This window comes from Nonlabens tegetincola, from assembly GCF_002954355.1.
Taxonomy (GTDB): Bacteria; Bacteroidota; Bacteroidia; order Flavobacteriales; family Flavobacteriaceae; genus Nonlabens; species Nonlabens tegetincola.
Genome location: NZ_MQVV01000012.1, coordinates 519,043 through 576,713, shown reverse-complemented (window position 1 = coordinate 576,713; position 57,671 = coordinate 519,043). Strand labels below are relative to the sequence as shown.

Below are 57,671 nucleotides of genomic sequence, written 5' to 3'. Positions count from 1 at the left end.
AGAAACCTAAAGTGTCCAACCAGGACATTCTACCTAACTCTAAATATATCAAATAATTAGCATGGTGAACCACACCCATTTGATCAGTTTCGGCATATCGAGGTGTTATCGGAATAATTGTACTTTTCATATAATTTTCATATCTTATCCAAAGTTAAAAAACCAGTGAGCCCATGCTACTTTTTTTTTAATTTATCAAATGGTTTTTTAGTTTTTTTTAAGGTTTTTTATACACATATTTGTACTCGATTAGGGACTGAAATATACCAACCTTTATTCATCCCAAGTTCGCATCAATTTTAACTATAAAAATACGACTTTTATGACACTGACAGCAGAATCGGTTTGGGACAATTGTCTACTTTTTATTCAGGACAATATTGCGCCCGAGGCTTATAAAACGTGGTTTCAGCCCATTAAGCCTGTAAAATTAACTGATAATGCTTTACACCTTCAGGTACCTAGTCGTTTTTTCTATGAATGGTTAGAAGAACATTATATAGACTTACTTAAAACTGCTCTTACTAAAGAATTAGGGTCTGATGCAAAATTAATCTATGCGATACGCATGGAGAACCCTGCAAAAGGTATGGAAGCTTTTACCGAAAAAATACCTAGTAGTAAGCGCAACTTTACCGAGTCTCAAAATGTAGATGCTCCAGTCAAAACTAAAAGCCCAGAACTTAAAAATCCATTTATTATTCCTGGAATAAGAAATGTTCAAGTTGAATCCCAACTTAACCCTTCTTATAACTTTGATAGCTTTCTTGAAGGAGAATCAAATAGACTGGCTCGTAATGCAGGTATGGCTGTAGCTAACAAACCTGGAGGAACTAGTTTTAATCCATTATTAATTTTTGGAGGAGTAGGATTGGGTAAAACTCACTTGGCACATGCTATAGGTGTAGGTATTAAGGAAAACTACCCAGATAAAACCGTACTATATATAAGCGCAGAAAGATTCATACAACAGTACACTGAATCTATACGTAAGAATACAAGAAATGATTTTATTCATTTCTATCAACTTATAGATGTTCTTATTGTAGACGATATCCAATTTTTCTCTGGAAAGGCTGGAACTCAAGATGTTTTCTTCCATATTTTCAATCATTTACATCAAAACGGTAAACAAGTAATTCTTACAAGTGATAAGAAGCCTGTTGATATGCAGGATATTGAACAACGTTTACTTTCCCGTTTTAAATGGGGACTTAGTGCAGAGCTTAATCATCCCGATTATGAAACGAGAGTTTCCATAATCCAAAACAAATTATACAGAGATGGTGTAGAAATGGATGATAATATCGTTCATTATCTAGCGGAAAATATAAAAACTAATATTAGAGAATTAGAAGGAGCAATAATTTCTTTAATTGCACATTCTTCTTTTAACCGTAAGGATATCACCATCGACCTAGCTCGTAAAATTGTTGAGAATTACGTTAAGAATACAAAGAGAGAAGTATCAATTGATCAAATCCAAAAAGTAGTAAGTGATTACTTTCAGATGGATATAGATACACTTCAATCAAAAACCCGTAAGAGACACATTGTTCAGGCAAGACAACTAGCTATGTATTTTGCCAAAAAAATGACCAAAGCTTCTCTAGCTAGTATAGGTTCTCAAATAGGGAAAAGAGATCATGCTACAGTATTACATGCTTGTAAAACCGTTGAGAACTTAGCATCTACTGACAAGCAATTCAATAAATATGTGCAAGACTTACAAAAAAAGCTAGCAGACTAACATGTCAGATAAACAGCGCATATTAATGGTTTGTTTGGGCAACATTTGTCGCTCACCTCTTGCAGAAGGAATCATGAGGTCAAAATTAAACTTTACAAAATTTGAAGTGGATAGCGCTGGTACCTACGGCGGTCATGTGGGAGAACAACCTGACAATAGATCAATTGAGGTAGCTAGAAAAAACGGACTAGACATTACTAATCAAAAATGTAGAAAACTTACTGTTGACGATTTTGATAGTTTTGATTACATCTATGTGATGGATGATTCAAACTTTCGTGATGTCACCGCTCTTGCTCCTACTCCAGAACATGCCAATAAAGTTGTCAAAATCCTTGATGAGCTTTTTCCAGGAGAAGGACTTGACGTACCAGATCCTTATTACGGTGGTCAACAAGGTTTTGAAAATGTATACAAAATGCTTGATCAAGCGACCGATGTAATAGCAAAGAAACTGCAGGGCTAGTCTAAACTCCTATTTAAACATACTTATTTATACACTGTTGTACTTGGTTTAAATAACCAGCACCAAATAAGTTTAGATGAACCAGTAGATAATACAATTGATATAATGGTACTCTTTCCTCCCAATCTGGTAAAGGCGTACGTACCTCATGATACATCCAGTAGAACTTATTAGAAAATCCACCAAATAGTTTCATCATGGCAATATCCATTTCTGCATGGCCAAAATGAGCAGCAGGATCAATTAAAACCGGCTGTCCATTTGAAGTAAAAATCACATTACCGTTCCATAAATCGCCGTGAATAAGAGCAGGTTTTTGCGATGGGATTAGACGTTCCATTTTTTTAAACAATCCTTCTATCCCTTTTAATTCAAAACCATTACTCACAGCTAGTTCGAATTGCGGGACCAATCGCTGGTGTAAAAAGAATTGTGTACCGCTTTCAGTTTGTAAATTATATTGAGGCAGGCTTCCTATATAATTATCCTCTTCTAATCCAAATAACTCATCAGTGCAATCGTGCAAAGCAGCTAATTGTATCGCAAGGTTTGATTCATCCTTTGTATTTAGAGCATCTGGAGCAATATATTCCAATAGTAGATACTGATATGTAGCACTCTCGCCTTGAGCGATAACTAAGGGAACTCTTATTGTACCTGACTTTCTAAGCAGTTGTAAACCATCATTTTCCCGCTTGAGCATTTTAGGAAATTGAATCTTATCATTATACTTTAAAACATATTGAATAGCCCCTTGATCAATGAGCATGACCTCATTTATATCTCCACCAGAAAGTTTTGAAGCTTTGTGTATCCTAAACGGTAATAGTGCTCTTATTTCTAAGGGAACAAGAGTGGTAGATGCAGCTTCCATGATTACTTCAATGCATCTAACTTTCTAGCGATATCATCTGCCTTTTTGAAAGCGGCATCACTAGCCGCACGATTTGTAGTAGATAGTTTATGGTATTCTTTCATCAATCGTGCATATTCCTGTTGTAGCTTCTCCTTTTCTGTCTTCTTTTTGAATAAACCAAACATAATCTTATTGTAATACAACAAAGTTAGTTTGATTATAGATTCAATGAATATTTGATTGGTTAATTAAATGACTAGGTATATATAGAAAAGTTCCTAAAAGAATCAACGAAATTTCCAAAACAAATAATGAACAACCTTGGAGCCTATTTTTGAACTTTTCACATAGTGATTTGCTTGTTTTTTTGTCAAAAGTTTTTCAAGCCTAGCTATATGTCCTTTTTGAGATACTAAGGTTGAGAACAAACCTACCTGAGTTTTATAATCAATCGATTCCTTGATCATCCTTTTGATAAAGAGTGCTTCTCCTCCATTACACCATAACTCATCGGCAGTTCCCGAGAAGTTGTGTTTTTTATCGCCACCTAAATTTTTAGCTTTTCTTTGAAAGGCCTTCATGGCTTCCTGCTCACTACTGAAAAATGGTGGATTACAAATCGTGAAATCTAAATACTCTCCTTTATGAATAATATTTTTGAAGATACTTCCTCGATCGGATTGTAGTCTTATATCTATTGAAGGGACTGTTTTGGTATTCGCTTTCGCGAAAGCGTAACTTTTCTCACTAACCTCTGATCCAATCATATTAAAATTGTAGCAACTTACTCCCAATAAACTATAAATAGCTGTAGCTCCACAACCTATATCAAGTCCCTTTGCACCAGGTTTAACCTCATCTGCGATGTGATGTATATAGTCTACACGACTAGGAACTGGTGCTAGCAAATATCCATGAGGATATTCGATAGGTGTTATACCATAATAGTGTACTAATAAAGCATTGTTTAGAGCCTTTAAAGCTAAAGGATCATTAAAATTTATAGATGGTTTATCCTGAAACTGGACTGTAAACTTGGATAAAGGTGGATGAGCTTTAATTAGTTCATTAAAGGGATAATCTTCTTGATGAATATTGTTAGGATGCATGCAGAAGTGCCTGTTCTATTGATTTCTTTTTTTGGATTTTACCGGTATTAGTTTCAACTAAAGTCGGCAAAAAGTAAATAGCCCTAGGAACTTCAAACTTATCTAAACCGTTAAAATCAATATCAAAAGGAGATTCGCTTTCTACAATTAATACTACCTGTTCACCAAGGTCATTATCGGGTAAACTACCTATGAAAAAACGGTTTGAGATTTGACTGGATAATTTATCCTCAATTTTTAATGGGTGTAACTTTACACCACCCGAATTAATAACGTCATCTAGTCTACCTAGCAATTCAAATTTCTGCTCATTATGCAATAAAACAAGATCATTGGTAGTAAGTAAATCAGGTGATACTTGTGGAGCATCTATTACCAGTGTTTGATCCTTACTTAATGAAAAGGTTGTTTTACCTACTGCTGTATAGCAAGCTTCATAATGTGGATACAACTGTCTAATCGCGACGTGGCTGCATGTTTCGGTCATACCGTAAGATTGATATACCCTACTGTGCTTGCCTTGTAGTTGTCCCACAAGGGTTGCAGTTACCGGACTACCGCCTAATAACGTGACACGACTTTTATGAATATTGTCCAATGACTGTGACAATTGAAAAGGAGTCATTGCCGTAAAATCATAGCGCTTCTCAGCCTTTTTTAAGGGCTGACTTGTAGGCTCAACACAATCTAAATGCCAACCGTGTTGAATTGCTCTTATAAACATCATTTTACCAGCAATGTATTGTAATGGCAGGCAACACAACACTTGTTTTCCTGGTATAAGATCAAAATAATTAGCAGTTATAGCTGCACTGTTTAAAAAGAATTGTTTATTAATTTTAAGAGATTTAGGTTGTCCAGTAGAACCACTGGTATTAACCGTGAGAACTTCAAAATCATCTAGCCAATTAAGTAAAAAGTCTCCCACCTCTTTTTCCCAGGCGTCACCTTCCTTCACATAGCTATAGGCAACTATCATTAGACCTTCGTGATCTAATGAGCGACCATTTAATTTAAAACTCGGGTGTACTTTGGGGATCATTTGTTCCTTCTTTTTCAAAAAATTCTTTTCTATCCAGCACGCGACCGAATAGTTTTTCTTTCCAATTTTTCCAGTTGTAAATTTTACCTAATATAATTAATAAAATAGGGTATCCAATAAAAATAGATAAGGTATCTGTCCACGCAAAAGTAGGTTCGGACATATCTATAAAAACAGAATCGGTTTGTATGGCTGTCCATGTACTTGTCATGAGCAATGCGGCTGTGATATTATTGGCCGCGTGAAAACCTAGTGCCAGCTCTAACCCTTCATCGAGCAAAGTCATCGCTCCTAAGAGTAGACCTGTACCTATATAAAAAACCATAACAACTGGTCCTAATGTTTCTACTTCAGGATTTGCGGCATGCATTAATCCGAATAATACTGAGGTAACAATCCACGATATAGCACGACTCTTAGTAGCTATACCTAATCCTTGTAACAATTGACCTCTAAATAAATATTCCTCAAAACTAGTTTGAAATGGAAACATTAATAACGACAAAATCACAAGAGGAATAAACTTATCCCATTGAAGGTTATAGACATAATCTTCTGGAGCATTGAGAGCTGTCATGAAAATCATACCACCTTGAAAAACAGCCCAAATTAAGAACATGGTAAATATGCGTTTCCAATCAATCTTTGAACGAGAAGTGGTAAAACTGGTCAAAGATTGACCATTGATGAACTTTACCCAAATAAAGACAATAATCAATCCGATTACAAAAACCATTAAGTTGATGGCCAAAAATGGTAATGTACCCATTTGATCAATCATAGTTTGCATAATCTCGCTAGTAGACTCACCAGATTCATCTAAAAATGCTTTGGTAGCAAAATAGTTGAAAGTCATTAATAAAATAAAACCTACTGGTAGAATAAAAGCATTCCAAATGCCTAACTTTCCTTTGTAACCTTGTTCTATATACATTTTATAAATTTAAATAGTTGGTGTCCCAATTTGTTGTATTGTTACACCATAATTCTCCTTTTTTAATTTCCAAAGGTGCATCAATATTATTTGTAAAAAGTCCACCAGTACCTAAACCTTGAGGCATTGTTACACCTAATGTATATGTAAACTGCGCAATAGCGTTCAAACCTACGTTAGATTCTAGGGCGCTGGTCATCCACCAGTCAATATTTCGCTCTTCAGCTATATTGATCCACTCGCGACAACTTTGAAATCCACCAACTAGAGCTGGTTTTAAAATAATAAATTGAGGACGTATTAAATCCAAACATTTTTGCTTTTCTTCCGTTGTATGCAAACCAATTAATTCCTCGTCAAGGGCAATAGAAACTGGCGTGTTTTGACAAAGTTGCGCCATTGCTTCATATTGACCAGGCTTTATTGGTTGTTCAATACTATGTACGTCATACACGGACAAACGATTTAATTTTTCCATGGCGTTTTCAATTGAAAAAGCTCCATTAGCATCTACTCTGATTGTCATCTCATTAGCAGAAAATTGTGATCTAATCACTTGTAATAAGTGTAGCTCTTTTTCAAAATCTATGGCGCCTATTTTCAACTTTATACAAGAGAATCCAGTTTGCATTTTTTCTTCTAACTGGTTTAGCATAAACTCTTGGTCACCCATCCATATCAATCCATTAATAGAAATACTATCTGCACCTTGAGTAAAAACACTAGGAAACAACTCAAAACAGTCTGTACTTTGAAAAGATTTTAATGCGGTTTCATAACCAAATCTAATAGCAGGCCATTCCAATAATTCCTCAAGTATGATGGATGGTTTTAAATGAATATGATCGCACAACCATTCTAATTTTTGTTCAAAACCTAGTTTATCATCATAGGACAATCCACGAAACATATTAATCTCTCCTATTCCTTTTTTATCTTCATTTTCAAGAATTAAGAACCAAGTATCCTTGGTTTTAAGAATACCTCGTGAAGTTCCCGCAGGACTTTTAAATTCTAGGGTGTGTTTATGAATACGTGCTTTCAATTTTTAAATATCTGATTTAAATTAGTCCAGGAAAAGTACCTATTTTCTTTTGACAGTCCATTCAAAATTAAATAAGCTCACCTGCACACCATCTTTATTTAATCCTTGAGCTTGCATCCATACGGTTTGACCTTCTCCAGTTTCTACCGTTTTTTCAATTGCTTCTTTAATTTTTAAACCATCGTTACAAGTAAAAGTAATTTTTCCTGTGGCTTTTTTTGTGAAAGTTGCGTTATTGTTAGCCACAAGCATACTTACTTTGGCATTGCTTTCTTGAATATAAGACATGACAAGTGCACCGGTAGAAAGCTCGGCCGCCATGGCTTGAACAGCAAAATACATAGACTTAAAAGGGTTTTGATTAAACCATTTGTGCTTCACTCCTACTACACAACTTTGCTTGTCGATTTCTTTAACCCTAACTCCTGTCCACCAACAACTAGGTAGCTTGAAAAAGGTGAACGTATTAATTTTTGAAGGAGTAATCATAATTTTAACATTTCCCACAAATGTAAGGAAAGAGCTTGTATTTATTGCGCTTTCGCGAAAGCGTACATTAAAAAAACACAGTGTAATTAAAAAATATATGGTACTTTGTATTGCATAATACTATCTTTTAGATATATATTTGCATAAGAAATTAATATGCTATGGAAAAATCAATCGAGAAAAACCACAGGAACATAGCCACGGGTATTCATTTACTCACCTTTGGCAAATGGCTATTTCCATTGGGCAATTTCATCCTGCCCATGCTACTTTGGATGATAAACTCAAAGAAGTCTCCTTTTATAGACTTTAATGGTAAGCAGGCCATTAATTTTCAATTAAGCATGACGTTATACACATTTGCTCTTGCATTTTTAGGTGGTAGCGTTATAATAGGTTCCATTGTATCTGGTGGTCCTAGCTTATGGGAAGCGATGGACGGTAATGATTTCCCGTTTTTTAATAATATGGGAACTTTTAACCTTATAGTATCTAGCGGTATTATATGTGGTACAGGAATTCTATTTCTAGCCATATTGGATCTAGTTTGCAGTATAAAAGCAGCAGTTAAATCTCAAGAAGGTGAACTGTACCAGTATCCTTTAACCATTAATTTTCTTTCTACTCAAATTGAGCAGGAAGAGATTAAAAAATAAAATTATATGAAGATAGAAAACACAAAAGCGCAAATGCGCAAGGGCGTACTTGAGTACTGCATTCTTTCTATCCTTAAAGAGGACGATGCTTATGTTGCAGAGATATTAGAAACTCTTAAGGATGCAAAAATGCTGGTAGTTGAAGGAACGATTTATCCACTATTAACCAGACTTAAAAATGCTGGTCTACTATCTTATAGATGGGAAGAATCAACAAGTGGACCACCACGTAAGTATTATGGACTTACTGAAACAGGAAAAATATTTTTAGAAGAATTAACCGGTACCTGGGAAGACTTAAAAAACGCTGTAAATATGGTTACCAACTCAAAAACTAAGAAATCATGAACAAAACAATAAATATAAATCTTGCTGGGCTGTTTTTTCATATAGATGAGGACGCCTACAACCGTTTACAACGCTATTTGAGCGCGGTAAGAAGATCTTTTAGTGGCACCAGTGGCGCCGATGAAATAATGCGTGATATCGAATCTAGAATTGCAGAACTTTTCATGGAAAAAAGAGCCAACGATCAACAAGTTATCTCTATCAATCATGTAGAAGACGTGATTGAAATCATGGGACAACCAGAAGATTATGAAGTTGATGAAGAAATCTTTGAAGATCCAAAACGCAAACACAGATCTGCTGGACCTAGTAAACAGCTTTTTAGAGACACGCAAAATGGTTATATAGGTGGTGTAAGTTCTGGGTTATCCTATTACTTCAACATAGATGCGATATGGGTACGTATTTTATGGGTACTACTTGCCTTTTTCAGTGCAGGATGGATTGTTCTTGTATACGTAATTATGTGGATCTTTGTACCTGATGCAGTGACTACGGCGCAGCGACTTACCATGCAAGGTAAAGAAGTGAACATTTCTAATATTGAAGAGCAAAATTCATTTGAAAATTTTAGTACAGTAGCCGATGAAAAGACCGACGCCGGCTACCGTGTGGTAGGTCAAAAAGGTAAACGTGGTACCGTAAAATTCTTTGGAGCCCTAGGTAGAATTATTAAAGGATTCTTTAAGGCCATAGTCAAATTGATTGGACTATGTATTTTCCTAGCAGCATCAATAGGTATAATTGCTTTATTGATATCACTAGTAACCGCAGGAAGTATTTCTATAGACGGTATGCAAGCAGCCGATATTTTGGACATAGGTATTCCTGCCGATGTTAATATTTGGTGGGCAACACTTGCTGTGTTCTTTCTTGTAGGAATCCCACTATTAGTATTAGCCATTTTAGGACTTAAGCTTTTAGTATCTAACTTGCGCAGTATAGGTACCACCGCTAAGGTTGCACTTGCAGGTATCTGGATAGCATCAGTAATAGGAATGGTGTTCATAACCACTAAAATTGCTAGTAGCCAAGCTATTAAAGCATCTATTGCTAAACAAGAGAAGTTTACCGTGGCACCACAAAAAACCTTGTTTCTTGACGTTATTGAAACAGACTTTACCGATCAAGTACGCATCAACGCAAACAATGTAAAAATTGTTTATGACGATGAAGGACCAAAAGTGCTATCGCGTGATGTACGTGTAGCAGTAACCTCAACAACAGACTCGGTTGCGAGCATTACCCTTAATTACAAGGCGGCAGGATCAACTATGGACGAGGCCAAGGAAAATGCTAATAATATTATCTATAAATATGAGCTTACCGATAGCACGTTAACTCTTGATAATTATTTCGCTTTACGCGAAAATAAAAGGCTTAACCAGCAACGAGTAGATGCAATTATCGCCTTACCAGAAGGCACAATATTCAATTGGGATGATGATTTTATTCACCGCTATCGCAATGGTATCAGTAACGATGCCTTTGATTTGTACGATAATGAAAAAACTTATCAAGTGAAAAATGGTAAAGCTATTTGTATAGACTGTCCTGTGATCAATGAAGAAAAAAAAGTGACAACTCAAAATAATGAAGTAGTCAAGGATAGCGTTACTTCAAAGACTTTAAACGATCCAGAAGTTAACGAATGGCAATACCAAGACTAATGATTTAATGAAAAAGAAAAATCGTTGTTGTACTATGTTTTGTGATTGTAACATAGTATTTGAGAACCGCTTCATTTAATTGGAGCGGTTTTTGTTTACTTTTGAATCATAATATGAACTATATGAAAAATATACTCCTAATACTAGTGATGATAACGGCTACAGTAAGTGTAGGACAAGATCTAGAAAAAGTAAAAGGTAATCGTGAAGTAACAACTGAAATTAGCCCGATTGAAATATTCGAATCTCTTGAAATAAATTCAGATTATGAGGTAGAAATCGTTCCAGGCGCTGCCACACAAATTGAAATCACTACAGATTCAAACTTGCACCAATATTTACAACCAGTTATAGAGAACGGTAAATTAATGATAAATACAACTGCAAGAATTCGTTCAAAAAAAGAAATGAAATTTAGAATCATTTATGGGCCCGAACTTAATAAGATTCATGTGACAGACGATGGCGAGTTGACAAGTGTAACCGCTTTAAACTTTGAAAACTTAATTTTGAATGTTGATAACGATGCCGAGGTTTATATGACTGCAAACGTTAAAAACCTAGAACTCAATGCCGATGATAGTACAAAGTTAGAACTCAACCTATCTGGAGATCAAGCTAAAATTAATTTTAAAGGTAACGCAAACATTAAAGCCCTATTCAATTACAATTTTCTAGAATATAATATGAAAGATCGCGCTGATGCACGTATTGAAGGTGACATCAAAAATGGAGAACTTACTATTCAAGAAAGAGCAGAGTTAGAAGGTAAAAACCTAGTTGTTAACAACCTTAAACTAAGTAGTTCAAATAGTTCAAGAGTTGAAATTAACGCTACCGATGACATCATAATTAACGCTAGTAACAGTACAGAAATCACGCTTTACGGTTCGCCGGATATCAAGATTGAAGAATTCTCTGGTAAAGCAATACTTAAGAAATCATAGATAGCATTACTGCTACAAATAAAAAATGCGTTTGATAGATCAAACGCATTTTTTATTATACACTAAGTTGAGAATCTATTCTACGTGATAATCACCAGCAATAGTTTCCTCCACTACACCAACCTCTGCAAGATAACGTTCTGCATCTAGAGCTGCCATACAACCAGTACCAGCTGCTGTTATCGCTTGACGATAAATCTTATCTTGAACATCACCACTAGCAAATACTCCTGGAATATTGGTTTTAGTCGTACCAGGTTCAGTGATTAAATAACCATCTTCACCCATATCTAGTTGGCCTTTAAAAATATCTGTATTTGGCTTGTGCCCTATTGCGATAAACAAACCTGTAATAGCTATTTCATGCTTTTCATTAGTCTGATTATTCACAATGCGCAAACCTTCTACGACTTGATCACCCAGTACCTCATCTACCTCACTGTTGTAAAGCACCGTTATATTTTCTTTACTATTTACTCTATGTTGCATCGCTTTTGAGGCGCGCATGTAGTCTTTACGTACTAGCATTGTCACACTCTTACAAATATTAGCTAGGTAGGTAGCCTCTTCTGCAGCAGTGTCTCCTGCGCCTACTATGGCAACATCTTGATTGCGATAGAAAAATCCATCACAAACTGCACAAGCGCTTACTCCACCACCGCGCAATCTTTGTTCACTAGGTAGCCCTAGATATTTGGCGCTTGCTCCAGTTGATATAATAATAGTATTTGCCTGTACTTTAGTCTTACCATCGATAATTGCAGTATGTATACCACCTTCTTCACTAGCAAAATGAACTTCAGTAACCATTCCTAAACGAACCTCGGTACCGAAACGTTCAGCTTGTTTCTGTAAATCTACCATCATAGATGGTCCATCAATTCCTTCAGGATAACCAGGAAAGTTATCTACTTCGGTTGTTGTGGTAAGTTGTCCACCTGGTTCCATACCTGTATAAACAACCGGTTTCATATCGGCACGAGCTGCATATATTGCCGCTGTGTATCCAGCAGGACCAGAACCTATAATTAGGCATTTTATTCTTTCAACAGTTTCAGACATAGTTCATATTATTTATAACAAATGTAACTTTAAAAAGGCGTTTATCAGAACTTGCTTTATTGTTATTTATTATCCATTTATTAAGGTTCTCTTTAGCTACATTATTATTCAAATTTCTAATGGTGTTGCCTCTATGTACTGGATAAGGTAAGTTACATATTACGCTTTCGCGAAAGCGTGATATACAATTACCCATTTAATAGTATATTGCGACGTAACTACCTAAAAACTGAATAACGTTTATGGAAAGCCAAAACATCAATCAAGAAGACGAAAAAATTATTGAAAACAGAGAATTAAGCATTTTTGAGGCACTTATTCCTGTTATTGCGCTTGTGCTCATGCTAGCTGTAAACGTGTACTTGTACGGTGATAATTCACTAGGTGGTAGTAATCAATTTGTTCTTTTACTAGGAGCTGCCGTTGCAGGAATTGTAGGCTCTTTTAATGGAGTGAGTTATAAGAAAATGGTTGAAGAAGTAGCACAGAATATAAAATCTACTACTGGAGCCATTTTAATATTATTAATGGTAGGTGCTCTTGCCGGTACATGGCTATTGAGTGGTATTATCCCTACTATGATTTATTACGGACTGGACTTGCTTAATCCATCTATATTCTTAACTGCTTGCGTTATTATTTGTGCGGTTATTTCCATTTCTACTGGTAGTAGCTGGACCACGAGTGCCACAGTTGGTATCGCCTTAATAGGAATTGCAGGCGCTCTAGATATAAGTGCTGGGATGACAGCTGGTGCTGTTCTCAGTGGTGCTTACTTTGGCGATAAGTTAAGCCCATTAAGCGACACCACTAACCTTGCCCCAGCCATGGCAGGAACCGACTTATTTACTCATATTAAGTATATGACTTATACGACTGTTCCTACCATATTAGTCACTTTGTTCGTCTTTATGTTTATCGGATTTACAATAGATAGTGCTGGCGATGTGGATGTAAGCGAGTATCAAGCAGCTATTGATGCTACGTTTAATACTTCGGCGTGGTTATTTCTAGTTCCGATTATTGTTATTGCGATGATTGTTAAAAAGGTATCACCGCTTATTGCTTTACTTCTAGGAACTTTACTCGCAGGTGTATTTGCTTTAATCTTTCAAAACCACATCGTTTATGAAAACGGTTTAAAATATCAAATTACAGAAATTCAAGACGAATTTAAATCCTATGTGGAATGGGATAACACTAGTAGCAACAACTTTCAAAACCCAGGCACTTATACACTTCAACCTGTTGAAGATAGCGATGTGGTATTAAGTGAACCTGTTGTGTTTAATTTACCCAGCGGCGGTGAAAATGATTCCTTTACTACCAATAAAACAGTAACCATACTAAAGGATGACGTTGAACTAGGTACACTAGAGCTATCTGCAGTGCCTACTGGATATGCTGCTACAGCTTATTTTGCTATTATGGATGCAATTACAGTTTCTACCAGTGTAGATCCAATTACCAATAATACTAAAATCAAGGACAAGTTGACTGGACTATTTGAAGGAAAAGGTATGGAAAGTATGCTAGGCACCATTTGGTTGATTGTTTGTGCAATGGTATTTGGTGGAGTAATGGACGCTATAGGAGCATTGGCTAGAATTAGTCGCGCATTGCTTCAATTATTCGATTCTGTATTCGGATTATTTGCTAGTACTGTTGTGAGTTGTCTTGCTATTAATGTAACTGCAAGTGATCAATATCTAGCTCTTGTCGTACCTGGAAAAATGTATGCCAAAGCCTATAAGGACAAAGGACTGGCGCCAGAAAACCTATCACGTACTCTTGAAGATTCTGGAACTGTTACAAGTGTACTTATACCATGGAACACTTGCGGTGCATACCAAAGCTCAACCTTAGGAGTTGATGTTAAAGACTATTTTGTATATGCCATTTTTAACTGGTTATCTCCTTTTATGACCTTACTATTTGCGGCTTTTAGAATTAAAATCCGTCAATTAACTGGCAAACAACCTACCTTAGATACCATTGGTGAAGATTAAAAAAAACCTACACATTTGTGTAGGTTTTTTTTGTTTAATTACGTTTTGGACCTTTAGGATTTTTATTGCGATTAGAACGTGAAGAATTATTCTTGTTCCTATTTGAAGAACTGCGCTTGCCGTTGTTCTTACGACCTCTCTGCTGTGGTTTAGGCTTTTCAGTAGGCGCATTAGGATCTGGTTCATAACCTTCTATAATTTCAAAATCGAATCGTTGATCTAGGAGTTTTTCAATTCCCTTTACGTAAGAAACCTCATCACCAGCTACTAGAGAAATTGCCTGTCCACTAGCGCCTGCTCTACCTGTACGACCTATCCTATGAACATAATCTTCGGGCACATTAGGCAGCTCATAATTGATCACATAAGGTAATAATGGGATATCTAATCCACGAGCAGCAATATCAGTTGCCACTAAAACTCTAACACTAGAGTCTTTAAATCCAGCTAGCGCTCTTGTACGAGCACCTTGACTTTTGTTACCATGTATAGCAGCTGCAGTTACTTTGGATTTGTTCAATTTTTCAGCAAGTCTGTTTGCTCTATGTTTAGTACGAGTAAACACCAGAACCTGTGACCAATTTCCTTCGGTTATCATATCGATTAACACGTCTTGCTTCTGTTTAGTATCAACTCTATACATGAGTTGATCTACTTTTTCGGCAGTAGTATTTTCAGGAGTTGCTTCTACTAACACTGGATTATTGAGGAAACTAGCTGCTAGTTTTTTTATTTCTTTTGAAAATGTAGCTGAGAATAATAAGTTTTGCCTTTTTACTGGCAGCAAGGCTAGTATACGTTTTATGTCTCTTAGAAATCCCATATCCAACATACGGTCTGCCTCGTCTAGAACTAAGGTTTCTACTTGATTAAGTTTTAAGAAACCTTGATTATTAAGATCGATCAATCGTCCTGGAGTAGCAACAAGAACATCAACACCTTTTTTAAGTAAATCAACTTGAGGATTCTGATTAACTCCGCCAAAAATAACAGCACTACGTACGTTTAAAAACTCACTGTACTCTTTTACATTATCATATACTTGAGCAGCAAGTTCTCTTGTTGGAGTTAAAATAAGAGCTCGCACTGGTCTCTTTTTTGATTTAGATTCTCCTAATCTATGTAGCAATGGAAGTGTAAATCCAGCTGTTTTTCCGGTACCCGTTTGTGCACTGGCTAGAACATCCTTTCCTTGTAATACTTGTGGTATAGCTTTTTCCTGAATGGGAGAAGGCTGTGAGTATCCTTTTTTGTCGATCGCTTTCAACAAGGCAGCAGATAAGCCTAAATCTTTAAATAACATATAGGGTAATTACCATTGATATCATTAAAATGAATATCAACTTTAGAATAACTGCAAAGGTAGTCTATTATAACTGTTAGAATTTCACCTTTAAGAAAATAAGTTACAATTATTATTTTGATTTGACACCATAAGGAAACTCTATAATCATATATTGATATAAGATAAAAAAAATCACGCTTTCGCGAAAGCGTAACTTAAATTTGTCTTATCAAAAATCAATTAATTTTTAAATATAAAAAATGGCATTTGTAGGTAAACAATTTCCAAACATCGACGTTGACGCGATGAACGAAATGGGAGACACTTTTAAATTAAATGTACTTGAAGAGGCAAAGAATAAAGGAAAAAAAGTCCTTTTATTTTGGTACCCAAAAGACTTTACTTTTGTTTGTCCAACGGAATTACATGCATTCCAAGAGGCTCTAGGAGAATTTGAAAAAAGAAACACTGTAGTTATTGGTGCTTCATGTGATACTCCAGAGGTACACTTTGCTTGGTTAAACACTCCAAAAGATGATGGTGGTATTGAAGGTGTAACATACCCAATCCTTGCAGATTCAAATCGTAATCTTTCTGGTACATTAGACATTCTAGATGTTGAAGTAGAATATAATGAGGATCTAGATGATCACGTACTTGTAGGTGATAATGTAACATATAGAGCTACTTACCTTATCGACGAAGAAGGAACAGTATTCCATGAAGGAATCAATCACATGCCTGTAGGTCGTAATGTAAATGAGTTTTTACGTTTAATCGATGCATACTCTCACGTACAGAAAAACGGTGAAGTATGTCCTGCAAACTGGGAAGAAGGTAAAACAGCGATGACTGCAAACCGTAAAGGAACTGCAGAATACTTTTCTCAAAACTAAAAATTAAATACAAGCGCTTGTAACTACAAAAGTGATTACAAGCGCTTTTAAAAAATTGTTATGCAAACTTTAGATCAAGATAATTTACAAGAAATTGTAGGTAACAACGACAAGGTTGTTGTGCAGTACATGGCGAGCTGGTGCGGAAACTGCAGGTTAATGAAACCAAAATTTAAAAAACTATCTGCCGAAAATGAAGACACTGTTTTTATACTAGTTGATGCAGAAAAGTTTCCTGAATCAAGAAAATTAGCTACCGTGGACAACTTGCCTACCTTTGCTACTTTTAAAGGTGGAAGTTTTGTAAACCAAGTACAAACTAACAAATTTGAAAACCTTAAAGACCTAGTAAATGAAGTTACCAGTAATTAGACATTTACAAAAAGGAACTACCCCAGAACAGCTAGAAGCTACACTGGAAGTATTAGAACATTTTTCTGAACATCGATCAGTAACAGATGAGGAAATGGATGTGGTAGGTGAACTTATCACTAATATATGTGGAGCACTTGAGGTCCATGCAAATGTAGAACAAGGAATGTCAGGTGTTGAAGCTGCCAATGCCTTTGCCCAAAAAGTTATGGGTTCTATAGATCAATGATAAAAAGCACCTAAAGCAAGGTGCTTTTTTTATTTAATTAATACGCATGTAAGTTGCGGTGACAAAATCTGCTTGAGAGTGTCCTTCTTCACCTAGAATAGCAGATGATTCAGCATCCTTTTGAAGTAACACTAAATCGCCGTTGATATCATTGCCTAAGGCTGTTTTCTTTGTCCTAGATCCATTTACGAATATTAAGGGTATCACGTAACTACCTTTTCTTATAACAAAAAGCTTATCTTTTAATTTTCCTTTGAGTATTAATGAATCTTGAGGGATTTTATTTTCAAAAAGTACAGCTTTAATCCTATTATCGCCTTCCATTTTAAGTCCTACCGTACTTAAAGTTGAGCCTATCTGATTTTTTGAATTGTCATGAAAACATAGATCTTTCCATAAGCTGTTTTGTGTATCGCCTGGAACCCTATTTTGATATTCTGCTTCAAACGTATTTTTATTGAAATACATGATATCAGTTGATGTACGCTTACTTAATTCCTGAGTGGAATAACATGATGAAATAAAGGCAATAAGCACAAATAGAGTAATTTTTTTAATCATGGTATTTTGGTTTTAAAAGAAGTATCAAAGATGATGCCCAAAATCATGGCTAATTGTATCTTTATAAAAATTATTTATCATGAAAAGATTCTCTTTAATCTTTGCTTTACTACTAGTAGTTAGTAGCTGTAAAACACTTCAAGATATCGCCAACAACCTACCACAAGGAGGCGCTTTATCTCAAGCCGAAATTGGAAACGGACTAAGAGCTGCACTAGATCAAGGAATTGATAAAGAAGTAACTAAACTCATGCAGAAGGATGGGTTTTACAGGAATGAAGCAGTCAAAATTTTATTACCAGATGAACTGCAAAAAGTAGATAAAGGCTTGCGTAAAATAGGTTTAAGCTCCATAGCAGATGAAGGTTTGAAGTTATTAAATCGTGCTGCCGAAGATGCTACTAAAGAAGCCTTACCCATCTTTACCAATGCGGTAAAGGAAATTACTTTTAACGATGCTAAAAATATACTATTAGGTGATGATAGGGCTGCTACCAGTTATCTAGAAGCTAAAACAACTGAAGAGTTAAGAGCGAAGTTTAGTCCGGTAATTCAAAATAATTTAGGCAAGGTAGGAGCTACAGACTTATGGTCAAATGCGATTACCAAATACAACTCTTTACCACTTACTGATGATGTTAACCCAGATCTTACTCAATATGTAACTGAAAAAGCTCTAGAAGGAGTTTTCAAAATGATTGCACAAGAAGAACTACAAATAAGAAATAAAGTAAGTTCACGTAGTACTGACCTTTTAAAACGAGTATTTGCTTTGCAAGACTAGACTTAATAGTAATTTAACCCTAACATGTTACTGATTTTACATCACTTTTTAAGAATGGATATAATTTTACAGTATCAATGTTAAGGGAAAACATTTTTAAGGGGAAAGAAACCAGGTCTTAATTGATCTGGTTTTTTGTTTAGTCATCTTTTTAAGTTTCAAACAAAATATTAAGTTTTCCTTGTATACGTTTAACTTAATCGCAAGAGTACTGAATTGCAATATTTTATAATATTGTTATATGGATTCAGGAAAGGAGATAGAACGAGTTAAAAAACAAATTGAGATAAAGGAAAAACATTATACTCAATTAATAAGTAAAGCATTCAAGGTTGCCCCAAAAGATCGTAAATGGAGTGAACGGCTATGTTCCATTGCAAAAGAACTTAAAAACGACATACAGCAATTAAGAATTAAAATGGAGCAGTATCAAGAAGTATAATCATAAAAACCTTATAACAATTACTCGCGTTAACAACAGTAATTTTTAACTAATCAATTTCTCCAACTAGTCGCATCCTCCTGTTATAGTAATCCTCTAGCCTTAATCTCCAAGTACTTATTGATCGTGTTTATGGTAAGATGTTGAGGTTCCGTAAGGATCGTTTGAATACCAAATTTGTTTAATTCATTAACAATAAGCTTCTTTTCGTAAGCAAATTTTTGAGCTATTGTTTTGTCAAAGATTTCTTGTGTGGTAGTTGCTTCTTTATCTGTAAGCTCCCTTAGTTCAGTATTTTCAAAGAAGATTACAACAAGCAAGTGACTTTTTGCTATTGCCTGCAAATAAGGTAATTGTCGATACAACGCATCTAAGGTTTCAAAGTTGGTATAGAGTAGTAATAAACTGCGTTGGGTAATTGACCTTTTGATATCTATATAAAGACGAGAAAAATCACTTTCCTTAAAATCAGTATCCAAGTTATACAAGGTTTCCAAAATCAAGTTCATTTGTGAGGCCTTTTTTTGAGCCATTACTTGATTATCTACCTTATTTGAAAAGGAAAACATGCCAGCTTTATCTCCTTTTTTAAGAGCAATATTTGATATTACTAAAGTAGCATTAAGAGCGTAATCTACTAATTTGAGCCCTTCGAAAGGCATTTTCATGACTCTACCCTTATCGATAACAGAATATACAGGTTGTGCTTTTTCGTCCTGATATTGATTTACCATTAATTGACTGCGTTTTGCACTAGCTTTCCAATTAATGTTTCTCACATCATCGCCATTCACATACTCTTTTATTTGTTCAAACTCCATCGTGTGCCCTATTCTCCTTATTTTCTTCATCCCAAAATCAATAAGTCGATTGCTAAAAGCCATCAACTCATACTTACGCATTTGTAAAAATGAAGGATAACAAGGTATCATTACTTCTTGATTGAACACATATCTTCTACTAACGAGTCCCAATATGGTGTGCACGTGAATATTAAGGCCACCGTAATAATACTCACCGCGATCAACCGGTCTTACTGTATAGGTATAGTCTGTAGAATTTCCATTTTTTAAAAATCCTTTTATCTCAAAATCCCTTTTTTGAAATTGAATAGGCAATTCATCTATTACTCTTATATGAACAGGAAATGTATATTGATTAGTTACTTTAATTTGAACTGGATTGTCGTCACTATTGGATAGTTTATCAGGAACTGCTCTCAACGCTGTAACACCTGTTTTATTAAGATACAAAGAGAGTGTATCAATAATTGTAAGACCTATCAAACAATAAAAAGCAAAAATGATATAGTCTAACCATCTGGTAAAGAAAAAGCTTATTACAAAAGCAATTACTAGACCAGCTAGGATAAAAAACAGTCGTTGCCTTAGAAAGAAATTTTTATAAAATCGTTTCACTATCTAGGGATCTCAATGCTGTCTATGATTTGTTCAACCACCTTATCTGTGGTAAAACCTTCCATTTCTCTTTCAGGAGTCAAAATAATACGATGCCTCAATACCGATTTTGATATATACTTGATATCGTCTGGTGTAACAAAATCACGACCCATTATTGCTGCATATGCTTTTGATCCATTCATAATAGCAATACTTGCTCTAGGAGAAGCTCCTAAATACAGGTTAGGGTTTTCTCGTGTGTTTAATGTTATTTGAGCTATATACCTGATAAGGTTATCCTCGATGATGATTTTTTTGATCGTATTTTGATACTCTGTTATTTTATCTGCCGTGAGTACAGGCTCTATTAAAGATTCAGGATCCTTATCAACTCGATTATGATTACCTAGTAGTATACTTATCTCGTCTTGAAGATTAGGGTAATTCACATTGATCTTGAAAAGGAATCTGTCCAATTGCGCCTCTGGCAATCTATAGGTTCCTTCTTGTTCTACAGGATTTTGAGTAGCAAATACTAAAAATGGCGCATTTAAACTATACTCTTTGCCATCTATAGTAACTTGACGTTCTGCCATGGCTTCAAATAACGCTGCCTGTGTTTTAGCAGGTGCTCGGTTTATTTCATCAATCAAAATAATGTTGGAAAATATCGGACCTGGCTTGAATTCAAATTCGTTATTTTTCATCGAAAACACACTAGTACCTAAAATATCACTTGGCATTAAATCGGGTGTAAATTGAATTCTCGAAAAGTTTACTCTCATCGTTTTGGCTAATAACTTAGCCGTTACAGTTTTTGCTACTCCTGGAACTCCTTCTATCAAGGAATGCCCGTTGGCTAGAATAGAAACAATAAGTAAATCGATCATTTCTTCCTGCCCGATGATTACTTTACGCAGTTCAGCTTTAATTCTATTAATTGCCAGAGCTACTTCTCCTAGATCTAATCTGTTTGAAAAGGTAGCTGGTTGTGATGGTTCCGCTTTCGCGAAAGCGTTATCCAAACGATCTACGTGCTGCTCAACAGGTTGTGATCCAGATGAAGAATCGTTAGATGATTGTGGTGATTGATGATCTTCCATATATTTATTTTAAGAAAGCGTCTATTTGGTCGTTAAGTTGCTTTAATTCGTATTTATTGTGAACTCCTTTACCCATAAGATATCCAAGGAATTGAACAAATTGAGTGGTTTCTTCCAGTGATTTCCCTGTTTTCACAGATAGTTTTTTAATAAATTGTTGATCTAATTTATCTGTCGGAATGTAATAATGTGAACGCACGTGCTCTAGAAAAAAGCGTATTTTTTTTGACACAATCGAGCTGTAATCAGACTTCTCTAAATACATATTACTTATTGTCCTAGTGAAGCTAAGTGTGCTGTTTTCTAATGGCTCTACCACAGGAACAGCTCTTTGTTCACGTTTTGACTTAAAAAGAAAATATAGCAGTATACTTCCTAGCGCTAGATACCAGGCCCATCGCAGGTGAACGTTACTTAATATAAACCTCAATGGACTTTCAATGATTCGTTTACCAGCCTTACCATAATCGTCAAAGAAAACAGGTCCGTCGTTCATGTAGGACATTACCTCGGCGATATATTGTTCTTTACCATCTTGTAACATGTAGTAATTGGTAAAAGCAATTGGATTAAGGTGATGGTATATGGCCCCATCACCTACTTTAGTCTCAATAAAATTTGCTTGCGGAATTTCTCTCTCTTTACTTACTATTTTACTGTCTTCAAGTACTTTGGTAAAGGTGCTGTCTGATTCGTTTTCGGAATTTTCAATAAAATTTTTGAGATATCCTTTTATAGGTTCAAAGGGAAGAACCTCTCCTAATACTTGTGTTCGGGTTGTATCGTAACTCACAAAATATCGATAACTACTACCCTTTTTATAAATGTAACTGCGGTTTTTAAAGGACTGATTATTTAACCGTACTCTTACTGTATCCTCTTCATAATAAGCATAAGTATCGTTAGATTCAATGTTTAAAGTATCGGCAAGAGCTCCAAAAACACTTTTTGTAGAAATAAAAATTTTATTACCGCGACTAGCAAATTCTAAAAGGTCATCAACCTCAGAATTATCAAACCCTAAATACTCATTAATAAACAGGTAATTAGAATTTGTAACTGAGTCATTTTCTTTTAAAAACTGAACAGGATCCTTATCGATTGCTTGAACTTTTTCATCGACAAATAAGTCATCTAACTGATCATAAAATACATAACTACCGAAAGGTATTTTATCATAACTTGTATAACTAGGCTTCCAGTTCAACGGTGGTGGTGCAGCTGTTTCTATCACTAAAACCGCAAGGACTAGCAGACCAAAAAGAATGAGTAATCTTTTACTTTTTTTATCCATTAAGCATTTGCTTTTTTAAGTAAATTAAAATCCTCTAAAGCCTTTTCATAATTAGATTGATCTATAGAAAACTCTCCGTACCATACGTAATCATACCAATTTGAAACTCTTTTAAAATAAGTTTTATTTTCTTGATCCTGGATCTCCCGGTAGTACTCTGAATTGGTTTTTTGAAAATCCCATTCAATAACACCTCTTTCACTTAGCATTTTAAGTGCTAGTAAATATTGATATCTAATTGCGCTGCGGTAATCTGATGCAGCAATACTATCTTTTATTAATGTGGTAAAATCAATATCTGTAATATGTGTATCTTCTAGAGAAACGCTGGGCCCATCAGAAGATCGAGATTTACCCAATAGAGATGATGGCTTTTCTGTACCTAAAAATCGAATAGAAAAATATAGTACTACACCTATTATAAGTGCGTAAAAAGTATATTCTATAATTTTTGCTGTTAAAGGTGATATTTCAAAACCAAAGAGATCCCGTAAACCTTCCAAAACCCACGATAAAAATCGTCGGAATATATTGGAGTCGCTACCTTGAACTCGTTGGTATTCAAACTCGGCACTATCGTAAATCTTTGATAGCTCTTCCTTATAATGTTTAGGTTTAATCTCCCGATTGTCGTAATTGCGATCTAATGTGTCTACAATTTTATTAGGCTGCAATTCGATATCTTTAATAATATCTTGTATATCCTGACCGTAAACTAGGAAAGAATTAATCAATGCTAATATGACAAAGATCAGTTTTCTCATACGCTTAATTCATCTAAACGTTCTACACGGGTTTTAAGATAAACATTGTATTTGGACTCGTGTAAATTGAGGTAAATAAACCCAAAAATGAACATGGAAATAAAAGTTACTAATATACCCGATATACTATTGAGACCATAAAAAAGAAAGCTTAGAGCTTCAATGAAAAAATCATTTTGTAGTTCAATGTTATCCAGGTTTGAATTCATAGAATAGAATCCGATTAACATAGCAGGCAATATTTGAAAAAGAATACTAAGTATGTATAAAACTACAAGAGCTACAAACGAAGTAAAAAATGCTTTCCAAAATTTAAAAAATAAGAGTTGCCAACCTCGACCCATGGCATCAGTCATGCTTATCTCATCGGTATACGCATAACAAAAAACACTTAAGCCTATCCAAGTAAAGTAAGTGATAATTAATCCTGCAAAGGCAAAAAGTCCTAGTATTGGTATGAAAATCATTATAACTCCTACAATAGCAACAGGTATCACACAAATTGCCCCTAAAAACAGAATTACAAAACTGCCTAACATTTTTCCTAAGGCTCTTTTGAATACTAGTTTCTTTTCGGGTGTACCGCCTTGCTCCTCATATAGTTTCATGTAAGAGCCAGCCAAAGATGAATTTAAAATATAGATTAAAGCGGTAAGTACATAGGTAGCAAGTGTCCCTATCAAGGTAACAGCATTATTTTGCTGAGCATTTTCTAGTAAATAACCATCCAGATTTCCTGTAGAAATAGCCACAATACTGGAAATACCAGCATCTACGATGTAATTAGTAAGAAACAGTAAAATGATTAAAACAAAATTGTAGGTGATAAATACACTGAACAATGATTTAGATTCTGCCTTTAAAAAATCCACAAAGGCTGTAAGTATCCCGCTAAAATCCCTGTTAATTCTGGGTTCTATGTAAGTCTTGCTCATTTTTTCTTTTTACAAATTGTGGGTAAAAACCATAATACCAAATAATAATAGCTGCACTTATTGCGATGATAATCCAATTTAACACAGGTGGCATAAATGCATATCTCGTTATAAAACCTTCTATAAATCCTGCTGTTATAAATAAGGGTATTGTACTTATGACTACCTTGAGTCCTGCTTTGGCGGCAACAATAAACGACCTACGACGTTCGTAAGTACCAGGAAATAAAATACCATTACCTAGTATTATTCCTGCTGCACCACAAACTACTATTACTGATAATTCTATTGTCCCGTGTAACATTATCACTCGCCACGAATCAAGACTAACTCCTTCTTGATAAAACATCGTAAAGAATGCTCCTACCATAATACCGTTAGTAAGAATGACATACAATGCACCCAGAGAAGTAAGTAAACCCAAAGCAAAACATAACATGCCAACTCTAATGTTATTTATGGTGATTCCTAAAAACATAGAGCCTTCTCCACTATTTTGATAAATGGCAGTTGGGTTACCGTTTTCTATATTTTCCAAAGTTTGATTCACATACGCATCTGACAATATTAATCTTACAAAACTATCGTCATTAAGCGTACTAATTGTCCCGATGAAAATTGCTATTAAAAAAGCTCCTACAGCGTATAAGAATTCCTTTTGATAACTAGAAAAGAATAGAGGAAAATCGTGAAAAAAGAATTTAATAATAGAATTTCTACTTTCTTTTTTGTTTTTATAGATTTTCTGATGGGCTTGACTAGCTAGTGAATTTAAATATTTTAGAGTACTGGAATTAGGGTAATAGGTTTGAGCATAAGCCAAGTCGTTGGTTAATTGAATATACAAATTGGAAAGATGATCGGGTGTTAATGAAACTTTTGCGTCCATAGCCCTTTCAAACTCAATCCATTTTTCCTTATTTTGCTTGACAAAAGCTGCCTCGCGCATAGCTTATAATTTTTACAGCTATAAACTTATTAAAGTATGTCTAACACTGCAATAAATACAGCACAAAATGTGAATATAGAATACGTATACGCCGGATTAGGCAAACGTATTTTAGCATTTATTATCGATGCACTGGTGCTATTTGCATATATAATTATACTAACTTTTACCGTTTACCGCGCTATTAGTGTGTTAGACGGAGACAACAATATAGGTGCATATGAGCTTTCCATGATCCCCATTTTTATATATAGCCTTATAATGCATATTATCTTTAATGGTCGCACGGTAGGAAAATTTATAATGGGCATTAAAGTAGTTAAAGAGGATGGTTCTCCTGCAAGATGGAGCGATTTTATTGTTAGATGGATTGTAAGATTGGTTGACTTATGGCTTTTTATGTTCACAGTAGGTACAGTTTCAATTCTCCTAACTGATAAACAGCAACGATTAGGAGACATGATGGCTAAAACAATTGTTATAAACACCAGAAAATCAGTCAACATTTCTCATACAATTCTACAAGAAGTAGATGAAGGGTATCAACCTATTTTTCTCAATGCACACTTACTTTCTGATATTCAGGCAAATGAAATAAAAGAAATCTACAGACTAGCTGGTCAAAGTCGTGATTACAACGTTTTACATCAGCTTCGTTTAAAAATTGAAAGCATACTTCAAATTAAAAGCGACCTCAAAGATGGACAATTCGTACGTACTGTATTAAAAGATTATTTTCACTTAACATCAAAATAATGACGGTTGTTGAAATTGTAGACATTCTAGGAACCGTCGCGTTTGCCATATCTGGTGCAAGTGCAGCAATGCGACGCAAACTAGATCCCTTTGGCGTAATTATCGTTTCCTTTGCAACTGCAGCTGGTGGCGGTACAATTAGAGATGTACTTGTAGGAATTGAACCCGTATCATGGATGACAAATCCCAATTTAATATACACGATTTTAATCAGCGTGTTTATATCATTTTTATTTAGAAGATACCTAGTTAAAATAAGCAAAACCTTATTTCTCTTTGACGCTATTGGTATAGGTTTATACACTGTTGTAGGTGTAGAAATAGGAATAACTGCAGGTTTGCCGCCTCTTATTTGTGTTACCTTAGGATGTATAACCGCGTGTTTTGGTGGAGTCCTTAGAGATGTATTACTTAATAAAATACCAGTTCTCTTCCGTCGTAATATATACGCAACAGCCTGTATTATAGGAGGATTTATGTATTTTGGACTTAAAAAATTAGGAGTTCCAGCAGCTTGGACTTTTCCTAGCGCTGCTATTACCGTAATACTTATCAGGTTACTAGCGGTTACTTATAAAATTGAGCTACCTAGTCCTTACAAGGTAAAATCTTAATCTTGACTTGCTCTAAAAAGCACATCTTTTTCTTTTTTAGATAAACTATCATAACCAGATTCCTTTATCTTATCTAAAATAGCGTCAATCTCTGATTGATTGGGCTTTTGAGAGTTTTTGACTTTGTTTTTACTGCGGTATACGGTCTTCATTTTACTTGAATTTGGCTTACTAGAAGATCTATCGAACCAACCTTTTATGGTATCTATTACGACTGCAATAGGGTCCATGATCATGTTACCTTGTTTCGCTTTCGCGGAAGCGTATAAACCAACGGCTGTACCTGCCAGATGAGCAAGAGATCCACCACGATTGTAACCAGAAGTAACGCCTATTAATTCAATTGCCAGTAAGGCATATCCTATATACTTTAATTTAAAAGTAAAGCTGAGTACTCGTATATCTTGTTCAGCAAAGTAATGAAAGATAAAAAAAAGTATCGCGTAAACACCAGCACTTGCTCCTACTATCCCACCTTTATTAAAAAAATAAGGCGCAATCGAGGTGCCTAAAGTAAAGCTTAAAGCCCCAGCAAGGACTCCTAAAATAAAAAGAGCAATAAAATGCCTAGACTTAAATAGGTTCAAAAAATACCTGCCACCATAATACAGGCCGATTGCATTACCCACAAAATGTAAAATACTAGAATGAATAAACGCGTAAGTAATGGCACTCCAAGGTTGAAACAACGGTTGTTTCCATCCCGATGGATATACCAAATAGTTATAAGCAGGGACAGAAATCTTACCAATCAACCAAATTGATAGGCTTGAAATAAGTAATACCACAATGAGTTTACCCGATGTGTCAAATCCAGAATAACGTCTTTTAAAATCGTTGATAAAGTCCATCTTTTAAGAAATTAGTCGATACGATATTGATTCATATCATTACGTTTCCAGTACCATGCAATAATGAACCCTACAATCGCTCCACCTAAATGTGCTGCGTGACCTACATTTTGCTGTAAAGTGATAAAACCAAATGCTGATAAGGTTTCATAAATCACGTAAATACCTATAAGGTATTTGGCTTTAATAGGAATCGGAATGAATAATATCATAAGTTCTATATTAGGGTATAGAAAGGCAAACGCGGCTAATACACCAAATAAACAACCACTCGCTCCTACCATACCGCTCATCACCTTCCATCCATAAGGTTCTTGTCTTGTAAAGATTCCTTGTTCCACTTGTTCTACTGTATAACCACGGCTCAATCCTTCATTGACATAATCCATATACTCAAAATATTGAAAACCATAAGTCAAAGCAACTGCTCCAAGTCCTGCGCTTAAATAGAAAAATAAAAACCTGTTGCTACCCCAGCGTCGTTCTATGATTGGACCAAATAATATAAGACCGTACATGTTAAAGAAAATATGTGTTAGACCATATTTACTATGCATGAACATGTGGGAAAAAATTTGCCATATTTGAAACTCGGGATCTTTAAAAAAGTAAAGTACCAATGGATCGTATAAAGCTGGTGCTACCCAACCAGTTCCTATAAAAACCACTACATTAAGTATAATTAAATTCTTAACTACTGGTGTGAGGTTGTTAAATAGGTTATTAAACATATCTTATTGAAATTTTGAATCTAATGACTCGCTCGTCATGTTAATAAATATTTTTTTATGGTCGGGTGTAAGTTGTGGCTCGCTACATGAAAACAATTGATTAATAATCGTTTCCATTTCTTGAACACTTAAAATAGCTCCTGTTTTAATTGACATACTTTTAGATAATTGCCCAGCTAACTGCAAACTGAGTTGTGAAGTATCCTTTTCACTTGTGACCTTACTATCCAACACTGATTCTAGAACTGTTCTTACATCATTTTCATTGAGTTCTAAAGGCACACCTTCAACCTCAACAACATTATCTTTTAAGGTTTTAAAAACAAATCCAGCTCCTTCAAGATGATTTTCAAGCTCCTTGAGCTGCAACACTTCTTGTACTGCAAAATTCAGTTTAACAGGAAAAAGTAATTGCTGGCTTACAGCATGGTTTTTTGAAAGCTGTTTACTTAATTGCTCAAATAAAATACGTTCATGAGCACGTTGCTGGTTCACTAACAAAAGACCACTTTTTAATGTACTTACAATGTACTTGCGTTGTAATTGAAAAATAGGTTTTTGTTGATGTTCCTCACGTTGAAATAATTGAGGATTTTCTTCCTGATGTATAGTTTCGTCAATCAACTCAGTTGATTGATTCATTTCAGAATATAATGATTCCCACACAGGAGCCTTTTCCTTTTTAAAACTAGTGAATCCAATATTACTATTGGAAACCTTAGACGCACCAGAGTCTTTAAATGGATTGAAATCAGGATTAACCTCTATTCGAGGTTTTTCAGCTTGTGATTGCCGTGCTACTTCATAGGGAACTTCATATTGTTGTTCTAGATTAAAATCAATTCCTTGAACTGAAAATTGACCTAGAGCATGCTTTACACTAGCTCTTATAATAGCATACAAACTGTGTTCATCATCAAATTTCACTTCAGTCTTAGTAGGGTGAATATTAATATCAACACTATCTGCTGGGACAGTTAAAAACAAAAAATAACTAGGTATCGCTTTATCTTTTAATAACCCTTCAAAAGCACTTACTACTGCGTGATGAAAATAGCTATGTTTTATAAATCGATCGTTCACAAAAAAGAACTGTAGCCCACGAGATTTTCTTGCAAATTCGGGTTTACCTACAAAACCATTTATATTAATCAACTCTGTTTCTTCTTCAACGGGAACTAGTTTTTCATTTGATTTGGGTCCCATGATATTAACCACTCGTTGTCTGAGAGTACTCGTAGGTAATTGAAAGAGAGAATTATCATTATGATCAAATGAAAATTGTATACTGGGATGAGCCATGGCAACACGATGAAACTCATCAGTAATATTACGCAGCTCCACTTGATCAGATTTTAAAAATTTACGGCGCGCGGGAATATTGAAAAACAAATTACGCACGCTTATCATGGTTCCTTTTGCAGTTACAGTGGGTTCTTGTGAGGTTACTTTGGATCCTTCAATTTTTAGTAACGTTCCCAGGCTATCACTGTCCCTTTTTGTTTTTACTTCGACATGAGCCACCGCAGCTATAGATGCAAGAGCTTCACCTCTAAATCCCTTTGTATTTAAATTAAAAAGATCTTCGGCTGTTGTAATTTTTGATGTAGCATGTCTTTCAAATGCCATTCTTGCATCTGTCATACTCATCCCTTTACCATTATCTATTACTTGAATTAAAGTTTTACCAGCATCTTTAACCATAAGTTTAATGGAGGTAGCACCTGCATCAATGGCATTTTCAAGAAGTTCTTTGACTACACTAGCGGGACGTTGTACAACCTCACCAGCTGCAATCTGGTTTGCCACGTGATCTGGCAATAGTTTAATGATATCAGACATGTATTGTTAAGACCTAAAAATGGAAAAATCAAAATCGATGAACCAAAGGAATAATAGTACAAGAACAGCTATGATAATAAGAATACGATTTTTAACAGCAACGTCCATACCGCTAGAATAATCATCTGCAGCTGCTTGAAACTTGCCTTTTATGCCTTTTGTTTTTCGTAAGGTTTTACGGTGCTCGTCAAACTTACCTTTTATTTCAAAGGGTCTTCCACCATCCTCATTTTTGTAATAACGAGGTTGATAATCGTACTTTTTATTTTTTCTGCGGTGTAAAATTCCCATAATCGATGCTTTACAAATTTACAATATACTTTGTAAGCATGATACAAAGAGTGTGCCCTTAACTTGTTTTTAAATCAAGAGCTGATAAATAAATTAGAAAAAACCGATTATTGCTTTAACGCACTCCTATTTTGAGTACATCTTGTCTCGCAATTCTTTGATTTTTTTATCGTCCATATATTCCTCAAAGGTGGTATATCTATCAATTACTCCATTTGGAGTTAATTCGATAACTCTATTACCAACTGTTTGAGCAAATTGATGATCGTGAGTAGTCAAAAGTACGGTTCCTTTAAAATTCTTTAGACTGTTATTAAAGGCTTGAATTGATTCAAGGTCCAAGTGGTTGGTAGGCTCATCAACCATAAGAACATTTGCCCTTTTCATCATCATTCTCGATAACATGCATCGTACTTTCTCTCCACCCGAAAGAACCCTTGCGCTTTTCAATGCTTCTTCACCAGAGAAGATCATTTTACCTAAAAATCCTCTTAGGAAAACTTCTTCGCGCTCTTCCTCGGTTTGAGCATATTGCCTCAACCAGTCAACTAGATTCATGTCGGTATCAAAGAACTCGGCATTATCAACAGGCAAATAACTTTGTGTAGTGGTCACACCCCACATAAATTTACCTGAATCTGCAGCTACTCTGTCATTAATAATATCATAGAATAAAGTAGTCGCACGACTATCTTTAGAGTACATGATAACCTTATCACCCTTAGCAAGATTGATATCGATATCCTTAAAAAGAACTTCTCCATCAATTGATCCAGATAGTTTTTCTACGTTTAATATTTGATCACCAGCTTCTCTATCTCGATCAAAGATTATAGCTGGATATCTTCTAGAAGAAGGTTTGATTTCCTCTATATTAAGCTTCTCGATCATTTTTTTACGAGAAGTAGCTTGTTTAGATTTTGCCACATTGGCACTAAAACGTGCAATAAACTCTTGTAGTTCTTTCTTTTTCTCTTCGGCTTTTTTATTGGCTTGTGCTCTTTGTCTAGCAGCAAGTTGTGATGATTCATACCAGAATGTATAATTACCACTGTATAAATTTATTTTACCGAAATCAATGTCGGCAATGTGAGTACACACACTATCTAAAAAGTGACGGTCGTGAGAAACTACAATAACCGTATTCTCATAATTTGCTAGGAAATTCTCTAACCACGAGATTGTTTCATAATCTAGGTCGTTAGTAGGCTCATCCATAATCAAGACATCAGGATTACCAAACAAAGCTTGTGCTAGTAACACACGTACCTTGAGCTTACCATCCATATCCTGCATGAGAGTGTAATGATACTCTTCACCTATACCTAAATTAGAGAGTAACGATGCAGCACTACTATCGGCATTCCAGCCGTCCATTTCTTCAAATTCTACTTGAAGTTCTCCAATTTTTTCGGCATTTTCATCAGTATAATCGGCGTACAATGCATCAATTTGGGCCTTTAATTTATAAAGGACTTTATTTCCTTTAAGAACCGTTTCTAGCACTGTATCTTCATCATGAGCGTTGTGATCCTGCTCCAGTACACTCATACGCTTACCAGACTCTAAATGTACGTGTCCACTTGTAGGCTCCATTTTTCCAGTAAGAATCCTCAAAAAGGTTGATTTACCAGCACCATTGGCACCGATTATCCCGTAGCAATTACTACCACCGAATTTTACATTTACCTCATCAAATAATATACGCTTACCGAACTGAACCGATAAATTAGAAACCGATAACATAATCTTGAATTTTAAGGCTGCAAAAATACTCATTCTATGTAGTTTGAGCATCACTTTCTTCAAGAGATTTAACAAGCTGTTAACGAGTAAGCCTATCTGTAACTACTTTATTTGTAATTACTGTGAATGAGTTGTGTATGAGTACGCTTTCGCGAAAGCAAAACATTTTTAAACTTTCTTGTTACCTATTACTCCTGTTAGTATTCATTACTTCTTGTGAGGAAAATCAACGAGATATCACCTATCTAGGAGGAAAAGTTGTCAACCCTAGAGCAGGATTTGTGATTATTCACAATTATTCAGATTTTAGGGACACGCTTGAATTAGATGAACAACAACGATTTTCATTTGTAAATAATAATTTTAAAACAGGATGGTACACTTTTCATCATGGGGACGAGTATCAATCTGTTTACATTAAAAAAGGTGACAGTTTAAAATGGAGATTTAATTCCAAATCCTTTGACGAAAGTCTTGCATTTACGGGTTCTAGAGCTAAAGAGAATAACTATTTAATAAACCTTTATATCGAGCTAGAACAGTTAAATGACCAAATTACTGCTAGATACAATCAACAACCTAAAGACTTTAAGAAGTATATAGACAGCATTATCAAAGCGCAAAAGAAGCGATTACTCAAAGTCGCAAAAGTTCAAGAGTTTGATCCAAAATTTGTGGCCGATGCAGAAAAACTAATTGAATGGAACGGCTGGTCTAGATTAGAGCGATACCCATACACGCATTTTGGTAAAACGGACTTTTTACAAGTAAAAGGACTACCTAGTAACTTTTTCTCTCATCGTAATTCTACTAATATAAACGACATTAATAACCAGAACATGTATACCTTTCCTTCCTATGTAAGGTCACTGGTAAGCAATCTTTCTCTTTATCAATGTTCTTTAGACAAAGGAAATGGCGCCGATGTCCACTTAGGCTCACTGGACTACCGAAAGAAAAAATTAAAAGTTATTGATAGCATTTTTACAGTTGATGAACTAAAAGACATTTATGCTAGTGCAGAAGTGCGTAATTACATACGCAGTCATAAGGGTGATGAGACTGTACAATCAATGATCGATATTTTTACAGAGATTTCATCAAATGACGAACTAGTTGCACAAATAAATGGTCTAGCATCAACCTATATAAACTTAAGTCCTGGGAATGAGATCCCTAATTTTGAGCTGTACAATACAGAAAAGAATGAAGTCAAAATTAATGAAGTCATTGACCGAATGAGTGTTCTTTTCTTTTGGAGCTATGAGGATGAAGACTATGCCATTAGAATACATAATCAAATAAGAGATTTGCGTACTAAATATCCTGAAATCAAATTCATAGGTATTAATATAGACAATCCGAATAGTGATTTATGGAATAAAGCAAATAAGAGACTTGCTTTTAATCCTAAACATGAATATCAAATCAGAGACCCAAAAACCATTAATAGTCAGCTTGCTTTAAGTAAAAAGAATCGCAGTATGGTAGTAAGCTCAAGAGGTATCATTATGGACCCTAATATTAATTTGTTTCATTATAAAATTGAAACCACCTTATTAGGTTACTTAAGCCGGTAATGAAATTATATAAAAAAAAACCCGAATCATTAGATTCGGGTTTTTTATAGTTTCTTATTAAGAATTACCTTTCTTGTAATCAGCAAGAAATTTTTCTAATCCTATGTCGGTAAGAGGATGTTTAAGAAGCCCTTCAATTGAAGAAAGAGGACCTGTCATAACATCAGCTCCTATTTTTGCACAGTCAATAACGTGCATAGTATGTCTCACTGAAGCGGCTAGAATTTCAGTTTCAAACCCATAGTTATCATAGATATGTCTGATTTCTGATATTAAGTTAAGACCATCTGTACTTATATCATCTAACCTTCCAATAAAAGGTGATACATATGTTGCACCAGCCTTGGCTGCAAGAATAGCTTGACCTGGAGAAAATACTAAGGTAACGTTTGTTTTAATCCCTTTGTCTGAAAAGTATTTACAAGCCTTTACACCGTCCTTAATCATAGGTAGTTTAACTACTATTTGATCATTAAGCGCGGCAAGTTTTTCACCTTCTTCTACCATACCTTTAAAATCAGTAGAAATAACCTCGGCACTTACGTGGCCATCTACTATATCACAAATTGCTTTGTAATGATTGATAATATTTTGTTCTCCAGTAATACCTTCCTTAGCCATAAGGGATGGATTGGTAGTTACGCCGTCAAGAACCCCTAAACCTTGAGCTTCAGCTATTTGATCTAGATTTGCAGTGTCAATAAAAAACTTCATTTGTGGTGTTTATTTGTTGTTGAATAAATAGGTTTACAAAAATGCTCAATACTTTATTAATACCCTATTTTTGAGGCAATTTTAATATTTTGTTTTTAACAACTTATGATCAAATATAATATACCTAATAAACTAGGTTTATTATCCATATTATTTCTACTAATTAATTGCAGTGGATATAAAAACATGGATAAATATGACCCTTTGGAGGTTGACCCTTCTACTCCACCTGGAACGATACAACTTACTGATAACTTGTATATAGATAAAGTACCGGTCACAAATTTAATGTACAATGAATTTTTAGATCATCTGGAAAACTACTGGTCATTAAAAAGACATGAAGAACTAAAAAACCTTCCTAGTTATGGCGTTAAACCCGATAGCGTTTTTATACCATGGTCAGGTAACACTAGACTTTATATGGCAATGAGCCATGAAAACCCATTTGAGTTAATCAATAACAAACTTAATGTAGATAATTACACCAGCGCACCATGGTACCAATGGCATCCTGTTATACAAATTAATAAAGAACAGGCTGAAATGTATTGTAAATGGCGTACAGATGTGGTAAATGCTGTCTATGCTATAAGAAGTAAAAATGCTCGCAAAAGAGATAGATTTCCTTCAAAAGTAACGTATAGGTTACCTACAGTTGCCGAAATGAAGGCAGCTCAATACAAATTAGATAGAGAATATAAATTATTACGTTACAAAGAACAGATTTATGGATATAATGGTGATTTTCACGAATTCAAAAGAATGCAAGATGATGATCAATTATTCATATTTGAATTAAATGAATACGCACAAACCGGAGAATACAATCCTTTATTTGATTACGAACCAAATGTGTATCAAAAATCAGAATTTCAAAATGGATTTAGATGTATATGTGAAGTAGAATAATTTAAACTTCCTTAATTTGAAAAGGTCAGGTCAACTACAGTCAAAGTTAGCCTGACCTTTTTTGTTAATATCTACATTTATAAATAATTGAGAACAAAAATTAAACACTTCACAAAATCAAGAGTATTCGTGATGAAGCTCTTATTAAACGTAATATTTAATGCATTCCCAACTATTTAATTAACCAATGTTAAATCAATAAGCAAGATATCTTCCTAACCTATATGCTACAAAGTGCTGATAAATAAGGAAAACTCAACCAAATCTTTACTTTTATACCAAAAAGTAAAACAATCATTTATGATAGTATTACTATCTTTTATAAAAGCATGACTGATATTTGTACCATCAAAAATTAAAAAAAATGAAAAAGACACTTTTAAACCTGATTGTAATAGTGAGTTTCATAGCTCTTTACAATTGCCAAAATCCACAAAATGATTCAATGAATACAAATTCTGAGGACAATCAGAAAGAAGCATTGAACACAAACGCAGATCACGATCCTTTACTTTATTCGGATGAATGTATTACAGAACGAGAAGTTATAGAGGCTCAAAAACTATGGGGTCAGGGAATTGTAAGAATAGGAAAAGTCTATACTGATCAAGGCGATTACTCTGGTGAAGCTGCAGACTTTATACAGGATATGTACGGTTATGACCTTAGTAGCGTTCTTTTTAAACCTACTCTAGCGTCGGATGACCAATTTAGATCTAGCTTTGATGCTGCCTTATCCTATTTTGTTGCAGGTAATGAGGCTTACCCAGAGGACAAAGGATTTGCTATAAAGCCGTATAATAAAGTTACCTTTGATAATACTGGAATTATAAACAACAGTTGTAGAATGGCAATTGCTATGGGTAACTATTATTTTACAGACCTTCAAGGATCAACAACTAAAGTGGAGTATACATTTGCTTATGTAAAGGATAAAACTGGAAAACTAAGAATTGTAGCTCACCAGTCCTCTTTACCATATAATCCTAATTAATTTATACTTTTAAACAACCCAGTCACGACATGACTGGGTTGTTCTCAATATTTTCCTATGAAAAAAATTATCTTTCTATTAGTATTACTACTCTCTTTCTCTGCTTATGCACAAGGTCCCGATGAAGATCAACTAGGTGCTTGGTACATGTATTTCTGGAATACAGAATTTAAAGAATCGAATTGGGGTCTTCAAGGTGACTACCAATATCGTGACTGGAGAGGTTTAGGCGATCGAGAACAATTGTTATTAAGAACAGGAGTTACATATACCCCAAAGGATAGTGGTGTTAAACTTACCTTAGGATATGCCAATATTACAACGGGACGCTTTGGGACCGATATAGACGCGCCTGTTTCTGAAAACAGGATATATCAAGAAGCCTTGTTTAACCAATCTCTCTTCAACAGATTATTACTTACGCATCGCATTAGATATGAGCAGCGATGGGTAGAGAATCAAGATTTTAGAACGAGATATCGTTATAATCTATTTGTTAACATACCGTGGAATAAGAAAAACCTAAGTAAAGGAGCCATTTATACAGCTTTTTACAATGAGATTTTTATAAATGGTGAACGTAAAATTGGAAATGGTCGCAGTGTCCAATTCTTTGACCGCAATCGTACCTACATAGGAATGGGTTATTCTATCTCAAACAATCTTAGAGCACAAATTGGTTTTATGGAACAAACCACTGTAAATTGGCAAAAAGGTCAATTACAGTTCAGTTTACATCATAGTTTCTAATTTCACATAAGGAACACCGGTCACCTCTAGTGTTCCTTTTTTTTCATCTTGCCTATAAACTCACTAAGCGAAAATTTTTATAAATACCTTATTTTTGGTTTTTAACCAACCTATAGAAGACTTCAAATTGCAAAATTTGTAGCCTTGAAAAACATGAAGCCAACCTTTTTCACTCCTCTCTTTATTGTCCTTTTTTTTAACGTACAATTCATTGAATCTCAAATTGAATTTTGTCAGAGATCAAAACGAGTTATTGATTTAATAGAACAACATCATTACAATCCACAGTTCAAAGAGAAAAACTGGAATCTTAGCGCGGCTACAATTTTGGTCAATCAACTTGACGAGGACCATATACTCCTAAGCTCAGAACAGTCTGAATTAATTCAAGATCAAGCACAAGCAGATTTCAATTCTCTAATTAACTTAGATTGCATCAATATCAAGTTTTATGAGAGCTTGATGCTACAATCCATAATCAAAAAGCACGATTTTCTTACGAGGTTTCTTACCACCAAACCAGATTACACATCGATTGAACAAGTAAAAAGAAGAAAAAATCTTGAGAATTATTGGATACCAAAAAATGAATTAGAAAATGTTTGGACAAAACAATTGAAATTATCCATCTTCTTTTCTCATTCAGCAAATTTTAAAGAGCTAGACATTGCTCTAGAAAAATTCCCAGAACATGAATCTGAGCATCGGATTAACGCAGTAAACGAATCTATTTGCCAGTTAGAATATTTAATCAATAATCCTATAGAAATAAAACGTAAGATAGAAGCAAGTTTTCTTAATGCAATAGGCTTATCTCAGGATAAGCACACAAGATACTTTACTATCAATGAAAAGGAGTCTTTTGAAAAAGATGTTAGTCTTAATCAAGAAAGTTTTGGAATTTCTTTAAGGAAAGATGATAATCTGGCAAACAAACTGGTAGTTGGCGAACTACTATCCACAGGTTTAAATGAAAAAACTGAGTTACCCGAGGAGAACGATGTAGTGGTTTCAATTAAAACAGAAGACGTCGAACTTGATTTTAATTGTTTATCAAACTCAGAAATAAATCAAAAAATCAACAGTGAGGCACAAGAATCAATTACCCTAATTACACAAGATAAAGATGGTAACCAAAAAGAAACCACTATTAACAAAAGGGAACTACCTGTGATTTCAAATTTTCTAAGAGGTTACTTACTAAACGATAGATCCATAGGATATCTCAAAATCAACAGCTTTTATACAGATTTAGAAAAGCCTGATGGATTGGGAATGGCAAATGATGCTGCTGCCGAAATTTACAAGCTTATCCAATCAAACATCACAGGATTGATAATTGATTTAAGATTCAATGGTGGTGGATCCTTAAAAGAAGCAGTAGACTTTGCAGGTCTATTCATCAATCGTGGTCCAGTATCGATAATCAATACTACCGATCAAGAAGAGCCTATAATCCTTAAGGACTTTAATCGAGGAGCTGCTTACAGTGGACCACTAGTGATCCTTGTAAATAAATACAGTGCCTCTGCATCAGAATTGTTTACTAATGTTATGAAAGACTATAATCGCGGTGTTATTGTAGGCTCAACAACTTATGGTAAATCTACAATGCAAGTTGTCCTACCTGTTAATGAGGATGAACCCAAGGACGGTTTCATGAAACTCACCACGGGAGCATTTTATAATATCTACGGAAAGTCACATAATGAGAAAGGAATTACTCCAGATGTAGCGCTGCCCGATGGAACAAGTACAACAGCACATGCTCCCAGTTTTTCCCAACCGTTTGAAGTTCCCGATGTACAAGCAGCAAGTAGAATTCCCGTTAAAGCACCTTTAGATTTAGATCACATCATTTCCTCATCCACAAAAAGAACAATGAACAATGATGTTTTCAAAAAAATGAATCTTCAACGTGAAAAATTTGATCAACTATTTCATAAATCATTTGATCTCACATTGGAAAGTGTATTCAAACATTATCAAGAAATAACCTCATTAATTTCTGAACTAGAGATTTCCTATACTGATGTGTTGTTCACCGTTGAAGATCACGAAAGCACTACCGAAATATTAAAATACAATTCTATTGATCAGGAGTACAATGAAGAAATTAAATTACAACTATCTTCCGATCCTTACGTGCAAGAAAGCATTCACATATTAACCAACTTTAATAATTAACTATGAAAAAACTATTTGTAACCTTATTCTTTCTTTTAAGTTTCGCTTTCGCGAAAGCGCAACAATTCGACGACATGGGAGAATACTTAAACTTTATGAATAAGGAATACCGTAGCATTTCCAAACGCAGTTGGAAACTTACCCAAGCAGTTGCCCATTCAAAGAGAGATAAAACCATCCAAAAAAGAAAACAGCAATTGATTAAAGCAATTAATAATTCTATGAACAGAATTAAAAAAGCTGAAACTGTAGGTGGAGATGAGTACAAAAATGAAACTTTAAAAATCATGCAATTCAGGATTGATATCATGAATGAAGAATTTGAAAAAGTAATTGATCTGGAAAAAATAGCTCAAGAATCTTATGATGCTATGGAAGCTTATATCCTAGCCCAAGAAGCTCTTGATGAAAAAAGTGCCGAAGTTGAACTACAATACGAAAAGGCTGTAAAAGAATTTGGAAATAAAAACAACATAAACTTTACCGATGAAGAATCTGAGTTAGGGAACAAAATGCGCAAGGCAGGTGAAGTATTTGATTATAAAAACGACCTTTTCCTAATTTACTTTAAAGTTAAAATAAACGAGATCTACTTATTTGAATCACTAGAAAAACAGGATGTAAATGGCTTACAACAAAATGCCAATGCTCTTAAAACAGAAGCTCTTGCCGGTATTGAAAAATTAAAAACTTACAAGGGTTTTAATAATGATAAATCATTGATTCTTGCGATAAATAAATCGTTTAAGAACTACGTTAAAATGGCCGACACTTACATTGCCCCTATTACTGATTTTCTTATTTATCAAAAAGACTTTGAAAAGTTAAAGACAACCCTAGATAAAACTAGTCCTAACAAAAGGACAAAGAAAATGGTAGATGATTTTAATAAAAAAGTTGATGAAGTAAATAAAAAGCTTAAACTTTATAATAAAGCGCAAAGCGGCCTTGTGAATAATGCAAATAAGTTTAATACTAGTATCGCCAACTCTTTTGATAACTTTGTACAAAAGCATATACCTAAAGACTAGTCTATAGATAGTCTTTCATATCATTAAGATTACAAATTATTATGAGTATACTTTATCTATTTCTTGGTTTAATTGCACTTATTGTAGGTGGTGAATTCTTGGTAAGGTCTTCAGTTGGACTTTCCTTAAAGCTAAATCTATCAAGAATGATAATAGGATTAACGGTAGTGTCATTTGCCACTAGCGCTCCAGAACTCATAGTAAGTGTGCAAGCAGCTCTCAATGGATCTCCAGGTTTATCATTAGGAAACGTTATAGGATCCAATGTAGCAAACATAGGGTTAGTATTAGGAGTTACGGCTCTTATTTCCAGTTTGACCATAGAAAAAGATTTCTTTAAATTTAATTGGCCATGGATGGTTCTTTTTAGCATTTTACTTTATTTATGCCTTTACACAGGAAACATGCTGGAACGATGGGAAGGACTTCTATTATTAGGACTTATCGTATTATTCTTAGTTCTCTTAATAAGAAGAGCAACTAAAGGTAATAGAGATTCTCAGGAAATGGATGAAGAATTGCAAGAAAGTCAATGGTGGAAAATCATTGTTTTCTTAACTATTGGCGGACTGGCTTTATGGAAAGGCTCTGAATGGTTAGTTACAGGTGCAATTGACATCGCTGAAAACTTAGATATACCTAAAAGTATAATAGGCATAAGTATGGTAGCTGTAGGTACTAGTGTTCCAGAACTTGCTGCATCCATCATTGCTGCTCTCAAAAAAGAGAAAGCAATCTCACTAGGTAATCTTATCGGTTCAAATATTTTCAATATAGGTTCAGTGTTAGGTATTACAGCTTTAATTACTCCTATTAATGTCCCAGAAGATGCTCCCAGTTTAATGTCCAATGATATATTTTGGATGTTAGGCTTTGCACTTATTCTTTTACCACTAGCATATTTACCTAAGTGGTTTACTCTTACAAGAATTAAGGGAATAGTTTTATTATCCCTTTATGTATTGTTTATTTACCTTGCCTACCAATCCCTATAATAAATAGGGTTACTACAATAAAATAACGTTTTGTTAATAACACACCCCTATTTTTTTAGGGGTGTGTTATATTATTATAGTATTTTTGCACTGTATTTTTTATTAAATCTATTAAAATGTCCACTTTAAGATTTCAAGCGATCAAAGAAACTTTGAATCGCAAACCAGTTCAAGTTAATGAACCAGCAAGACGTAGCGAGATTTTTGGAAAGCATGTTTTCAATAAGGCTGCTATGAGACAGCATCTTACTAAAGAAGCTTTTAAAAGTGTTTTAGACGCAATGACTAACGGTTCTAAAATAAGCCGTGAGGTAGCAGACCACATATCTACAGGTATGAAGGAATGGGCTATACAAAATGGTGCTACGCACTACACACACTGGTTTCAACCATTAACTGGTGCAACTGCTGAGAAACACGACGCCTTTTTTGAATTGGAAATGGATGGTGAAGTGATTGAAAAATTCGGTGGTGGACAATTAGTACAGCAAGAACCAGATGCATCGTCGTTTCCAAATGGTGGTATTCGTAATACATTTGAAGCTCGTGGATATACAGCTTGGGACCCTACATCTCCTGCATTTATCATGGGTACCACTTTATGTATCCCTACAGTTTTTGTAGCTTATACAGGTGAAGCTCTGGATTACAAAACACCTTTACTTAGATCGTTACAAACGATAGACCAAGCAGCTACGGACGTTTGTAAATATTTTGATAAGAACGTATCTAAGGTTACTGCAACTTTAGGATGGGAACAAGAATATTTCTTAATCGATAGTGCTCTTGCAAATTCACGCCCAGATCTAGTTCTAGCTGGTAGAACTCTTTTAGGTCATGCAAGTGCCAAGGGACAACAATTAGATGATCATTACTTTGGATCTATTCCTTCAAGAGTGATGAATTTCATGCGTGATCTTGAAACTGAATGTATGCTTTTAGGTATACCTGTAAAAACACGTCATAATGAAGTAGCTCCTAATCAATTTGAATTAGCACCTATTTTTGAAGAAGCAAATCTAGCAGTAGATCACAATTCGCTTCTAATGGACGTGATGAGAAAAGTAAGTGCTCGCCACAGTTTTACGGTTCTTTTCCATGAAAAACCTTTCGCAGGTGTAAACGGTAGCGGAAAACACAATAACTGGTCTCTTGCTACAAATACAGGTGTAAACTTATTATCACCAGGTAAGACACCTATGAAAAACTTACAGTTCTTAACTTTCTTTATAAACACCATTAAGGCAGTTTATAAACATGAAGAACTTATTAGAGCAACGATTGCTAGTGCTTCTAACGATCACAGATTGGGTGCAAATGAAGCTCCACCTGCTATTATATCAGTATTCATCGGTTCTCAATTAACTAACGTTTTAGACGAGCTTGAAAAAGTTACTGATGGTAAACTTTCTCCTCAAGAAAAAACAGATCTTAAACTTAATGTTGTAGGCAAAATACCAGAAGTAATATTAGACAACACTGATCGTAACCGTACTTCACCATTTGCATTCACAGGAAATAAATTTGAATTGCGCGCCGTAGGATCAACTGCAAACTGTGCAAATCCAATGACAGTGCTTAATGCTATCGTTGCAGACCAGCTTATCGAATTTAAACAAGAAGTTGACTCTTTAATTAAAGATAAAAAACTTAAGAAAGATGAGGCTATCTTTAATGTATTAAGAGAATACATTAAAGACTCTAAAAAGATTAGATTTGAAGGTGATGGATATGGCGATGCATGGGAGAAAGAAGCTAAAAAGCGTGGTTTAAGTAATAATAAAACTACTCCTACTGCCTTAAAAGCAAAAGTCTCAAAACAGTCACTTGAGCTGTTTGAAAGACTAAATATCATGAGCAAAGTTGAAAGTGAAGCTAGATATGAAATCGAGGTAGAAGAATACGCAATGCGCATTCAAATAGAAGGTAGACTTCTAGGTGATATTGCACGCAACCACGTAATTCCTACTGCTATAAAGTATCAAAACACCTTAATTGAAAACGTTCAAGGTTTAAAAGAAATTTACGGTAAGGACTTCAAGAAGATTGCTAAAGAGCAAATGAACATTATCGAGTCAATTTCAGAACACATTGAAAAAATCAATGCAGGAATTACTGACATGACCGATGCTCGTAAAAAAGCAAATAACGAAAAGAATGCTGAAAAAACGGCCGCAGCTTACTGCGATAATGTAAAGCCATTCTTTGACGTTATACGTTATCACTGTGATAAATTAGAGTTATTGGTGGACGACGAGATCTGGCCTTTAACTAAATACAGAGAATTGTTATTTACTAGATAATAATTCTTTAATAACTCTAAAAGCCCCAGAAATTTTCTGGGGCTTTTTTATAAAAGTTATATAAGGTAGTGGTATCATATTTCTCTTAATAACTGTTTTATATCTATCAAATTACTTGAAGATCTCATACTAAAAAACAACCTAACTAATAGTACCTTTGCAACATGAGTCAAGATGTTTCTAAAAGATACGCACAGCGTGGTGTAAGCGCAGGTAAAGAAGACGTTCACAATGCTATTAAGAATGTCGACAAAGGATTATTCCCAAAAGCTTTTTGTAAAATAGTACCAGATCATTTAACGGGATCTAGTGATCATTGCCTTATCATGCACGCGGACGGCGCTGGCACAAAATCCAGCCTAGCCTACATGTATTGGAAAGAGACTGGAGACATCACTGTATGGAAAGGTATTGCACAAGATGCTCTTATAATGAATGTTGATGATTTATTATGTGTAGGTGCAACCGATAATATTCTACTTTCTAGTACTATCGGTAGAAACAAAAACAACATACCTGGCGAAGTCATAAGCGCTATTATCAACGGTACAGAGGAACTCATTAAAGACCTTAAAAAACACGGCGTAGAAATTATTTCTACTGGTGGTGAAACAGCAGATGTAGGCGACCTAGTACGCACCATTATCGTGGATTCCACAGTAACAGCACGCATGAATCGCAAGGATGTTATTGACAACGCAAATATTAAACCAGGAGACGTCATAGTAGGTTTAGCGAGTTTCGGTCAAGCCACCTATGAAAGTGAATACAATGGTGGTATGGGATCAAACGGACTTACTAGTGCTAGACACGATGTTTTTAATAAAACCCTAGCATCAAAATTTAAGGAAAGTTACGATCCTGCAGTTCCTGAAGATTTAGTTTACAGCGGCAGTAAACAACTTACCGATCATGTAGCAAACAGTCCTTTGGACGCAGGGAAATTGGTATTATCACCTACTAGAACCTACGCTCCTATTATCAAAAAAATTCTTAGCGATGTAAAAAAATCCTCCATTCACGGGATGGTACACTGCAGCGGTGGAGCTCAAACTAAAATTTTACATTTTGTAGACAACGTACATGTCATAAAAGACAATATGTTCCAATTGCCACCATTATTCAAAATGATTCAAGAAGAGTCTGGCACAGATTGGAAAGAAATGTACCAGGTCTTTAATATGGGACATCGTATGGAGCTGTATGTAGATAAGGATATCGCACAACAAATCATTGAAATTTCCCAATCCTTTAATGTGGATGCTCAAATTATTGGACGAGTTGAAGCAGCAGATAAGAAAAAACTTACCATAAAAAGTGAGTTTGGAACTTTTGAGTATTAAATATTACGCTTTCGCGAAAGCGTAATAACTACAACTAGAGCGAATTTTGATTATTTTCGCAAGACTTGAGATAGACCATGATAGATAAATTAAACATAGTAAAAAATCGTTTTGACGAGGTAAATGATTTGATCATTCAACCTGATGTAATCGCAGATCAAAAACGATATGTACAACTTACTAAAGAATATAAAGACCTCAAAAAATTGATGGACAAGCGCGAGGAATACATGACCCTTGTAGCAAATCTAGATGAGGCAAAAGAAATTCTTGCCGATGGAAGTGATCCAGATATGGTAGAAATGGCTCAAATGCAACATGATGAAGCAAAAGAGGCTATTCCTGGGCTTGAAGAAGAAATACGCATGATGCTTATTCCTAAAGATCCTGAAGATGCCAAGAATGCAGTAATGGAAATAAGAGCAGGAACTGGTGGTGATGAAGCTAGTATTTTTGCAGGTGACCTATACCGCATGTACGAGAAATACTGCTCTAGCAAAGGCTGGAGTACTAGTGTTATGGATGTGAGTGAAGGTACAAGTGGTGGTTATAAAGAAATCATTTTTGAAGTAAATGGTGAGGACGTATATGGAACTCTTAAGTTTGAAGCTGGTGTACATCGTGTACAACGAGTTCCACAAACTGAAACACAAGGTAGGGTTCATACAAGTGCTGCAACCGTAATGGTATTACCAGAGGCTGAGGAGTTTGATGTAGAACTAGATATGACTGAGGTTCGTATTGAGCGTACTACCTCAACAGGACCTGGTGGACAATCGGTAAACACTACTTACAGTGCGATTAAATTACACCACGAACCTACCGGAATGATTGTAAGCTGTCAGGATCAAAAATCCTCACATAAAAACCTAGAAAAAGCTTTGAAGGTATTGAGATCTAGGCTTTATGAAATGGAACTTGCAAAGAAAATGGAAGCCGACTCTGAACGCCGTAAAAGTATGGTAAGTAGCGGTGACCGTAGTGCAAAAATTAGAACCTATAATTATCCACAAGGACGTGTGACGGATCATAGAATTAATTTGACGCTCTATGATCTTGATAACATCATCAACGGTGATATTCAAAAAATTATTGACGAATTACAATTAGTTGATAATACAGAAAAAATGAAAATGAGTGAGGATGGGCTATAACCCATCCTTTACTTTTTTAAATACTATGCTTTCTACCAAGGCAAATCAATTCAACAGACTTTATCAAAAACCATAACTAATGACTCTAGAGCAACTTACCAACGAAATTCACAAAAAGAAATCATTCCTATGTATAGGGTTGGATGTTGATTTAGATAAAATCCCACCGCATTTATTAGAAAAAGAAGATCCTATTTTTGAATTTTCTAAGGCAATAATAGACGCCACACATGATTTATGTGTAGCCTATAAACCTAATACTGCATTCTTTGAAGCCTATGGCGTAAAAGGTTGGCAAGCTTTACAAAAAACAATTAATTATCTTAATGAAAACTATCCTAATCACTTTACCATCGCCGATGCTAAACGTGGAGATATTGGGAATACCTCAACAAGATATGCCAAAGCTTTTTTCGAAGATTTAGAATTTGATAGTGTTACAATAGCACCCTATATGGGTAAAGATTCTGTTGAACCATTTTTACAGTTCGATAATAAATACGCAATTCTCCTTGCTCTTACTTCAAATCAAGGAGCTTTTGATTTTCAAACTAAGCAAGTTGATGCTGTGCCGTTGTATCAACAAGTACTACAGACTGCCTCTCAATACGATAATAGTGATAGATTAATGTATGTTGTAGGAGCTACCAAAGCTGAGTTCCTAACCGATATTAGAAAAATCATTCCAAATTCATTCCTACTTGTACCAGGTGTAGGTGCACAAGGTGGTTCTCTTGAAGATGTTGTTAAATATGGAAAGTCTTCAAATGTAGGATTGCTTATAAACAGCTCTAGAGGAATAATATACGCGTCATCAAATGAGGATTTTGAAAAAGCTGCCCGCGATAAAGCGCAGCAACTACAATTGCAAATGGCTAATCTGTTGTAGTTAATTTATTTATTAACGATTTTTAACCACTTACCACTCTCATCAACTTTAAGAAGGTAAACCCCTTTGGATAAAGCCGTTAAAACTATTCTGCCAGAATTTTCAGCATCTATTAACAGCTGTCCTTGAATAGAATATATTTGAATTTTGGGGTATAATTCTTTATCCAAATAAAGGTGTTGATTCACTACGTGCCATTTAACTTCCTTGGTAGATTGATCTAGTTGAGAAAGAGTTTGAAAAAGTAAGCCAAAATCAGGAATACCATAACCCAGAAGATTATCGGGCGAGTTAGATTGACTAGCATTTTGTTCTAGTGCACTTCTTAACTGCTGTGGAGTCAAATTAGGAAATGCCTCTAGTAAACAAGCTACGCCACCAGCTAGTAATGGACTACTAAAACTTGTACCGTTTGCAGTTCTTAAATTATCATTGTGATCTATTATAGCCGTATTACCACCTTGAGCAGCAAGATCTGGTTTTATTCGATTATCAAATGAAGGACCTATACTTGAAAATACTGTACGTTGACTGCTAGCGTCAACAGCACCTACTGCGATTGCACCTGATGCATCAGCAGGAGAAGAAATATAGGGATGATTAGTCGAATTTCCTGAGTTTCCAGCACTTGTAATCACCAACATTCCTTTCTCAAAAGCTACGTTTGCACCACGTGAAGCAAAGCTAGTTTGACCATCCATATCATTATAAGTCAAGCTTTCTGAAGCGTTATCAAATGCCAGATAACCTAATGAAGTATTGATCACATCTACTCCTAGAGAATCAGCACGTTCTGCAGCGGCTACCCAATAGGATAATTCTGCTGGCGTTTCTTGAGCTGCTTCCTCAGTTCTAAAAAGCCAATAGCTTGCATTAGGAGCGGCTCCTTCAAATTGACCGGTTATATGACCAGCCATAGTACTTAATACCCAAGTACCGTGAAAATGATCATCAGCATATGTAGCGTTTCTATCTACAAAGTCATAACCTCCTAAAATACCATTCTGACCTCTTAATTGTGAAAAACCAGACATACTATCTACATTAGGAAAACCAGAATCCATCACCGCAACATGTACACCATCTCCTGTATAATCTTGATTGTGCAAATTATCCAATCCCATCATTACTATTTGATTCAAGGCGTTCCCATAAGTATAGGGAGCACTGGACATACGAGTAAATTTATCTTGAGATGTGGATGAAATACTTTTTGATGGATCTGCAAACTCTACTCTATCAACAAAACTCAAATTTTCTAAAGCTCTTAAATCTAACTCGGCACCAGTAACGTGTACGCAGTTAAACCATTTTGATTTAGCCTTATATGAAATACCCGTAGCATTTTTAATTGCTGCTACATATTGTTGATTTACAGGCACGTCTCGTTGATCAATTACAATTCCATGTCTAGCTTTACGTGCTATGGCCCTAGCTGTTAATATGGTAGATGGGTTGTTAATGGAGCTAGTAACATTAGGCTTATCAGTAAAATACACCCAAGCGTGCCATTCTTGGGCATCTAGCCCATAGCTTATTAAAAATAAGATTAACAACCATTTTTTCATACTATGCGATTACTCCAGATCCTATACATTCTGAATCTAAGTACCAAGCTACGAATTGTCCTGCAGATATGGCACTTTGCTCATTATCAAAGATAACGTACAATCCGTTTTCTTTTCTATACAAAATCGCAGGTTCTAATTCTTGCCTGTAACGTATGCGAGCCATCACCGGCATACTATCGCCTACTGCTATTTCAAGGTCTGGTCTTATCCAGTGCGTTTCATTTTCTTTTACAAACAAGCCGCGACGGTACAAACCTGGATGACTTTTACTTTGACCTACATATATAGTATTAGTTTCTACATCTGTTTCAATCACAAACAAAGGTTCTTGAGTTCCTCCTACTCCTAGACCTCTACGCTGTCCACGAGTAAAAAAATGAGCTCCTTGATGTGAACCAACTATTTTACCATCGTTTTTTTGATAGGTACGCTTTCGCGAAAGCGTAATTACATCAACCTCATCGTCACTATCGAGAGTGGTAACTGGCACCTGCGACTTTTGCAAGCTTACACTTGCTGGTACCTCTACGATATCTCCTACTTTAGGTTTGAGTTGTTGTTGTAGAAAATCTGGTAAACGCACTTTACCAATAAAGCAAAGTCCTTGAGAATCTTTTTTACCAGCCGTAATCAAGTCTTGGGCGGCAGCTATTTCACGAACTTCGGGCTTTTGCAGGTGACCAATTGGAAAAAGAGTACGTGCTAGTTGTTCCTGAGATACTTGACAAAGGAAATAGCTTTGGTCTTTATTAGGATCGGCACCGGCGACTAAGTGGTGAATTTCTTTACCATCTAGCATACTAGTCCTTTTTTGACAGTAATGACCAGTTGCTACAAAATCGGCTCCTAACTCAAGAGCTATATCTAAAAAGACATCAAATTTGATTTCACGATTACAAAGTACATCTGGGTTAGGCGTGCGACCAACTGCATACTCGTCAAACATATAATTTACAATGCGCTCTTTGTACTGCTCACTTAAATCTACCGTTTGAAAAGGTATTCCTAACTTTTGCGCTACTAGCATAGCGTCATTTGAATCTTCCAACCAAGGACATTCATCACTTATAGTCACAGAATCATCGTGCCAATTCTTCATGAATAAACCAATTACTTCGTGACCTTGTTCCTTTAACAAGTGTGCAGCGACGCTACTATCTACGCCACCACTAAGTCCTACTACTACTTTTGCCATGATGCAAAAATAATGCAACTATTTGTGCGGTTCTCATTCTAGTATCTTTTCTCTTTATAGTGGTTCAATTTGATTCTATTATAATTTGTTTAATCTTTTTAACAGATAATTAAACAAATAACGAAAACCTTTTCGTTTCTTTGAAATGAATTAAAAAATAATACTCATGAAAAGCTTAAACCTTAAATCATTGCTATTTAGCTTTCTTGCTATAGCTTCACTTACCTTAACCTCTTGTGACGATGATGACGATAACATCATTGACTCAAATAACAGTGCTTACGACCTAACTGTTTCAAACTCAAACTTCACATCATTAAGAGCTGCATTAGAGAGAACTGGTCTAGATGCAACTCTAGATGGTAATGGTACTTTTACCGTATTTGCTCCAACTGATACGGCGTTTGCTACTTTTTTAAGTGCTAATGGATTTGCAAGCCTAGATGCGGTGCCAACAGATGTATTAAGAAACGTACTTCTTAATCATGTTTTAGGATCGGTTAATAGAAGTGGTGATCTAGTTGATGGTTATGTAAAAACTTCGGCGACTGATGCTAGTGGTAATAATTTAGATGCTTATATTGATGCATCAGCATTTACCGTAAATAATGCAGCAATTGACACTGCTCAAGTAAATATAGAAGTTGATAATGGTGTAGTGCACGTAATGGATGCAGTTATTCCTTTACCTACAGTTGCTGATCTTGCTGTTTACAATCCAGCTTTCGGTAACTTAGTTACAGCAGTTTCACAAGAAGGTTTAGTTGCGGCATTATCTGCTACAGATGCTAGTGCAACTCCTGCTCCACCATTCACTGTTTTTGCTCCTACAAACGATGCTTTCCAAGCGTTAATTGATGCAGATCCTAATGATGGGCTTAATAATATTAATGATGTATTAGCATTAAATAACTTGAGTGATATTCTATTGTATCATGTAGTGTCTGGCGCAGCTGTAAGAGCTGAGGCAATCATGGATGGTGATGTTGTAGATCCAATAACAATGGGAACATTTACTATCAATACTACAAATGGTGTAGTAATTACAGATGGAACTAATACTGAAACTAACGTAATTGTTACAAACGTAACAGGTATTAACGGTGTAGTACACGCAATTGACTTTGTACTAAGACCATAGAAGATATTTAAAACCTTGGTTGGTAGATTGAAAGGGTCGGTGATTGCTTAATCACTGGCCTTTTCTCATTTAAGGGTTAATTGAGTATATTTACTTTACATGAATGAAGGTGATTATTTAAAAACTAAGGAAAAATTCATCATAAGTGTATGATGCTTATAGGTGAACAAATTGATAGATTGACTAAACAGCTATCAGATTTACAAGACGCAAAAAACAACGAAACCAAAAGTAGTGCAGGCGATAAATATGAGACTGGCCGTGCTATGATTCACAACCAAGAAAATCTTATAGATTCACAATTGGTTACTAGTAAACGTTTACTCAATGAACTTTTACAAATAGATCCTTTTAAAAAGCAGGATGTAGTTACCACTGGATCTTTAGTCATTTTACATAACGGCATCTTCTACATAAGCGCTGGTCTAGGCGCGGTAATGGTAGATGAGCAACGTTATTTTGCATTGAGTTTAAAATCTCCTCTAGGAGTCGCAATAAGAAATAAGAAATCTGGTGAACCTTATCATTTTCAAGATAAAGATTTTATTATTCTAAATGTTTTTTAATGAAGAGTATTAAAGATCAATTAAAGACTATAGCAACAGAGCTGGATAAAGGTAATTTAGTTGCGGCTAGCGTTTCAAAAAAAGGCACCTACTGGCACCTTGATCATAGTTTGAGAGTAATTGAAGGCGTTCTAGAAACTTTAATCACTAGCAAACCAGAAGACTTTTCCCCTAGAATTAATTTTTGGAAAAAAATAATATTGCTCACTGGTTACATTCCAAGAGGTAAAGGTAAGGCTCCAAAACAAGTTGTTCCCTTGCCAGAGATTTCAAAAGATGACTTATTGAAAAGACTAGAATCAATACAAGTTTTGTTGTCAAAAAGTGAAAACACTCACAAGAAAGCTCATTTTAATCATCCACTATTTAAAGATTTAAATAAGAAACAAACTTTAAGATTTTTGCGTATTCATACTCATCATCATCTGAAAATAATAGCTGATATTAATAAAAGAGCAAATTAATTTACCTCAATCTTATTTATTGACAATCCTTTGTGATGCAATGCTTTTTTTAATCGTTTCAATGATTCGGGTTGTATAACTTCAGTATCTATGACAATTTGAGAACTTTTAGAGATAACAGTAATCTCATTTGCAAACTCCTTAACCTGATTAACATCTTTAAATTGTACTTCTTTACCAAATAGAGTATTCTTTTTTATACTCGTTTCTGTAAGGGTCAAATACTGTTTGTAAACCTCGTATTTATGGTATACAAACATCAATATACCAACAATAAATTCACCCAAACCTATACTAAACCAACTTATATCCTTAGCATCATCAAAAATCAATGAGATTATAAATAGAATTAATCCCAATCCCATAAATAATAGCGCAATCATTCTATTGTTGTATAAAACTGATGGTTTATAATATATTTTTAACTGGTTTTCCATATAGAATTAAAGTGATTTAATTTTATAACTAGCTATCCTCAAAAGTTGTTTTAATATGTGGTTTACTAATTTCAATAATAGTAAATACACACAGTAAAATACCCAGAACTCCTGTAAGTGCATTTAATACTGCCATAACTATAATAAAGGTATATCCTTTTCTCTTTTTAAGATTATTAGAGGCTTTTATAGTTAAGATCCCAAATACGATACAAATTACTAATCCAATAATACCAACAACTGTAAAAATAATTCCTGGATTAAAAGGAGTTTCTTGATTTTCTATTGGAATAAAAGTCATAAAACTTCCTAATCCTATATAAATCAAAAACAATAAGGACAATAGTAAGTTTAAGATTCCCTTTACTAAAAACAAGGTACTGAATAAATTAACCTGATCATGTTGTTGGCTAGGTCTATAATTTTGCGGTTGGTTGGAACCATGCGCTGTTTGTGTTCCTGATTGATGCATTTTTTATTTTATCAGTATTAAATCTCGTAAATATGTTACAAACCAGCTAAGATTAAACTCTCAAGCAAAAGTTAATTATAGCACTTCACTACCTTTGCAACATGTCACAAGAGGAAGGAATAAGAATAAATAAGTATCTCAGTGAGCAAGGGTTTTGTTCACGACGTGCAGCCGATAAACTAATCGAACAGCAACGCATTACTATTAATGGTCAAGTACCTGAAATGGGAACAAAAGTACTGCCTGGTGATGAAGTTGCCGTTGATGGTGAAAAAGTAAGTAGTAAAAAAGAAAAACCAGTATATATAGCATTACACAAGCCGGTAGGGATTGTTTGTACGACAGATACTCGTGTAGAAAAGGATAATATTATTGACTATATAAATTATCCTACTCGTATTTTTCCTATAGGTAGATTAGATAAAATGAGTGAAGGGCTTATTTTTTTGACTAACGATGGCGACATTGTAAATAAGATTTTAAGAGCTCGTAACGGTCATGAAAAAGAGTATATAGTTCATGTAAATCACACGATAACCGACCGTTTTATAAAAAGAATGGCAAGTGGTGTTCCTATCCTTGATACGATTACCAGAGAATGCGAAGTAGAACAATTAGGAAAAAAAAGCTTTAGAATTGTTCTCACGCAAGGACTCAATAGACAAATACGCCGTATGTGTGAATATTTGGGTTATAGAGTTACTAAGCTTAAAAGAATACGAATCATGAACGTGAGTCTGGATATTCCTGTGGGACAATATCGCGACCTAACTAAAGAAGAATTATCTGAAATAAGACGACTTACCGCAGGTAGTACTAAGACGTTTGAATAGTAAAAAATCAAAACCAGCTATTAAGCTGGTTTTGATTTTTATATATCTCTCCTATTTACTGTTTAATCAACTTGTATTGATATTTCTGGCCGTTATGCTCTATTTCGATGAAATACATTCCTGCACTTAACTCCTCAATATTAACTGTTGTATGCTGGTTGTTTAGCTTTCGCGAAAGCGTGACCTTTCCACTAACATCATATATCCGCATTAAACCATTATCCAAAGAACGTTCCCAAGATACCGTTATTTGTTTAGTTGCAGGATTAGGGAACACAGTGAACTGCGGTTGATCTACTTGAGGTTCACTTAAAGGAACTGTAAAGGTTGATGTAAAAGTGTTTGTAATTATAGGAGGATTAAAGTCAAAGTAAATCTCTGCGGTATTAGGAATAACCGTTCCATTTGTCCAGCCGGATTGTGGTTTGATTTTGAAGTAAACATAACCATTACTTCCAACTGGGTTTGACAATGAATCTGGCAGCATTATGTTGTCAAATCTCCAAGTCACATCCTTTTCAACACGCTGCATAGAATAATGATGACTGGATGATATCATTTCAAGTGATTCCCAATCTAATTGAGCATCTAGCTCATCTTCTATTCTAACATTTATAGCACTAGCTGTTCCTGTATTTTGAAATCTAACCGTGTAATAAAAGTAATCGTCGTTTGTAAATTCTTGTAGATTGATTGTCGGTCCTCTACTTTCCATTTTATCATTAGGGTCATAACTACCGATTACGACTTGATTACTACTTATTACATTGTTATTAGGCGTGAGATCATTGGCTACAGGTGTAATACTTGCGTCATTAGATAAAATGTCTCCTAAATTCACGGTTGGAATAACAGGTACTTGCATTGATACTTCAAAAGTTCGATACTCAAAAGGCAACAAATTTGAATAGTTAAGATTTATTTGATTACCCGTAACCGTAGCATTAGGATCACTCACTGAAATAATTGTATTTAAGGGATCGACATCTACTTGTACTTGTCCTACGGAAACAGGTAACGGACCTAAATTACCATAAACAATAGTTTCAGTATAAGTAAATCCAGGTCTAGGTTGTTGATTAGGAACAATATAAATTGCTACATCTTCATAACTATTAACTGCACTTATTAAGAAATCACGAGTTGTTAAACCACTACCATTTGGTATGGTTTGATTAGTATAAGAAGCCGGAGCTACTGTATATGAAGTATTATAAGCTGAAAAAATTTCGTAAGTAAGATCATAACTATTGGTAGGATCTATGTCATATATTTCAAATTCTCCATCGGGTGTAGCAATGTTCATGATAGATCCATTAGAGTTCAATTCCCACCCAAACGTTCCAAGAGGAAAAGGAACATCTGTGCTATCTACTACTCCATTTGCATTAACATCAAGTATTGATCTCATTTGTATCCCATCACAACTTACGGTTGCCGTTGAACTTGAGGCTATTTCAAATTTTAAAAACCCAGGTTGTTGCGTGAAATTACTGGCTAGTAATAAATAGAATTCCCCAGCTTGAGCATTTGGAATTGTTGCAATTTCTGGCATTGCTAGGCTAAAACTAGAATCAATTAGGTCATTTGCTGTTAAGGAACCACAGTTTTGAGTAGGATTTGTAAACGGCCCATAAATTGCAAAATCAATGTCTAATCCTTGACCATTGAAGGTAGGTGAAGTGTTTTGATACAGTTCAAGTGTAAGAGAGCCACTGGTTTCTATAGGAATGTAATACCAAGATGGATTTCTAGGACCCGATGATTGTGAAAATGGATAATAATTACCAGCTTCGGCAAAAATATTTCCGAATACATTAGGTTGCGCTTGCCCTAGTTGGTTACACAAGGCCACAGCATCACTACATCTATAAGCAGAATTACAATTTGCATTGGCAATTAATTCAATAGGATATACAACATCGCAACCTGATGGAATTAATTCTCTAATAAAAATATCAATAGAAGCCGATGATGCTATACCAGCAACAGTATAGGAGCTTGGTGTTGCAATGGGGTTCACTTGATTTTGAGCGTCATTTAAACTTAAATAAAATTCAACACTATTTGAAGAGGACAAAAGGGATGAACTCTCTGTTAGATCAAAGTCAATGACACCATCAAGATCGTCATCGCATTCTACTAAGTCAGGAAGGTTATGATTATCATCTATTAAAGTGGGAGCTACTGTAAGATTAAAAAAATCAACACCGTAATTTCCTGTAAGATTATCCTCTAATCTAACATATACTAGTTGATCGGTAGATACACAATAATTATTTGTATTTGATATCGCATTTACATTTGACTGCGCATCTGACAGCGAATTGTGGTAGGTTACAGTAAATGAACTTGATGATTGTCCTGCAAGAATTACACTATCATTTAAGGTCAAATCAAAGCAGCTTAAACCAGTTGTTGAATCCAAACAGTCGGTAAGATCAATTGGAGGATTAATTGCTAAACAATTGTTTGTTTGTGATACACTAACAGGAAATACAGAAAAACACAAACTAGGGTCATATTCTACTCTTACAAATATGGTATTTAGAGTATTAGAAGCTGTAAAACCAGCATGACTGCCAACTGCATTTATGGAAGCATCCGCATCTTGCTGAGATAAATGATAGGAAATATTGGCCGAGGCAACGCCATTGGGTAAAGAATGTGATTGTACTTCCGTTAAAATGGCGAATGCATCATAATCAATTATTCCAGATCCAGTTCTATCACAACCTTCAACAGTAGGAAAAGTATAATTTTGCGGTTCGGGAACACCTATGACATTAAATGTCATAGAAGTATCAACTGTGTTTACATCTATATTTTCAAAACGAACAAATATTAAATCAATAGAACTTGTACAGTATGGTGAGGCTATTGGATTTGAATTATTATCTGCATCAACTTGTGAAAGATGGTAAGAGATAGAATAGTTAACTGGGTTTGAATTTGATAATATCAACGAGTCTTGTTGAGAAAGATCGAAGCAGCTGGTGTTACTACCAGGAGTTAGGCATTCGAATAAATCAGGTAACGGAGAACTTGTAGCGTTACACAATCTAGGATAAACGGTTATATTTTCAATAACCCAACAATCGGATTGAAAATTAGGATCACCATATTGCTTAAGAAAAATGCTAGTACCATTTGGGCTTACAGGAATACTCGCATTTGAGGAAATGGGATTAATATCATTATCTGCATCTTGCTGAGATAAGAATATTTCTATCATAGGACTAGTTGATGCTATGGCATTAATCTCATTAATTATATCAACACGTGAGGTTAAAAAGCCACTACCTGGATTTTGTGCACTACATACAGTTACTGCCTGAACTGTCGTAGGCAAAGGCGTTGGGTATAAAATTACAAATACTGAAACTACATCAAAACTTCCGGTAGCAGTCTCAAATACTCTTGCAAAGTATTGAGAGTTTTGAATACTTACAGGAGTACTCGATGGATTAGTAAAAAAATTAACTCCATTTGAAGCATCGGACATATTGTTGTAAAACGTAATCGTAAAATCAGATGGATTAAGTGACCCTAAAATATCGTTTTCTAAAGAGGTAAAATCAAATAATTCGACACCATCATTAGATAGATCATCACAAATTTCTGCAGTAGCGTCGTTTGCCCTCGTTTGAGCATAGCTCATACTGCATACTAATAAAAGTAAGGTAAGTAGTTTTATTTTCATGGTTAAGCTTTTTGGTTTCAGAAAGTTACAACATTTTGTTTAATAAAAAACCTAATTATCAACACTTTAGTTAAAACCAATCTTTTAAAACATTAAAAGCATTTTTAAATAAAACTGTTGTAAACTATCTTTCACTTATGAGTAAAGAGCGAGCAGAATTACAAAAAGCTGAAGCCATAGCAGCTGAACTTTTTGAGGAGATCATAAAA

General features: G+C 35.0%; 58 protein-coding genes (2 of these 58 only partly in view). 30 read left to right on the top strand and 28 right to left on the bottom strand.

The window, feature by feature from the left end; translation table 11 throughout:
• On the bottom strand, positions 1-130 hold the 5' portion of the coding sequence (locus BST93_RS06605; RefSeq protein ID WP_105018533.1) for an acyl-CoA thioesterase. The gene continues 275 nt to the left of window position 1, outside the view; the window shows 130 of its 405 coding nt (coding positions 1-130); it begins with the start codon at positions 128-130; the stop codon falls past the left edge of the window.
• Between the two features lie 192 nt (positions 131-322).
• Between BST93_RS06605 and dnaA the strand changes: the two genes are divergently transcribed.
• Both dnaA and BST93_RS06595 read left to right on the top strand, forming a co-directional pair.
• A complete protein-coding gene (dnaA, locus tag BST93_RS06600) occupies positions 323-1,750 on the top strand; it encodes a chromosomal replication initiator protein DnaA (protein WP_042279024.1) in 1,428 nt (475 codons plus the stop codon).
• Between the two features lies 1 nt (position 1,751).
• Positions 1,752-2,216, top strand: a complete 465-nt coding sequence (locus tag BST93_RS06595; RefSeq protein WP_258150493.1) for a low molecular weight protein-tyrosine-phosphatase — start codon at positions 1,752-1,754, stop codon at positions 2,214-2,216.
• Between the two features lie 13 nt (positions 2,217-2,229).
• Here the strand turns inward: BST93_RS06595 and BST93_RS06590 are convergent, their stop codons facing one another.
• The 7 genes from BST93_RS06590 to BST93_RS06560 all read right to left on the bottom strand — a co-directional run bounded on the left by BST93_RS06590 (position 2,230) and on the right by BST93_RS06560 (position 7,694).
• A complete protein-coding gene (locus BST93_RS06590) occupies positions 2,230-3,090 on the bottom strand; it encodes a fructosamine kinase family protein (protein ID WP_105018532.1) in 861 nt (286 codons plus the stop codon).
• A gap of 2 nt (positions 3,091-3,092) precedes the next feature.
• Entirely contained in the window at positions 3,093-3,257 is a 165-nt protein-coding gene (locus BST93_RS06585) for a Lacal_2735 family protein (protein ID WP_042279021.1), read from the bottom strand.
• 102 nt (positions 3,258-3,359) lie between these two features.
• Positions 3,360-4,181, bottom strand: a complete 822-nt coding sequence (locus BST93_RS06580; RefSeq protein ID WP_105018531.1) for an RlmF-related methyltransferase — start codon at positions 4,179-4,181, stop codon at positions 3,360-3,362.
• Entirely contained in the window at positions 4,171-5,241 is a 1,071-nt protein-coding gene (locus tag BST93_RS06575; RefSeq protein WP_258150492.1) for an AMP-binding protein, read from the bottom strand. Before BST93_RS06575 ends, BST93_RS06580 begins: the two co-directional genes overlap by 11 nt.
• Entirely contained in the window at positions 5,195-6,157 is a 963-nt protein-coding gene (locus BST93_RS06570) for a CPBP family intramembrane glutamic endopeptidase (RefSeq protein WP_105018529.1), read from the bottom strand. Before BST93_RS06570 ends, BST93_RS06575 begins: the two co-directional genes overlap by 47 nt.
• 1 nt (position 6,158) lies before the next feature.
• Positions 6,159-7,202: an o-succinylbenzoate synthase gene (locus tag BST93_RS06565; protein WP_105018528.1), complete on the bottom strand. Its 1,044-nt coding sequence runs from the start codon at positions 7,200-7,202 to the stop codon at positions 6,159-6,161.
• Positions 7,203-7,241: 39 nt separating this feature from the next.
• On the bottom strand, positions 7,242-7,694 hold the full coding sequence (locus BST93_RS06560; protein WP_105018580.1) for a DUF4442 domain-containing protein: 453 nt from the start codon (positions 7,692-7,694) through the stop codon (positions 7,242-7,244).
• Between the two features lie 158 nt (positions 7,695-7,852).
• Between BST93_RS06560 and BST93_RS06555 the strand changes: the two genes are divergently transcribed.
• The 4 genes from BST93_RS06555 (at position 7,853) to BST93_RS06540 (ending at position 11,312) form a co-directional block, all read left to right on the top strand.
• Positions 7,853-8,347, top strand: a complete 495-nt coding sequence (locus BST93_RS06555) for a DUF4870 domain-containing protein (RefSeq protein WP_042279017.1) — start codon at positions 7,853-7,855, stop codon at positions 8,345-8,347.
• Positions 8,348-8,353: 6 nt separating this feature from the next.
• On the top strand, positions 8,354-8,695 hold the full coding sequence (locus BST93_RS06550; RefSeq protein ID WP_042279016.1) for a PadR family transcriptional regulator: 342 nt from the start codon (positions 8,354-8,356) through the stop codon (positions 8,693-8,695).
• The gene (locus tag BST93_RS06545; RefSeq protein ID WP_105018527.1) at positions 8,692-10,365 is read left to right on the top strand and encodes a PspC domain-containing protein; all 1,674 of its coding nucleotides are present in this window, start codon (positions 8,692-8,694) and stop codon (positions 10,363-10,365) included. The genes BST93_RS06550 and BST93_RS06545 overlap by 4 nt, the downstream gene beginning before the upstream one ends.
• Positions 10,366-10,487: 122 nt before the next feature.
• On the top strand, positions 10,488-11,312 hold the full coding sequence (locus tag BST93_RS06540) for a GIN domain-containing protein (protein WP_167341626.1): 825 nt from the start codon (positions 10,488-10,490) through the stop codon (positions 11,310-11,312).
• A 75-nt stretch (positions 11,313-11,387) separates the two neighbouring features.
• On the opposite strand, the gene trxB is transcribed toward BST93_RS06540, so the two are convergent.
• Positions 11,388-12,374, bottom strand: a complete 987-nt coding sequence (gene trxB / locus BST93_RS06535) for a thioredoxin-disulfide reductase (protein ID WP_105018525.1) — start codon at positions 12,372-12,374, stop codon at positions 11,388-11,390.
• Positions 12,375-12,616: 242 nt separating this feature from the next.
• On the opposite strand from trxB, the gene BST93_RS06525 reads away from it, so the two are divergent.
• On the top strand, positions 12,617-14,383 hold the full coding sequence (locus tag BST93_RS06525; RefSeq protein ID WP_105018523.1) for a Na+/H+ antiporter NhaC family protein: 1,767 nt from the start codon (positions 12,617-12,619) through the stop codon (positions 14,381-14,383).
• A gap of 34 nt (positions 14,384-14,417) precedes the next feature.
• On the opposite strand, the gene BST93_RS06520 is transcribed toward BST93_RS06525, so the two are convergent.
• A complete protein-coding gene (locus BST93_RS06520) occupies positions 14,418-15,686 on the bottom strand; it encodes a DEAD/DEAH box helicase (protein ID WP_105018522.1) in 1,269 nt (422 codons plus the stop codon).
• 242 nt (positions 15,687-15,928) lie between these two features.
• Here BST93_RS06520 and BST93_RS06515 point away from each other — a divergent pair, with 242 nt between their 5' ends.
• Genes BST93_RS06515 through BST93_RS06505 form a run of 3 tightly spaced genes read left to right on the top strand, consistent with a single transcriptional unit; the run spans position 15,929 to position 17,165 of the window.
• Positions 15,929-16,564 carry a peroxiredoxin gene (locus BST93_RS06515; protein ID WP_085774311.1) on the top strand — a complete coding sequence of 212 codons (636 nt, stop codon included), beginning with the start codon at positions 15,929-15,931 and terminating at the stop codon, positions 16,562-16,564.
• 60 nt (positions 16,565-16,624) lie between these two features.
• Entirely contained in the window at positions 16,625-16,936 is a 312-nt protein-coding gene (locus tag BST93_RS06510; protein ID WP_042279006.1) for a thioredoxin family protein, read from the top strand.
• The gene (locus BST93_RS06505) at positions 16,917-17,165 is read left to right on the top strand and encodes a DUF6952 family protein (protein WP_042279005.1); all 249 of its coding nucleotides are present in this window, start codon (positions 16,917-16,919) and stop codon (positions 17,163-17,165) included. The genes BST93_RS06510 and BST93_RS06505 overlap by 20 nt, the downstream gene beginning before the upstream one ends.
• 33 nt (positions 17,166-17,198) lie before the next feature.
• Here BST93_RS06505 and BST93_RS06500 read toward each other — a convergent pair whose 3' ends face one another.
• Positions 17,199-17,726 (bottom strand): hypothetical protein, encoded by a 528-nt coding sequence (locus BST93_RS06500; RefSeq protein WP_105018521.1) that lies wholly within the window; start codon positions 17,724-17,726, stop codon positions 17,199-17,201.
• Positions 17,727-17,805: 79 nt separating this feature from the next.
• Here BST93_RS06500 and BST93_RS06495 point away from each other — a divergent pair, with 79 nt between their 5' ends.
• Together BST93_RS06495 and BST93_RS06490 are read left to right on the top strand one after the other, a co-directional pair.
• On the top strand, positions 17,806-18,510 hold the full coding sequence (locus BST93_RS06495) for a DUF4197 domain-containing protein (RefSeq protein WP_105018520.1): 705 nt from the start codon (positions 17,806-17,808) through the stop codon (positions 18,508-18,510).
• Between the two features lie 241 nt (positions 18,511-18,751).
• Entirely contained in the window at positions 18,752-18,952 is a 201-nt protein-coding gene (locus BST93_RS06490) for a hypothetical protein (protein WP_105018519.1), read from the top strand.
• Between the two features lie 83 nt (positions 18,953-19,035).
• Here the strand turns inward: BST93_RS06490 and BST93_RS06485 are convergent, their stop codons facing one another.
• From BST93_RS06485 to BST93_RS06460, 6 genes are read right to left on the bottom strand one after another with little or no spacing between them, the layout of a single operon-like run.
• Positions 19,036-20,370: a DUF58 domain-containing protein gene (locus BST93_RS06485; RefSeq protein WP_105018518.1), complete on the bottom strand. Its 1,335-nt coding sequence runs from the start codon at positions 20,368-20,370 to the stop codon at positions 19,036-19,038.
• Positions 20,370-21,455, bottom strand: coding sequence for an AAA family ATPase (locus tag BST93_RS06480; RefSeq protein WP_105018517.1), 1,086 nt, complete (start codon positions 21,453-21,455; stop codon positions 20,370-20,372). Before BST93_RS06480 ends, BST93_RS06485 begins: the two co-directional genes overlap by 1 nt.
• A gap of 4 nt (positions 21,456-21,459) precedes the next feature.
• Entirely contained in the window at positions 21,460-22,749 is a 1,290-nt protein-coding gene (locus BST93_RS06475; protein ID WP_105018516.1) for a DUF4350 domain-containing protein, read from the bottom strand.
• The gene (locus BST93_RS06470) at positions 22,749-23,513 is read right to left on the bottom strand and encodes a DUF4129 domain-containing protein (RefSeq protein ID WP_105018515.1); all 765 of its coding nucleotides are present in this window, start codon (positions 23,511-23,513) and stop codon (positions 22,749-22,751) included. The genes BST93_RS06475 and BST93_RS06470 overlap by 1 nt, the downstream gene beginning before the upstream one ends.
• A complete protein-coding gene (locus BST93_RS06465) occupies positions 23,510-24,448 on the bottom strand; it encodes a hypothetical protein (RefSeq protein WP_105018514.1) in 939 nt (312 codons plus the stop codon). The genes BST93_RS06470 and BST93_RS06465 overlap by 4 nt, the downstream gene beginning before the upstream one ends.
• Positions 24,417-25,397, bottom strand: a complete 981-nt coding sequence (locus tag BST93_RS06460) for a stage II sporulation protein M (RefSeq protein WP_105018513.1) — start codon at positions 25,395-25,397, stop codon at positions 24,417-24,419. The genes BST93_RS06465 and BST93_RS06460 overlap by 32 nt, the downstream gene beginning before the upstream one ends.
• Before the next feature lie 36 nt (positions 25,398-25,433).
• Here BST93_RS06460 and BST93_RS06455 point away from each other — a divergent pair, with 36 nt between their 5' ends.
• Positions 25,434-26,153 carry an RDD family protein gene (locus tag BST93_RS06455; protein ID WP_105018512.1) on the top strand — a complete coding sequence of 240 codons (720 nt, stop codon included), beginning with the start codon at positions 25,434-25,436 and terminating at the stop codon, positions 26,151-26,153.
• Complete coding sequence (locus BST93_RS06450) at positions 26,153-26,767, top strand: trimeric intracellular cation channel family protein (protein WP_060522969.1); 615 nt, start codon at positions 26,153-26,155, stop codon at positions 26,765-26,767. The genes BST93_RS06455 and BST93_RS06450 overlap by 1 nt, the downstream gene beginning before the upstream one ends.
• Here the strand turns inward: BST93_RS06450 and BST93_RS06445 are convergent.
• The 5 genes from BST93_RS06445 to BST93_RS06425 all read right to left on the bottom strand — a co-directional run bounded on the left by BST93_RS06445 (position 26,764) and on the right by BST93_RS06425 (position 32,228).
• Positions 26,764-27,618 carry a rhomboid family intramembrane serine protease gene (locus tag BST93_RS06445; RefSeq protein WP_105018511.1) on the bottom strand — a complete coding sequence of 285 codons (855 nt, stop codon included), beginning with the start codon at positions 27,616-27,618 and terminating at the stop codon, positions 26,764-26,766. The genes BST93_RS06450 and BST93_RS06445 overlap by 4 nt on opposite strands.
• Before the next feature lie 11 nt (positions 27,619-27,629).
• Complete coding sequence (locus BST93_RS06440) at positions 27,630-28,349, bottom strand: rhomboid family intramembrane serine protease (protein ID WP_105018510.1); 720 nt, start codon at positions 28,347-28,349, stop codon at positions 27,630-27,632.
• A 3-nt stretch (positions 28,350-28,352) separates the two neighbouring features.
• Positions 28,353-30,191 carry a DNA mismatch repair endonuclease MutL gene (gene mutL, locus BST93_RS06435; protein WP_105018509.1) on the bottom strand — a complete coding sequence of 613 codons (1,839 nt, stop codon included), beginning with the start codon at positions 30,189-30,191 and terminating at the stop codon, positions 28,353-28,355.
• A 6-nt stretch (positions 30,192-30,197) separates the two neighbouring features.
• Positions 30,198-30,482 carry a riboflavin synthase subunit beta gene (locus BST93_RS06430; protein ID WP_105018508.1) on the bottom strand — a complete coding sequence of 95 codons (285 nt, stop codon included), beginning with the start codon at positions 30,480-30,482 and terminating at the stop codon, positions 30,198-30,200.
• 126 nt (positions 30,483-30,608) lie between these two features.
• Positions 30,609-32,228 (bottom strand): ABC-F family ATP-binding cassette domain-containing protein, encoded by a 1,620-nt coding sequence (locus tag BST93_RS06425; RefSeq protein ID WP_042278988.1) that lies wholly within the window; start codon positions 32,226-32,228, stop codon positions 30,609-30,611.
• 122 nt (positions 32,229-32,350) lie between these two features.
• Here BST93_RS06425 and BST93_RS06420 point away from each other — a divergent pair, with 122 nt between their 5' ends.
• A complete protein-coding gene (locus BST93_RS06420; protein WP_146104988.1) occupies positions 32,351-33,808 on the top strand; it encodes a redoxin domain-containing protein in 1,458 nt (485 codons plus the stop codon).
• Between the two features lie 57 nt (positions 33,809-33,865).
• On the opposite strand, the gene fsa is transcribed toward BST93_RS06420, so the two are convergent.
• The gene (gene fsa / locus BST93_RS06415) at positions 33,866-34,522 is read right to left on the bottom strand and encodes a fructose-6-phosphate aldolase (protein ID WP_042278983.1); all 657 of its coding nucleotides are present in this window, start codon (positions 34,520-34,522) and stop codon (positions 33,866-33,868) included.
• A gap of 105 nt (positions 34,523-34,627) precedes the next feature.
• Here fsa and BST93_RS06410 point away from each other — a divergent pair, with 105 nt between their 5' ends.
• The 10 genes from BST93_RS06410 (at position 34,628) to pyrF (ending at position 47,080) form a co-directional block, all read left to right on the top strand.
• Positions 34,628-35,434: an SUMF1/EgtB/PvdO family nonheme iron enzyme gene (locus BST93_RS06410; RefSeq protein WP_105018506.1), complete on the top strand. Its 807-nt coding sequence runs from the start codon at positions 34,628-34,630 to the stop codon at positions 35,432-35,434.
• Between the two features lie 364 nt (positions 35,435-35,798).
• Entirely contained in the window at positions 35,799-36,428 is a 630-nt protein-coding gene (locus tag BST93_RS06405) for a metal-independent carbonic anhydrase family protein (protein ID WP_105018505.1), read from the top strand.
• A gap of 57 nt (positions 36,429-36,485) precedes the next feature.
• Positions 36,486-37,178: a DUF2490 domain-containing protein gene (locus tag BST93_RS06400; RefSeq protein WP_105018504.1), complete on the top strand. Its 693-nt coding sequence runs from the start codon at positions 36,486-36,488 to the stop codon at positions 37,176-37,178.
• Between the two features lie 153 nt (positions 37,179-37,331).
• Positions 37,332-39,365 (top strand): S41 family peptidase, encoded by a 2,034-nt coding sequence (locus BST93_RS06395; RefSeq protein WP_105018503.1) that lies wholly within the window; start codon positions 37,332-37,334, stop codon positions 39,363-39,365.
• A gap of 2 nt (positions 39,366-39,367) precedes the next feature.
• Positions 39,368-40,396, top strand: coding sequence for a hypothetical protein (locus BST93_RS06390; protein WP_105018502.1), 1,029 nt, complete (start codon positions 39,368-39,370; stop codon positions 40,394-40,396).
• Between the two features lie 41 nt (positions 40,397-40,437).
• Entirely contained in the window at positions 40,438-41,391 is a 954-nt protein-coding gene (locus BST93_RS06385) for a calcium/sodium antiporter (protein ID WP_105018501.1), read from the top strand.
• Between the two features lie 116 nt (positions 41,392-41,507).
• On the top strand, positions 41,508-43,694 hold the full coding sequence (locus tag BST93_RS06380; RefSeq protein WP_060522981.1) for a glutamine synthetase III family protein: 2,187 nt from the start codon (positions 41,508-41,510) through the stop codon (positions 43,692-43,694).
• A 164-nt stretch (positions 43,695-43,858) separates the two neighbouring features.
• The gene (locus tag BST93_RS06375; protein ID WP_105018500.1) at positions 43,859-45,037 is read left to right on the top strand and encodes an AIR synthase related protein; all 1,179 of its coding nucleotides are present in this window, start codon (positions 43,859-43,861) and stop codon (positions 45,035-45,037) included.
• Between the two features lie 77 nt (positions 45,038-45,114).
• Positions 45,115-46,191 (top strand): peptide chain release factor 1, encoded by a 1,077-nt coding sequence (prfA, locus tag BST93_RS06370; RefSeq protein ID WP_060522983.1) that lies wholly within the window; start codon positions 45,115-45,117, stop codon positions 46,189-46,191.
• A 79-nt stretch (positions 46,192-46,270) separates the two neighbouring features.
• Positions 46,271-47,080: an orotidine-5'-phosphate decarboxylase gene (gene pyrF, locus BST93_RS06365; RefSeq protein WP_105018499.1), complete on the top strand. Its 810-nt coding sequence runs from the start codon at positions 46,271-46,273 to the stop codon at positions 47,078-47,080.
• A gap of 5 nt (positions 47,081-47,085) precedes the next feature.
• Here pyrF and BST93_RS06360 read toward each other — a convergent pair whose 3' ends face one another.
• Together BST93_RS06360 and mnmA are read right to left on the bottom strand one after the other, a co-directional pair.
• Positions 47,086-48,648 carry a S8 family serine peptidase gene (locus tag BST93_RS06360; RefSeq protein WP_105018498.1) on the bottom strand — a complete coding sequence of 521 codons (1,563 nt, stop codon included), beginning with the start codon at positions 48,646-48,648 and terminating at the stop codon, positions 47,086-47,088.
• A 1-nt stretch (position 48,649) separates the two neighbouring features.
• Positions 48,650-49,846 (bottom strand): tRNA 2-thiouridine(34) synthase MnmA, encoded by a 1,197-nt coding sequence (mnmA, locus tag BST93_RS06355; RefSeq protein WP_105018497.1) that lies wholly within the window; start codon positions 49,844-49,846, stop codon positions 48,650-48,652.
• 166 nt (positions 49,847-50,012) lie between these two features.
• Between mnmA and BST93_RS06350 the strand changes: the two genes are divergently transcribed.
• The 3 genes from BST93_RS06350 (at position 50,013) to BST93_RS06340 (ending at position 52,017) form a co-directional block, all read left to right on the top strand.
• Positions 50,013-50,987, top strand: coding sequence for a fasciclin domain-containing protein (locus tag BST93_RS06350; RefSeq protein WP_085774289.1), 975 nt, complete (start codon positions 50,013-50,015; stop codon positions 50,985-50,987).
• Between the two features lie 149 nt (positions 50,988-51,136).
• Positions 51,137-51,553 carry a transcription elongation factor gene (locus BST93_RS06345; protein WP_105018496.1) on the top strand — a complete coding sequence of 139 codons (417 nt, stop codon included), beginning with the start codon at positions 51,137-51,139 and terminating at the stop codon, positions 51,551-51,553.
• Entirely contained in the window at positions 51,553-52,017 is a 465-nt protein-coding gene (locus BST93_RS06340; protein ID WP_105018495.1) for a hypothetical protein, read from the top strand. The genes BST93_RS06345 and BST93_RS06340 overlap by 1 nt, the downstream gene beginning before the upstream one ends.
• Here BST93_RS06340 and BST93_RS06335 read toward each other — a convergent pair.
• Both BST93_RS06335 and BST93_RS06330 read right to left on the bottom strand, forming a co-directional pair.
• Entirely contained in the window at positions 52,014-52,454 is a 441-nt protein-coding gene (locus tag BST93_RS06335; protein ID WP_105018494.1) for a hypothetical protein, read from the bottom strand. The genes BST93_RS06340 and BST93_RS06335 overlap by 4 nt on opposite strands.
• A gap of 28 nt (positions 52,455-52,482) precedes the next feature.
• Positions 52,483-52,926, bottom strand: a complete 444-nt coding sequence (locus BST93_RS06330) for a hypothetical protein (RefSeq protein ID WP_240919364.1) — start codon at positions 52,924-52,926, stop codon at positions 52,483-52,485.
• Positions 52,927-53,027: 101 nt separating this feature from the next.
• On the opposite strand from BST93_RS06330, the gene rluF reads away from it, so the two are divergent.
• Positions 53,028-53,759 carry a 23S rRNA pseudouridine(2604) synthase RluF gene (gene rluF, locus BST93_RS06325; RefSeq protein ID WP_105018493.1) on the top strand — a complete coding sequence of 244 codons (732 nt, stop codon included), beginning with the start codon at positions 53,028-53,030 and terminating at the stop codon, positions 53,757-53,759.
• A 55-nt stretch (positions 53,760-53,814) separates the two neighbouring features.
• Here the strand turns inward: rluF and BST93_RS06320 are convergent, their stop codons facing one another.
• Positions 53,815-57,462: a T9SS type A sorting domain-containing protein gene (locus tag BST93_RS06320; protein WP_105018492.1), complete on the bottom strand. Its 3,648-nt coding sequence runs from the start codon at positions 57,460-57,462 to the stop codon at positions 53,815-53,817.
• A 137-nt stretch (positions 57,463-57,599) separates the two neighbouring features.
• Between BST93_RS06320 and BST93_RS06315 the strand changes: the two genes are divergently transcribed.
• Positions 57,600-57,671: the start of a M24 family metallopeptidase gene (locus tag BST93_RS06315; protein ID WP_105018491.1), read on the top strand. 603 nt of this gene lie beyond the right edge of the window; only the first 72 of its 675 coding nucleotides appear in the window; the start codon lies at positions 57,600-57,602; the stop codon falls past the right edge of the window.

Excerpts from the sequence above, each read along its gene's own strand:
- BST93_RS06570 (WP_105018529.1), bottom strand. The coding sequence starts at position 6,157 with ATGTATATAGAACAAGGTTACAAAGGAAAGTTAGGCATTTGGAATGCT.
- BST93_RS06480 (WP_105018517.1), bottom strand. The coding sequence starts at position 21,455 with ATGGAAGATCATCAATCACCACAATCATCTAACGATTCTTCATCTGGA.
- BST93_RS06585 (WP_042279021.1), bottom strand. The coding sequence starts at position 3,257 with ATGTTTGGTTTATTCAAAAAGAAGACAGAAAAGGAGAAGCTACAACAG.
- BST93_RS06440 (WP_105018510.1), bottom strand. The coding sequence starts at position 28,349 with ATGTTTAATAACCTATTTAACAACCTCACACCAGTAGTTAAGAATTTA.
- BST93_RS06425 (WP_042278988.1), bottom strand. The coding sequence starts at position 32,228 with ATGTTATCGGTTTCTAATTTATCGGTTCAGTTCGGTAAGCGTATATTA.
- BST93_RS06490 (WP_105018519.1), top strand. The coding sequence starts at position 18,752 with ATGGATTCAGGAAAGGAGATAGAACGAGTTAAAAAACAAATTGAGATA.
- BST93_RS06380 (WP_060522981.1), top strand. The coding sequence starts at position 41,508 with ATGTCCACTTTAAGATTTCAAGCGATCAAAGAAACTTTGAATCGCAAA.
- BST93_RS06595 (WP_258150493.1), top strand. The coding sequence starts at position 1,752 with ATGTCAGATAAACAGCGCATATTAATGGTTTGTTTGGGCAACATTTGT.
- BST93_RS06410 (WP_105018506.1), top strand. The coding sequence starts at position 34,628 with ATGATCAAATATAATATACCTAATAAACTAGGTTTATTATCCATATTA.
- BST93_RS06340 (WP_105018495.1), top strand. The coding sequence starts at position 51,553 with ATGAAGAGTATTAAAGATCAATTAAAGACTATAGCAACAGAGCTGGAT.
- BST93_RS06515 (WP_085774311.1), top strand. The coding sequence starts at position 15,929 with ATGGCATTTGTAGGTAAACAATTTCCAAACATCGACGTTGACGCGATG.
- BST93_RS06395 (WP_105018503.1), top strand. The coding sequence starts at position 37,332 with ATGAAGCCAACCTTTTTCACTCCTCTCTTTATTGTCCTTTTTTTTAAC.
- BST93_RS06405 (WP_105018505.1), top strand. The coding sequence starts at position 35,799 with ATGAAAAAGACACTTTTAAACCTGATTGTAATAGTGAGTTTCATAGCT.
- BST93_RS06510 (WP_042279006.1), top strand. The coding sequence starts at position 16,625 with ATGCAAACTTTAGATCAAGATAATTTACAAGAAATTGTAGGTAACAAC.
- BST93_RS06465 (WP_105018514.1), bottom strand. The coding sequence starts at position 24,448 with ATGAGCAAGACTTACATAGAACCCAGAATTAACAGGGATTTTAGCGGG.
- BST93_RS06345 (WP_105018496.1), top strand. The coding sequence starts at position 51,137 with ATGATGCTTATAGGTGAACAAATTGATAGATTGACTAAACAGCTATCA.
- BST93_RS06590 (WP_105018532.1), bottom strand. The coding sequence starts at position 3,090 with ATGGAAGCTGCATCTACCACTCTTGTTCCCTTAGAAATAAGAGCACTA.
- BST93_RS06520 (WP_105018522.1), bottom strand. The coding sequence starts at position 15,686 with ATGTTATTTAAAGATTTAGGCTTATCTGCTGCCTTGTTGAAAGCGATC.
- BST93_RS06330 (WP_240919364.1), bottom strand. The coding sequence starts at position 52,926 with ATGCATCAATCAGGAACACAAACAGCGCATGGTTCCAACCAACCGCAA.
- BST93_RS06555 (WP_042279017.1), top strand. The coding sequence starts at position 7,853 with ATGGAAAAATCAATCGAGAAAAACCACAGGAACATAGCCACGGGTATT.
- BST93_RS06495 (WP_105018520.1), top strand. The coding sequence starts at position 17,806 with ATGAAAAGATTCTCTTTAATCTTTGCTTTACTACTAGTAGTTAGTAGC.
- BST93_RS06450 (WP_060522969.1), top strand. The coding sequence starts at position 26,153 with ATGACGGTTGTTGAAATTGTAGACATTCTAGGAACCGTCGCGTTTGCC.
- BST93_RS06550 (WP_042279016.1), top strand. The coding sequence starts at position 8,354 with ATGAAGATAGAAAACACAAAAGCGCAAATGCGCAAGGGCGTACTTGAG.
- dnaA (WP_042279024.1), top strand. The coding sequence starts at position 323 with ATGACACTGACAGCAGAATCGGTTTGGGACAATTGTCTACTTTTTATT.
- BST93_RS06350 (WP_085774289.1), top strand. The coding sequence starts at position 50,013 with ATGAAAAGCTTAAACCTTAAATCATTGCTATTTAGCTTTCTTGCTATA.
- trxB (WP_105018525.1), bottom strand. The coding sequence starts at position 12,374 with ATGTCTGAAACTGTTGAAAGAATAAAATGCCTAATTATAGGTTCTGGT.
- mutL (WP_105018509.1), bottom strand. The coding sequence starts at position 30,191 with ATGTCTGATATCATTAAACTATTGCCAGATCACGTGGCAAACCAGATT.
- BST93_RS06360 (WP_105018498.1), bottom strand. The coding sequence starts at position 48,648 with ATGAAAAAATGGTTGTTAATCTTATTTTTAATAAGCTATGGGCTAGAT.
- BST93_RS06400 (WP_105018504.1), top strand. The coding sequence starts at position 36,486 with ATGAAAAAAATTATCTTTCTATTAGTATTACTACTCTCTTTCTCTGCT.
- BST93_RS06470 (WP_105018515.1), bottom strand. The coding sequence starts at position 23,513 with ATGAGAAAACTGATCTTTGTCATATTAGCATTGATTAATTCTTTCCTA.
- BST93_RS06505 (WP_042279005.1), top strand. The coding sequence starts at position 16,917 with ATGAAGTTACCAGTAATTAGACATTTACAAAAAGGAACTACCCCAGAA.
- BST93_RS06525 (WP_105018523.1), top strand. The coding sequence starts at position 12,617 with ATGGAAAGCCAAAACATCAATCAAGAAGACGAAAAAATTATTGAAAAC.
- pyrF (WP_105018499.1), top strand. The coding sequence starts at position 46,271 with ATGACTCTAGAGCAACTTACCAACGAAATTCACAAAAAGAAATCATTC.
- BST93_RS06455 (WP_105018512.1), top strand. The coding sequence starts at position 25,434 with ATGTCTAACACTGCAATAAATACAGCACAAAATGTGAATATAGAATAC.
- BST93_RS06335 (WP_105018494.1), bottom strand. The coding sequence starts at position 52,454 with ATGGAAAACCAGTTAAAAATATATTATAAACCATCAGTTTTATACAAC.
- BST93_RS06445 (WP_105018511.1), bottom strand. The coding sequence starts at position 27,618 with ATGGACTTTATCAACGATTTTAAAAGACGTTATTCTGGATTTGACACA.
- BST93_RS06460 (WP_105018513.1), bottom strand. The coding sequence starts at position 25,397 with ATGCGCGAGGCAGCTTTTGTCAAGCAAAATAAGGAAAAATGGATTGAG.
- BST93_RS06390 (WP_105018502.1), top strand. The coding sequence starts at position 39,368 with ATGAAAAAACTATTTGTAACCTTATTCTTTCTTTTAAGTTTCGCTTTC.
- mnmA (WP_105018497.1), bottom strand. The coding sequence starts at position 49,846 with ATGGCAAAAGTAGTAGTAGGACTTAGTGGTGGCGTAGATAGTAGCGTC.
- rluF (WP_105018493.1), top strand. The coding sequence starts at position 53,028 with ATGTCACAAGAGGAAGGAATAAGAATAAATAAGTATCTCAGTGAGCAA.
- fsa (WP_042278983.1), bottom strand. The coding sequence starts at position 34,522 with ATGAAGTTTTTTATTGACACTGCAAATCTAGATCAAATAGCTGAAGCT.
- prfA (WP_060522983.1), top strand. The coding sequence starts at position 45,115 with ATGATAGATAAATTAAACATAGTAAAAAATCGTTTTGACGAGGTAAAT.
- BST93_RS06375 (WP_105018500.1), top strand. The coding sequence starts at position 43,859 with ATGAGTCAAGATGTTTCTAAAAGATACGCACAGCGTGGTGTAAGCGCA.
- BST93_RS06540 (WP_167341626.1), top strand. The coding sequence starts at position 10,488 with ATGAAAAATATACTCCTAATACTAGTGATGATAACGGCTACAGTAAGT.
- BST93_RS06320 (WP_105018492.1), bottom strand. The coding sequence starts at position 57,462 with ATGAAAATAAAACTACTTACCTTACTTTTATTAGTATGCAGTATGAGC.
- BST93_RS06500 (WP_105018521.1), bottom strand. The coding sequence starts at position 17,726 with ATGATTAAAAAAATTACTCTATTTGTGCTTATTGCCTTTATTTCATCA.
- BST93_RS06580 (WP_105018531.1), bottom strand. The coding sequence starts at position 4,181 with ATGCATCCTAACAATATTCATCAAGAAGATTATCCCTTTAATGAACTA.
- BST93_RS06545 (WP_105018527.1), top strand. The coding sequence starts at position 8,692 with ATGAACAAAACAATAAATATAAATCTTGCTGGGCTGTTTTTTCATATA.
- BST93_RS06385 (WP_105018501.1), top strand. The coding sequence starts at position 40,438 with ATGAGTATACTTTATCTATTTCTTGGTTTAATTGCACTTATTGTAGGT.
- BST93_RS06430 (WP_105018508.1), bottom strand. The coding sequence starts at position 30,482 with ATGGGAATTTTACACCGCAGAAAAAATAAAAAGTACGATTATCAACCT.
- BST93_RS06475 (WP_105018516.1), bottom strand. The coding sequence starts at position 22,749 with ATGGATAAAAAAAGTAAAAGATTACTCATTCTTTTTGGTCTGCTAGTC.